The sequence below is a fragment of the Collimonas silvisoli genome (genome assembly GCF_018305005.1).
In the GTDB taxonomy this organism is placed as follows: Bacteria; Pseudomonadota; Gammaproteobacteria; order Burkholderiales; family Burkholderiaceae_D; genus Collimonas; species Collimonas silvisoli.
The window spans coordinates 1-57671 of record NZ_JAGQEG010000025.1 but is presented as its reverse complement, the minus strand read 5'-3'; the positions used below and the strand labels follow the sequence as shown (position 1 = coordinate 57671).

Sequence of the window (57671 nt, the reverse complement as noted above, 5' to 3'; positions counted from 1 at the left end):
TTTGACGTACACTCCGGGCTGCGCTTCCTGCACCACTTCCAGCGCCGTATCTTCATCAAACTCGACTACCAGGTTGACCGCTTCCAGCGCCGCCAATACGGCCATGCGGTCGGCACACGTATTGATCGGCCGGTCATCGCCCTTACCCAGACGCTTGACCGAAGCATCGGTATTCACCGCCACCACCAGCGATGCGCCTTGTTCACGCGCCTGCGCCAGATAAGTGACGTGGCCGCGATGCAGGATATCGAATACGCCGTTGGTCAACACTACCGGCTGCGGCAGAGCCGCAACACGGGCTTTCAAATCAGCGCGGGTGCAAAGCTTGGTTTCAAATTTAGGCATGGTGAACATAAAAGCCGCAAAAAAAAAGCCGCAAAACGTGCGGCTTGGATTCAATCAATTTGTCGGCAATCGCCGGCAACGCTAAATGCTTAGCGCCGCCCACATCAGATTATCAGACTGCTTGAGCCGGCGTCAAAGCCAGACGGGCGACAACTTCCTTGCGATAGCGGTTCAGTTCTTGCACCGTATCAAAGGTACGTTCAAACAGCAAAGACATATTGTGCAGGATGCGATCGACCACCTTCTTTTCCCAGACGCCGTCGAATTTGATTTGCTCGTCCAGCCAGCGCTCCAGCCACTCTGGATCCGGCAGACGGCTTTGCACCGTGTCGTTCGGGAACAGCGATTGATTCACGTGCAGATTGGTCGGATGCAATGGTTTTTCGGTGCGGCGGGCCGATGCCATCAAGACGCCGATCTTGGCGAATGCGGCAGAAGCGCTATCGCCAACCTCGGACAACGCCTTCTTCATATAGCGCAGATAAGCGCCGCCATGACGCGCTTCGTCCTGGCTGATGATCTTGTAAATTTGCTTGATCACAGGTTCGGTGTGCCAATCGGAGGCACAACGGTACCAGTGGTTGAGACGGATCTCGCCGCAGAAATGCATCATCAGGGTTTCCAGCGGCGGCGCCGGATCGAATTCGAAACGCACCTTGTCCAGCTCAGCTTCGGTAGGCACCAGTTCAGGCCGGAAACGACGCAGATATTCCATCAGCACCAGCGAATGCTTTTGCTCTTCAAAAAACCATACCGACATGAAAGCGCAAAAATCGCTGTCGCCGTGGTTATCACGCAAGAACATCTCGGTTGCAGGCAGCGCCGACCATTCCGTAATCGCATTCATACGAATAGTTTGAGCTTGTTCGTCGGACAATTGGGTGGCGTCGAACTTGTCCCATGGAATATCGGTCTCCATGTTCCAGCGGACTTGTTCAAGCGATTTAAACAGTTCTGGATACAGCATACATACCTTAAGCAAGTGAGTTAACTGCTCGATTTTACCAAGAATTTGTTACAAGGCCGTTTATAAACCGGTTGAGAGTCGAGTTTTTGCCAAAAACCCTGCCTAAATCACAACAAAGTCAAGATATCACTTAGAGTTTTCCGTCCAAGCGCCGGACTTTAATCATCGCACTTATCCGGCGCTAGTCAAGCTGACCGGAAACCCGGGCTTGACTGGCTGACACTTCCGGCTATGGATAAAACCAATGTTGTTATTCTTTTGGAACAACCTTGGCTTTGCTTGAGCGCGCGGCTGTCTTGCCACCGGCGGCAGTGCTGCCTTTCTTCCCGGCAGACTTTGACGCTGTACCAGGCTTTGACGCGGTACCATTATTTGCTTTGCTACGGGGTTTAACTGTTGGCTTAGCCTCGTCGTCCGCCACCGCTTTAGTCGGCATGACCATTTTTTCTGCCGCGACCACGCTATTAACCGCTTGCTTGAACTGATTTTGCAATAAATCCCACCAAGCACCTGAAGTTCCTGCTGAGTTATCCGTCGCGCCGCTTGCGCTTGGCGGATTTTCAGCTTCCGCCGCAGGCTGTGCAGCGGGCGCCGGAGCCGGAGCCGGAGCCGGAGCAACATCGGCCTTTTTTGCCGGATTCATAAATGAAAACGGGAAACCCGCAGGTATCGCCCATGGGCTCGTGCCGGACTCGCTGTCGCTGCCCTCTTGCCGATCCCCTGCCGCTTGCGCACCCACTTGCGTACCCATTTGCGCACCCATTTGATTAACTGCAGCCATTGCCTCCAGCGCGGAAATGGTCGCGCTTTGCACCTCAAGCGCCTGTATCGTGGTGCGCAGCATATTCAAATTAAGATTCAGCCACGACTCTACCGCTTTCAGATCTCTGATCTTCTTATTGATTTCTTCCACCGACAAGGTAGGAACAACCATGCCCGGCACACCCATGCCGCCCCACATTTTCTTGATGAATTCGAGACTATCCTGCATTACGTCGGCTCCTGGAATACTAGAACTGCTCATCACACATCTCCTTCAGAGAAAATCTATAACGGCTATCAACTTGCGCCGGGCGCCGCGGCTGCGGCCCTCAGTGACGCTGCATCTTGCAAGTGCTGGGCACCAGCGTTGCCGCCGGCGCCAGATAACGTTCGGTTTTGAAACCGTAACCGCTGCCTTCATTATCAAACCGGATACCGCCATCGGCAAGCTTTTGCATCACGGCCACGTACAAAGGCTGTATCAGTTGATGATCGCTGGCACGCATGCTGGCTTCATGGAATTTGCTCTTGTATTGCGCTCCTTCCAACGCCCGCGCAACCGCTACCGCGTCCGTGCTTTGGGCTTTCTCGATGGCTGCCGCCAACATGTCGATCATGACATCCATCCGCAAAAACAGATAGTCATCTTTCGGTTGCGGATAACGCTGACGAAAGCTGCGATAAAACGCATCGCTGGCGGCGTTGCCGTCGACGGCATTCGGATGCCACTCAGCGACTGCGCGCACCGAGCCTACGCCTGCATCGCCAATCGCCGCGGGCGCCCCCAGGCTATTTGCATAAAAGGTGTAGAACTTGAGATGCAGACTCGCCTCTTTGGCGGCTTTCACCAGCAAGGTCAGATCGTTGCCCCAGTTGCCGGTAATGACCGTATCGGCGCCGCTGGCGCGGATTTTAGCGATGTAGGGTGCGAAATCCTTGACCTTGCCGATGGGGTGCAACTCGTCCCCGACAATCCTGATATCTGGTCGCGCCACCTGCAGTTGCCGGCGCGCAGCCCTGGCAACCTGCTGCCCGAAACTGTAGTCCTGGCCGATCAGGTAAACGCTTTTTGCCTTGCTGTCACTTTTGATGACATCAACCAGTGCGCGCATCCGCATGTCGGCGTTGGCGTCAAAACGAAAGTGCCAGAAACTGCATTTTTCATTGGTCAATACCGGGTCGACCGCCGAATAGTTCAGGAACAACACGCGATTATCCGGAGTCCGGGCGTTATGCTTGTTGATCGCTTCCACCAGCGCCCCAGCCACCGCGGAGCTGTTACCTTCCAGCACAAACGGAATTTTCTGGTCGGTCAATTGCTTTAGCTGCAATAAGGCATCTTCTACGCCCTGTTTGTTATCAAACACCGTCAGGCTCAAGAGATGCCTACCATCCGGCAAGCGTACGCCGCCACGGGCATTGACCTGCTCCACTGCAAACCGGATATTGCGTTCTACCGCTTCACCCGCATTGGCGAAGGGTCCCGACATGCCTTCGATCATGCCGAGCCGAATCGGCGGCAGCGAACCAGCCGGTGCGGCCGGTGCGGCAAATACCGCTGGCGTCATGGCGCCCATGCCCAGAGTAAGAGTGAAGGCCAGCGCAAGGCTGACGGCGTGATGTATGCGATGCTGCATCGGCGACTATTCTTGTTTGATGTAAAGGCAATATTTTACGTGGTTTATCGCTTACCCCACTCTTGCCGAGCTTAATCTCGGCGGATACGTTTACACTATGCGGATGTCGTCTTCTCCTGCATCCCCCTCAACTCCGAGTTACACCTTTGCCAGCCGCAGCCGCTGGCTGTGGGCATTGCTGCTCACAGTGTTGTTACATTTGCTGCTAATCGGCTGGGGCAGCCGCCAGTTCAATACGCCGACACCAGTCAATCGGCCTGAACGCGTGGTGATGGCCAATCTCACGCCGTTGCCGCCGGTTGAAAAGCCGGTGCTGTTGCCGCAAGCGCCCAAGCCGAAACCCAGCGTCCAGGCGCGCCCCAAAGCGGCGCCGCGGCCAACACCAACACCGCAGGTCGAAGTACCGGATACGCCTATCAGAGAAACCGTCACACCCATTGCCGATGCGGCCCCGGCCGCTCCGACGCCACCTGATGCGGTAGCCAGCACAGCTGAAGCGGCCGGCAAACATTACCAGACCGATCCGCCGCCGTCGGCCGAGCTGAAATACGATGTGGAAGCTTTGCAAAAAGGCCAGAACTATCACGGCAGCGGCAAAATCACCTGGCAATCCAATGGCGGCAGTTACACCATCAACGGCGAAGCCGGCGCCCTGTTCATTACCGTTCTCGACTTCAAGAGCGAAGGCGAAATCAACGGTTTTGGCGTGGCGCCGGTGACCTATTCGCAAAAGCGTTTCCGCAAGCCGGCAACCCAGACGATTTTTCAGCGCGAGCGCAACACTATCGTCTTTTCCTCGTCGCAGAATAATTATCCGCGCAGCGGCGGCGAACAAGACCGCGCCAGCGTGGTCTGGCAACTGGCCAGCATCGGCCGCGGCGACAGCGCGCAATTTTCCCCGGGCGCGGTGATCGATATGTTTGTTGCCGGCCCGCTGGATGCGGAAACCTGGCGCATGCAAGTGGTCGGCCAGGAAAAGATTACGGTTGGCAGCGGCGATCTTGATGCCTGGCATGTGATTCGCATTCCACAAGCCGGCTCGCACGAGCAGCGGCTGGACATCTGGCTGGCGCCGCAACAGGAATGGTATCCGGTCAAACTGCGTTTCACCGAAACTGACGGCGACTACCTGGACATGTCGCTGTCCAAGATGAAGCTACTGGATACGGCATCGGCAAATTGAGCGTCCCGGATCACCGGATCAAGTGTTTTAAAGTATTTTGAACAGCAGCAGCATTTTTTTGGAAAACCATGACATTATCTTTACTCCGCCTATCCATGGCCGCCGCACTTTGCTGCAGCATGCTGACAGCTTCGGCAGCCGGCACCGATCATCCTGCCACCAAATACAAAACAGATCTGCCGCCGTCGGCCGATCTGAACTATGCGATTCAAGCCAAACAAAGCGGCATTACGCTGGGTGGCGAAGGCAGCGTCAAATGGCAGGTGGACGATAAACACTTCAGCGTCAACTCGGAAACCCGCGCCATGCTGTTTGGCAAAATTCTCGAATCCTCCAGCGAAGGTGCAATCGACAGCTACGGCCTGGCGCCGGCGCAATTCATCAACAAGCGTTTTCGCAAGGAAGCCACCACCACGACTTTTCATCGCGACAACGGTACTATCAGTTTTTCCGAGTCCAACGAGAGTTATCGCTTGAAAGGCGGCGAGCAGGATCGCACCAGTATCATCTGGCAGTTGATTTCAGTAGCACGGGCAGCGCCGCACCAATTCAAGCCGGGGTCGGACTGGACATTCTTTGTGGCCGGTATGCGCGATGCGGAAGCTTGGACGTTCAAGGTTATCAATACCGAGAAAATCAAGACACCGATGGGCGAGCTGGACGCCATCCACATTTTCAAAGCGCCGCCGCCGGACGCCAAGGACCAGCAGTTGGATATCTGGCTGGCGCCGTCGCTGGAATGGTATCCGGTGCGCTTGCGGTTTACCGATCCGAACAAGGATTTTGTCGAGCAAACCCTGCAGCAGGTGAGCAATAAAGCCGGCAAATAAGATTGCAAACAAGGCATACAATCTCTTTTCATTACTCGAACAGTAAATCATATGACTACACCAAACGGCGCCGTCGTCTTGTTCAGCGGCGGCCAGGACTCCACTACCTGCCTGGCTTGGGCTTTATCACGCTACGAACGGGTCGAAACGATTGGCTTTGATTACGGCCAGCGGCATGCGATTGAACTGACGGTGCGTCCGGTCTTGCTGCAGAAAATCCGCGCCCAGTTTCCGCAGTGGGCCGATAAGCTGGGCGAAGACCACATGATAGACCTGTCGCTGATTTCGAAAATATCGTCGACCGCGATGACCGAAGACGTTGAAATCGTGATGCAGGAAAACGGCTTGCCGAACACCTTTGTGCCAGGACGTAACCTGCTGTTCATGACGGTAGCGGCCACGGTCGCCCATCGGCGCGGCTTGAATGTGCTGGTGGGCGGGATGTGCGAAACCGATTTTTCCGGCTATCCGGATTGCCGCGACGACACGATGAAAGCCTTGCAGGTCGCGCTGAACCTGGGCATGGCAACCCAGCTCAAACTGGAAACGCCGCTGATGTGGATAGACAAGTCCGAGACCTGGAAACTGGCGCAAGATCTGGGCGGCGACGCCTTGGTCGACCTGATCCGGACCGATACCCATACCTGCTATCTGGGTCAACGCGGCGCACTGCACGACTGGGGTTATGGCTGCGGCACTTGTCCAGCCTGTGCCTTGCGCGCGCGCGGGTATCAGCAATTCAAGCAAGCTGCTGGCGCCTGATCAAAGCTTAATCGCATTCTAAAAGCGGCATGCAAATCGCACGTGTAAATAGAAACGGCCGGTAGAGATTCATCTACCGGCCGTTTTTTTGTGATCGATTAAGCTGCGATCGATCGCGACAACTCCGCTTTGAGTTCCGGCGCGGGGTGGTTGAACTGATTGAGCAACTGCGTTTCCTTGGTGCGTGCTGCAAGCAGATGCCGCTCCTTGACATGGCCATAACCGCGAATTTCTTCAGGGATGCTGGCAATTGCCACGGCAGCCGCCAGATTATCGGCAGTCAGTCGCGGTAACAAGGATGCAATGATTTCCTTGTAGTGCACGATCAAGCCACGCTCTTCCTTGCGTTCCGCGGTATAGCCGAAAATATCCAAGGCGCTGCCGCGCAGGAATTTCATTTTCGCCAACACGCCAAAAGCACGCATCATCCACGGACCGAATTCCTGCTTGATCAGATGGCCGTGCGCGTCGTGCTTGGCTAGCAGCGGCGGCGCCAGATGGAATTTGAGTTTGTAGCCGCCTTCGAACATGCCCGCGATCTTGGCCTTGAAAGCGCCGTCGGTATATAAGCGCGCGACTTCGTACTCGTCCTTGTAGGCCATCAGTTTGAACAGATAGGTGGCAACTGCCATGCTCAGGCGTTGTGCTGCTCGCCCGGTTTCTGCATGAGGCAATTTGGCTTCTGTTGCCTGTACCTGTTCGACAAAGGCGCGATATTGCTCGGCATATGCCGCATCCTGATAAGACGTCAGGGCCGCGACCCGGCGCTTGATCAACTCATCCAGATTGGGGGCGCGCTTGAATTCGATTACCTGCGCCGGCGTATCGCTGAGACGCGTGCGTTGTTCCAATCCTGCCAAATCGCAGGCTGCGGTCCGGCCCCAGACAAAAGCCTGCTTGTTGAAGGCGACCTGCAAGGCGTTCAATTCTATCGCCCGCATCAGCGACGCCTCTTGCAACGGCACCCAGCCCTTTTGCCATGCATAGCCGAGCATGAACATATTGGTCGCGATAGCGTCGCCCATCAAGGCGGTAGCGATACGGCTGGCATCGATGAATTCCACCCGGTCGCTGCCGCAAGCCGTGCGTATATCCTGTTCGGCTGCTGCATCGGGGAACTGCCAGTCCGGATTTTTCACAAACGCGGCGGTAGGCGTGCGGGTTGAGTTGATCGCGGCGTAAGTCCGCCCCTCGCCCATGCGCGACAAGGCATCGCGGTTGGCGCTGACGATCGCGTCGCAGCCGATCACCAGATCGGCGTCGCCGGTGCCGACGCGGGTCGAATAGATATCGTCGGGATGATCGGCCAGCCGCACGTGCGACATCACCGGCCCGCCCTTTTGCGCCAGGCCGCTCATGTCCAGCACCGAGCAACCTTTGCCTTCGACGTGGGCCGCCATCGCCAGGATCTGACCGATAGTCACCACGCCGGTGCCGCCGATACCGGTCACCAGGATGCCGAAAGGTTTTACCGTGTCTGGCAAGACCGGCGACGGCAGACTGGTCACCGGAGCGGCGGCGGTAGCGGGTGTCGCCGCCACTTTCGCCGGCTTCTTCAGGTTGCCGCCTTCGACCGTGACGAAACTCGGGCAAAAACCGGTCACGCAAGAAAAGTCCTTGTTGCACGAGGACTGGTTGATCTGGCGTTTGCGGCCGAATTCGGTTTCCAGCGGTTCTACCGACAGACAATTCGATTGCACGCTGCAATCGCCGCAACCTTCGCACACCGCTTCGTTAATCACGGCGCGTTTGGCTGGATCCGGATATTCATTGCGTTTCCGGCGGCGACGTTTTTCGGAAGCACAGGTCTGATCGTAAATCATCGCGGAAGTACCGCTGATCTCGCGCAGTTCGCGCTGCACGGCGTCAAGCTCGCTGCGATGACGGATCGTCACGCCAGGAGCCCAGTTGGTGCCGGCGGCATATTTGTCCGGCTCGTCAGTGACCACGATAATCGGCGTCACGCCTTCAGCCGCGATCTGGCGTGAAATCATGGCGGGATCAAGCGGGCCGTCGAAAGCCTGGCCACCGGTCATGGCGACCGCATCGTTGAACAGGATCTTGTAGGTGATGTTCACTTTGGCCGCGACTGAAGCGCGAATCGCCAGCAGGCCGGAATGGAAATAAGTACCGTCGCCCAGATTGGCAAACACGTGCTTTTCCGAAGTGAATGGCGCCTGGCCGACCCAGGTCACGCCTTCGCCGCCCATATGGGTGAACGTCGACGATTCCCGATCCATCCACAGCACCATGTAATGGCAGCCGATGCCGGCCAGACCACGGCTGCCGTCCGGCAGCTTGGTCGAGGTATTGTGCGGACAGCCGGAGCAGAAATGGGGAACGCGATCTTTGTTTGGATCGGGCTTGCTGCTGATATTCAACAGCGCTTCCTTGGCTTCCAGATAGGCGACGCGTTGCTGCACTCGCTCTGCCACCGGATGGCCGGCAAAGTATTTCGAAACGCGGGTCGCGATCGCTCTGGCGATTTGCGCCGGATTCAACTCATAGGTAGCCGGCAGCAGCCAGTCGCCATGGCCTTCGCCGCTGCGGTTGCTCCATTCACCGGTGTCGTCGAATTTGCCGACCACGCGTGGCCGCACGTCATCGCGCCAGTTGTACAGCTCTTCCTTGACCTGGTATTCCAGGATCTGGCGCTTCTCTTCGACCACCAGGATTTCTTCCAGGCCTTGGGCAAACTCGCGCACGCCTTCCGCTTCCAGCGGCCAGGTCATGCCGATCTTGTACAGGCGGATGCCGATATCGCGCGCCACATTTTCGTCGATGCCCAGATCGGCCAAGGCCTGACGGGTATCCAGATACGATTTGCCGGCGGTGATGATGCCGATCTTGGCGCGCGGGCTGTCCCAGATGATCTGATTCAGCTTGTTCACGCGCGCATACGCAAGCGCCGCGTACCATTTGTAATTGTTCATCCGCGCCTCTTGCCCCAGCACGGTATCGGGCAAGCGGATGTTCAAGCCATCCGGCGGCAGTTCGAAATCGGTCGGCAACACGATCTTGACGCGATCCGGATCGAGATCGACCGAGGCGCCGGACTCGACCAGGTCGGTGACGCATTTCATCGAAACCCAGAGACCGGTGTACCGGCTCATGGCCCAGCCGTGCATGCCGTAGTCGAGATATTCCTGCACCGAGGACGGATACAGCACCGGGATGCCGCATGCTTTCAGGATATGTTCGCTTTGATGGGCGGTAGTCGAAGATTTTGCCGCATGATCGTCGCCGGCCAGCACCAGCACTCCGCCATGCTGGGAAGTGCCGGCCATGTTGGCGTGCTTGAAGACGTCGCCGCAGCGGTCAACACCGGGGCCTTTGCCGTACCACAGGCCGAATACGCCATCGTATTGAGCGCCAGGAAACAGGTTCACTTGCTGCGTACCCCAGACGCTGGTCGCGGCCAGATCTTCGTTCATGCCGGGGTGAAACTTGACGTGATGCGCGTCCAGATATTTTTTTGCCTTGGCAGCGGTCATATCGACACTGCCAAGCGGCGAACCGCGATAGCCGGTAACAAACCCGGCGGTATTCAAGCCTGCCAGGACATCGCGTTGCCGTTGCAGCATCGGCAAGCGAATAATCGCCTGTGTGCCCGTCATGAAAGCACGGCCACGCTCCAGGGTAAATTTGTCATCTAGGGAAATGCCATCAGCTTCAGACGCTTGCGCCGATTGTGTGGGCAACAAGGCTTGCGCCGATTTGAGTGGTGCGTTCATTCAGTCTCCGTGCCAAAAATTATGTTTTTGATTGCACTGCGTGGAGGTTATCCTACGCGGTAAAACGTCTTCGCCTTTTGGGCAAATCGTCCTGTTTTTTCCTATCTGCTGCGGCGCCCAGACTATCACAAGCGGTGGTGCGACTCAATGCACGCCGCAGCAATCGGCCTCGGTGTAGCAGGCGTAACAACTGTAACAACTGGTAAATCGGATAGGAATGGGAATCAACTAGGCGTGTAATGACAACTTGTCTGATGTGGCTGAATACCTCCCCTGGACCAGCCATGTCGGGCATTCCTCCCTCTAGTGTTCCCATTATCACTAGTTTGCGGATTCTGCTCTCCACAGCAGAATCCGCTTTTTTATTTCAGCGGCAAGTTTGTTTCGCCAGGCAACAGCGTGTTCGCCGGCAACGGTTCAAGCACCTTCAGCCGCTCATACATCGGCGCGAAATCCGGCGCCGTGTCATTGAACAACTGCTGGAAATCGTCGATTACGAAATAAGTCTCCTGGTAGGAGTCGATCTTGTACAAGGTCCGCATCACGCGCTCGACATCGAACGGCAGCCGCAACGACGCTGGACTGGTCAGGCAATGTTCGATTTCACCGCCAGAGGACAAGATCCCGGCGCCATACACGCGCAAACCTTCGGGGCTCTGGATCAGGCCGAATTCGACGGTGTACCAGTACAAGCGCGCCAGCATGGCCAAGCCGTCCAGTTTCATCGCCTTCAAGGCGCCCTTGCCGTATTCTTGCAAATGATCGGCAAAAATCGGATTGAACAGCAGCGGGACATGACCGAAAAAATCATGGAACACGTCAGGCTCGACAATGTAGTCGAACTCTTCCGGATCGCGCAGCCAGACGGTGACCGGGAAGCGGCGGCTGGCCAGATGCTCGAAGAAAATCTGGTCCGGCACCAGGCCAGGCACCGCCACCAGGGTCCAGCCCGTAGCCTTGGACAGCAAGGCTGAACTATCTTCGAAGCGAGGTATGCCGTCGCCGATGTTCAGCTGCTCCAGGCTTTCGATGAACACATCGCAAGCCCGTCCCGGGATCAGCTTGGCTTGCCGTTGATACAGCCGACGCCACAGGGCGTGCTGCTCCGGCGTGTAAGCATCCCAGTCTTGCTTGACCACGTATTGCGCGTCGATCTTGCTGTAATCGCCACGCAATGCAGCGCCGTCCGATTTCTCGGCAACGGTGGCAAAAAAATCGTCAGTATTGACGCTGACATTCGCTACTTTTGCATCCATTTTCGCTTCCCTAAACTAAACGCGTTTGCTGCTTTCGTGCCTACAGTATAGATCTGAGTTGGCGGCAGTTAATTGCAAAATTCGCCCAGCACAGAAAAATTTACGCAATAATCTTATAAAAACTATTCTCTTTGGGGTCATTTATGCCAACGATTGCAATGGATGCAACAGATCGTAAAATTCTGGCGATCTTGCAGGAAGATGGCCGCCTGAGTAACCAGGAAGTGGCGGAAAGGGTCAATCTGTCGCCATCGCCATGCCTGCGCCGCATCAAGCAACTGGAGCAGGCGGGCGTGATACGGCAATACGTGGCGCTGCTGGAACCGGACAAAATCGGTCTTGGCTTGCTGGCGTACATCAACGTCCGTCTGGAGAAACACAGCGACCCGCAGTACCTGAGCGGCACCAAAGCGGCAGCACAACACCAGGCCATGTCGCCGCGCGCCTCCTTTTCGGCGGCGGTCGAACAATGGCCGGAGGTGGTCGCCTGTTATGCGATGACGGGCGAAATGGATTTTCTGCTACGAGTGCATGTGGAAGACATGGCGCACTTTTCGCGCTTCATGATGGAGACCTTGCTGCGCCATCCGGCGGTGCTGGATGTCAAATCGAGTTTTGCCCTGCAACGGATTAAGGATACGACGGCGCTGCCCTTGCTGTAAGCGCCAGCTTGGCCGCCGCTGCCGCCGCTCCTTTTAATCGCGTTTGATGCCCGGCAGGCTGCTCAGCCATTTCAGCGCGGCGCGCAGATTCGCCTTGACGGTGTAGTCGAGCGTCGCCACCTGTTCCTGGACGGCTTCTTGCAGCATGCTGGCCGGATTGGCGGGCGGCAGTTTCAGATAGGCGTCGGCTTCGCCATAATCGCGGTGGATGGCCATGCCGGCTTTCTTGGCGATGTGCATCATCACCTTGTTCGAGGACAGGCAATGCATGTACAAGGTATCGATATCGACATTGCGGCATCGTATGGCGGCGCGCTCGAACAAACGACTGCCGACGCCCATGCCGCGCGCCGAGGCGGCGACCGAGACGCCGAATTCGGCGACCCGCTCCTTGGTGGTGGAAGCGCTCACCGACGGCAGCGCTTCGCGCGGCGCAAACGCCAGATGACCGACACCGAGCAAGCGCAATTTACGATCGTAGACACCAAACACCGTATCGCGCGAAAAATCGATATTTTCGACGTAGCGGCTCAGCAGATCGTCCGACAATACCGAACCGAAGCGCAACAGGCGATCACCGCTATCCAGCGCCAGGAAATGGCGCAGCAACCGCTTGCGGGCGCGGCGCGACAACTCCTTGACGAAAATGGTCGGCCGCGACGCCTTGGTTTTGTCCGAGCCGGCGCCGCCGGTTTTCCCCGGCGCCTGGCTTGCGGAACCTGCCCTGGCATCTGTAGTCGTCATCCTAGCTCTCCGATTGGATAAGCTTACCTCGGATCAAGGCCGTTGTGCTTGCACCACTTGCTCGACCATTTCGACCCGAGCCGCATAGATGGCTTCAGGTATCCGTTGCGGTTGTTGCTGGAACATGCCGGCGATCACGCCGGCGTTGACCGAGCGCGCCGCTTTCAACGCGGCTTGCAGATAAGCGAGTTGCGGAAAGGGGCGTCCGGCGTACCCGGTCCTGCCGCGATAATCGCATTCGGTGGCGCGCAGCATATCGATAAAACGATGCGGTTTGCGAAACGCATCGCAACGTCCCAGCAAGTTCACGATGGTGTTTGCGCGCAGCTCGAATGCGCGCCCGACATTGCCGTGTTCACGCGCTGTCATGAGGGCCAGGTCACGTGCCTCGCCCGGCACTTTGAGGCGCTGGCAAACCCGCTCCACCAGCTCCACGCCCAACCCTTCGTGACCGTGATGACTGGGCCAGCCGGCGGCCGGTGTCGCGCCTTTGCCGAGATCGTGCACGAGTGCGGCGAAGCGCACCGGCAGTGCATAATCTTCGTGTGCGGCGGTATCCACCACCATCATCACGTGCACGCCGGTATCGATTTCCGGATGATATTTTTCCGGCTGCGGGATGCCCCACAAGACATCCAGTTCCGGCAGGATGCGCGCCAGCGCACCGCAGGCGCGCAAGACCTCGAACATGCGCGACGGCTGCTTTTCCATCAAGCCGCGCGCCAGCTCTTGCCATACCCGCTCCGCCACCAGCGCATCGACTTCGCCGGCGGCGACCATGCGCTGCATCAGCGCATTGGTCTGCGGCGCTACCGTGAAGTCGGTAAAGCGCGCGGCAAACCTGGCAACGCGCAAGATACGCACCGGGTCTTCGGCGAAAGCATCGGATACATGGCGGAATACCCGGTCCTGCAAATCCTGCTGGCCGTTGAACGGATCGGCCAGAGTGCCGTCGGCGGCGCGCGCGATGGCGTTGATGGTCAAATCGCGGCGCACCAGATCTTGCTCCAGCGTGACATCGGGATCGGTATGGAACACAAAACCCTTATAGCCGGGCGCAGTCTTGCGCTCGGTGCGCGCCAGCGCATATTCTTCATGCGTGCGCGGATGCAGAAACACCGGGAAATCCTTGCCGACCGGCCGAAACCCCTTAGCCAGCATATCTTCCGGCGTAGCGCCGACCACCACGTAATCACGATCTTTTACCGGCAAACCAAGCAACTCGTCGCGTACTGCGCCGCCCACCGCAAAAACTTTCATGGTTATGATGGCACCTGGTTAATCTGAAAATATAAATCTGGCAATGCTAATCTGGCAATATCTCGGTTTCCGCCAGCGCCTCGCGCATCCAGCGGGCCACGGCGGGATGCGCCTGCACCCGCTCGGCGTAGGCTTGCAAGGCCGGCGCCAGCGATACGCCGTAACTGTGGAAACGCATTACCACCGGGGCAAAATAAGCGTCGGCAATCGAGAATGCGCCAAACAGGAATTGATGATGGCCGAAATCGGATAAGCAGGTTTCCCAGATTTCAATCACGCGGGCGATGTCGGCCTGGGAACCTGGAGTGCGGCCCTGCCCGGGCTTATGCGCGCGGATGTCCATCGGCATGTCTGAGCGCAGAGCGGCGAAACCGGAATGCATTTCGGCGCAGATTGAACGGGCGGTGGCGCGCGCCAGAGAATCTTGCGGCCACATGCCCAGGTCGGGAAACTGTTCCGCCAGGTATTCGCAAATTGCCAGGGAATCCCAGATCGGGGTGTCGCCCACCATCAGAATCGGCACCCGGCCGCTGGCGCAATAGCGCCCTATCTGGTTCGCTGTGTCGGCTTGCCGCAGCAGGATCTTGTGCTCTTTGAACGGAATTCCGAACGCGGTCATCGCCACCCACGGCCGCATCGACCATGAAGAATAATTCTTGTTGGCGATAACCAGTATCAAGCCATCTGCTCCGGCTTTTTGCAAAGCGGCGGAAAGGCTGGGATCAAGCTCTGTGGTTTGCATGTGTTTTACCTATTCGATTCCGGATTTCGACATTCTGTGCAATACGCATGAGCGAGGGGAAAACAATATCAAGGCAGGGCCGATTCGACAAATCCCTTGGGCGCGACAGTACCCAGCCGTGCTTTCAAGGATTGCGGTTTGCCTTCGAATAAGGCCGCGTAATAAGTCGCATTGGACAGCACATTCTTTACGTAGCCACGGGTTTCATTGAACGGGATCGTTTCCGCAAAAACCGCGCCTTCGACCGTACCGGGCAAAGTTGACCGCCATGCCCGCGGCCGCCCCGGGCCGGCATTGTAGGCGGCAGACGCCAGCGCTTGCGAGCCGTCCAGATCGGCCAGCACCATGCTCAGATAATTCGTCCCTAGCAGGATATTGGTATTCACGTCGGAAATCTGGTCATTGGTAAAATCGCTCAAGCCGATTTTCTTTGCCACATAACGCGCCGTCGCCGGCATCACCTGCATCAGGCCGCTGGCGCCGACATTCGAGCGCGCGCTTCTGACAAAGCGCGATTCTTGCCGGATCAAGCCATACACCCATGCCATGTCGAGCCCCAGGTTTTGTGTATTTGTCGCCATGATATCGCGATGGGGCGATGGGAAGCGCTGGTTGAAATCGACTTCGACCTTGGTGCGGTCAGAAGTGTTCACCATGCGATCCAGGACATTGTTTTGACGGGCGAACTCGGCCGCCGTCAGCAATTGACGGTCAGTCATCTTGCGCAATTCCCAGTTCCATTCACGCACGCCTTCAAAGCGCAGATTCATGTCAAAAAAACGCAGCGCACGACGGAAGCCTTGGTTATTTGTCATCGGCGCCATTTCGGCCGGACTGAATTCCTGGGTGGAGGAAACGGCAATAATTTTCTGGCCCAGTTCTTCCAGCGCCAGCTGGCCGTAGAAATTGGTTTGGTCGGCAATCGACTGGAATTGCTGCTGTGCCTGATCAAGCTTGCCGTCGGCTTGATCGGCCCGGGCCAGCCAGTAAATCCAGGCCGGATCGCTACCGTTACGTAAAGCTGCCGGCATCGCCTCGATACCGCTACGGACCAGCTTCCAGTCGCCGCCGCGCAAGGCGGACCGGACGCGCCATTGATAAGCGTCCATCGACAACGGGACATTGCCCTTTACCTGCCGCCAATAATCGATGGCCTGCGGCTCCAGTTTGAGCGCGGACTGCAGCGCTATCTGCGCCCACGCCTGCGAGCGTTCGGATGAAGTCAGCTGATCGGAAGCGGCGTTCAGCGCTGCGGCTGCCCGGCCGCTGTCGTTCTTGGCAACCCGTCCTAAGGCGATAATGAATAATTCGTGGCCGCTGCGCGTGGCTCCAGGGCCGCGCGCAACCACCAGCGCCGACTTGTCGATAGCCTGCGCCACTTGCGCGTCGTCAGCGTCGATATACGGCGTCATGCGACGTGCAACGACGCCATACCCGGCCTCTACCGCCTGCCGGATCTGGAACCAGACATCGGCCGCGGAAAACTGGTCGCTTTGCGCCAGCGTGCCGATCAAGCCGGTACAGCCCTGACCGTATTCCTTCGGCGTAGTCAGCAAGGTGCGCGCCTCTGCGGCGACATTCGTGCCTTTCAACGCCGCCGAGGTCAGCGCGTAGCATTTCAACTGAGTATCGTCGTCGAGTACGAATTTCGGATATTGTTCATCGAAAGTGGTCCAGTCGCCGGCCTTACCCAACTCCAGCAGCCAGTCGTTGCGCAAGCGGTCGGCAATCGCGCTGCCGTCGTAGCGCGCCAGGTAGTCACGAATCTGTGATTGCGGAGCAAGCAGATCTTTGATCAACGGTTTTAAGCGGTAATAATCGACATAGGAAGGAATGTCATAATCACTTAACGTCGAAGCCAGCAGCTCCGCCTTATCGGCATTGTTCGCACGGGCGGCGTCGCGCAGGGCCAGGAAGGCGTCGTCCTGACTGGCATAACTGGCAGCAGAGGCGTTATTTGCGGAGCGTTTTTGGGCATAAGCTGCGCTTGCCATCACGGCGGAGGAAGCCATGGCGACAGCGATGACAGCAAGCCATTTTTTTTTGAACATATTACTAGCCAACCTTAATTTTTACGGATGCGAATGATGACGTCTAGCATAGCATGTGATGCCAGCGATGCAACGCCCGGCGCGGACAAAACGCTGCTGCGGCGTGCCTTGCTGGCAACCCGGCGGTCGATCAGCCCGGCCTGCCGCCAGGATTGGGATGCGGAGCTTGGGCGGCGGGTCATCGCCTGGGCCGCGCTTTGGGCAGAAACGCATCCGGATGGCGTGCTGGGCGTATATTGGCCGATCCGCGGTGAACCGGATCTGCGCCCAGCCTATGCTGAACTGGCGGCGCGCGGCATGCAACTGGCGTTGCCGGTAGTGGTGGACAACCACAGCCCACTGCGGTTTGTCAGCTGGCGTCCGGGCGAAGCCATGGCCAAGGACGGATTCGGCGTAGCCATACCCGCCAGCGACGTGGCAACCGCACCGCAGGCCCTATTGATTCCCTGCGTAGGCTTCAACCGGCACAAGATACGGCTGGGCTACGGTGGCGGATTTTATGACCGGACGCTGGCGCCGCTGCCGCGCCCGCAGGCAATCGGCATTGCCTATTCTTGCGCACTGGTGGAATTTGACGGCGCAGCGCACGATATCGCGCTGGACGCCGTCATCACTGAAGCCGCAAATTTATAGTTTGCTTATTGATGGCTTGATTTAAAGCTTGAGGCGCTGCCAGATAGCGATAGTCGCCGCCGATTGATTCAGCGTGTAAAAATGCAAACCGGGCGCACCGCCTGCCAGCAAGCGTTCGCAAAGCTGGGTCACCACGTCCAGGCCGAAAGCCCGGATCGAATCCGTGTCGTCGCCGTAGCTGGCGAGCTTGAGGCGGATCCAGCGCGGAATCTCGGTGCCGCACATGTCCGAAAAACGCATCAGCTGCGAGTAATTGGTGATCGGCATGATGCCGGCAATCACCGGGATCGTCGCACCCAGTTTTTGCGCTTCATCGACAAAGCGGAAATAAGCGTCGGCATTGTAGAAATACTGCGTAATGGCGCCGCTGGCGCCCGCCTTTACCTTGTTGACGTAACGCTGCACGTCGTCTTGCGGCGACTTCGCTTGCGGATGCATTTCGGGATAGGCCGCGACTTCGATATGAAACCAGTCGCCAGTTTCAGCGCGGATGAATTCCACCAGCTCGTTGGCGTAACGGAATTCGCCGGAAGAAATATCCATCGCCCCGTAACCGCTAGGCAAATCGCCGCGCAGCGCCACCAGGCGCTTGATGCCGTGATCCTTGTATTGCGTCAGGATGGCCCGCAGCGCTTCGCGCGAACTGCCCAGGCAAGACAGATGCGGCGCCGCCTCGTGGCCTTCGCTACGGATGTCGAGTACGGTGTCCAGCGTGCCCTTCTGGGTCGATCCGCCGGCGCCGAAGGTGACCGAAAAATAGCGTGGATGCAGCTCAGCCAGCTTGGCGCGCGTCACCCGTAATTTTTCCGCCCCTTCAGGTGTCTTCGGCGGGAAGAACTCAATGCTGAAATTCTTTTGTGCGTTTTTCTGTACCATCTAATTCTTCTTCAATAGCAAAGTGGAAAGCGCCCACGAAACGATGCTGTACAAGATAGCGCCGCCAACCGCCGACCAGAAGCTGGCCACGTAAAATCCACTCACCAGGTGCGACACCAGCCAGAACATCAAGCCGTTGATGATGAAGATGAACAGGCCCAGCGTCAGCAACGTCGCCGGCAAGGTCAGCAATAGCAGGATCGGGCGGATCAGGGTGTTGACGAAACCCAGCACCAGTGCCGCGATCAACGCCGCACCGAAGCTGGCGAACTGCACCGAGTGCATCAAATACGGCACCGCCAGCAAGGCCAGAGTATTAATCAGCCAGGTAATCAGTAAGCGCATCGTGTGTTCCTCTTGGTATGACAAGGTTTGCGCATCGGCAGATTTGCCTGCCGATGCGCAGCCTGGCGTTAGTAGCGGTAGTGTTCCGGTTTGTAAGGGCCGGTTTGCTTGACGCCGATATAGGCGGCTTGCTCTTCGGTCAATACAGACAGCTGCGCATTCAGTTTTTTCAACTGCAGGCGCGCGACTTTTTCGTCCAGGTGTTTTGGCAAGGTGTACACGCCGACCGGATAGGCCTTGGTGTTCACGAACAATTCGATCTGAGCGATGGTCTGGTTGGCGAACGAGGAGCTCATCACATACGACGGATGGCCGGTACCGCAACCAAGGTTCACCAGGCGGCCTTCTGCCAGCAGGATGATGCGCTTGCCATCCGGGAAAATGATGTGGTCGACTTGCGGCTTGATGTTTTCCCAAGTGTATTGCTTCAACGCGGCGACTTCGATTTCGTTGTCGAAGTGACCGATGTTGCAAACGATCGCCTGGTCTTTCATCTTTTGCATGTGAGCGTGGGTGATCACATGATAGTTGCCGGTGCAGGTAACGAAGATGTCGCCATGCTCGGCGGCGTATTCCATGGTCACTACGCGATAACCCTCCATCGCTGCCTGCAAGGCGCAAATCGGATCGACTTCCGTCACCCAGACTTGCGCCGACAAGGCGCGCATGGCTTGCGCCGAGCCCTTGCCGACATCGCCATAACCAGCGATCACGGCAACCTTGCCGGCGATCATGACGTCGGTGGCGCGCTTGATGCCGTCGACCAGCGATTCGCGGCAACCGTACAGATTGTCGAACTTGGATTTGGTGACCGAGTCATTGACGTTAATCGCCGGGAACGCCAGCTTGCCCTCTTTGTGCATCTGGTACAGGCGATGCACGCCGGTGGTGGTTTCTTCCGTCACGCCTTTGATCTGAGCCAGGCGTGTGGAATACCAGTTCGATTGCACGGCCAGCTTTTTCTTGATCGCATTGAACAGGCAGATCTCTTCTTCCGAGCCTGGATTGTTCAAGACCGAAGCGTCTTTCTCGGCACGGGTGCCGAGATGCAGCAACAGCGTTGCATCGCCGCCGTCGTCGAGGATCATGTTGGCCTGCTGTTCGCCTGGCCATTCGAAAATGCGGTGCGTGAATTCCCAGTAGTCGTCCAGCGATTCGCCCTTGAAGGCGAATACCGGCGTGCCGGCAGCGGCAATCGCTGCGGCGGCATGATCCTGGGTCGAATAGATATTGCAGGATGCCCAGCGTACCTTGGCGCCCAATGCTTCCAAGGTCTGGATCAGTACCGCGGTCTGGATCGTCATGTGGATCGAACCGGTGATGCGCGCGCCCTTGAGCGGCTGTGCGGCGGCGAATTCTTCGCGAATTGCCATCAGGCCCGGCATCTCGGTTTCGGCGATCTTGATTTCCTTGTCGCCCCAGGCTGACAAGCTGATATCGGCAACCACGTAGTCCTGGGTTGAAGATGTGGAATGTGTCGAGGAATGTATAGATGCGTTCATGACTGCGGCGTTCATCACGCCCTCCTTTCGTTAGAAAAAAAGTAACGTGAGCGCAGTTGCAAAATGACTGTACCAAGCCTGGCAGACCATGTCTGTCGCAACGCTCCTTGGATACGAGCCGCTATTCTAAAGCAAAGTACATATTCCGGCTATCCGGGTTGGCGAATAGCCGGCCGGCCCTCAGACCCAGCCCATTTCATGCAACTCGCTCTTGATATAAGCATAGTAAATCGGCGCGGCTACCAGCCCCGGCAAACCGAATGCAGCCTCGGCCAGCACCATCACCAGCAGCAACTCCCAGCTGCGTGCATTGATTTGCGATCCGACAATCCGCGCGTTGAGGAAATATTCGAGCTTGTGTATCACCACCAGAAACACCAGTGCCGCCAAGGCCACATAGACCGATACCGACAAGGCGACCAATACGATCAGGGTGTTGGAAATCAGGTTGCCGATCACCGGCAGCAAACCCGCCAGGAAAGTGACGATGATCATGGTTTTGGTCAGCGGCAAATGGACGCCGCCCATCCGCAGCACCACCAACAGAAAGATCGCGGTCAATGTCGTATTCAGCAAGGAAATCTTGATCTGGGCGAACACCACGCGGTGAAAAGCGTCCGCCAGCAAATTCGCCCGTCCCAGCAATTCGCCGGCCAGCGGTTGCAGCAAAGGCATCGGATGCGCCGCATTCAACGCTATCATGGCGCCCAGCACCATGCCAATCAGTACATGCACGAATACCTGCACCGCTTCCTTGCCGGCCAGTTGCACTTCGCTGCTGTGGGATTGCAACCAGTCGCTGATGGTTTGCCGGATATCGTCGATATCGTCCGGCAGGTACTGTTGCAACCAGGCCGGCAATTGGGTGCGCGCCTGGTCCAGCACCAATATCAATTTCGATTGCAGCACTTCCATGCGGTCAGGACCGCCGTGAAAAAACGCCACCAATCCAAAAATAGCCAGCGTCAACAGCCCGATAATGACGGCAGATAAAAACACCACGGAAATCAGGTGGGCGCGCTCGCTGGTCAGCCGGCGCTGCACAAATGGCGTCAGTGTGCGGACCAGTTCATACACCAGCAAGCCGGCCATCAAGGCTGTCAACATATGCAAGGTCATTACCAAAAACAACGCCGCTAGCGCCACCAGCCAGGCCGCCAGGCGAAAGCGCGGCAAGGCGGTGACCACTGGCCGCAGTTGAGGCGGGTCGGACGGCGATTCTTCTGAAGCAGATTTGAGGACGGAGACCATATGGAGACTTGGTTAGACCAGGTGCGATACGCTAAATACTGCAGCCGGATCTTTCTTTTAGAGTAGTCGCTGAAGTGATCAGTGTAACAAGTCGTTACCATCGTGCAAAGCACGATTCTGGCGTCGCCGATGTGTGGTTCGGCATGGCGAGGAAAAACATCCCCGCCATGCCTGCACAGCAATTACAGCGCGGCGGCTTTCAGTGCGGCAGCCTTGTCGGTACGCTCCCAGGTGAATTCCGGCTCTTCCCGGCCGAAATGACCATAGGCTGCGGTCTTTTGATAAATCGGGCGCAGCAAGTCGAGCATTTGCACAATGCCTTTAGGACGCAGGTCGAAATGTTCCAGCACCAGCTGCGCCAGCTTTTCGTCGCTGATCTTGCCGGTGCCAAAGGTCGTCACCATCACCGAAGTCGGCTTGGCAATGCCGATTGCGTACGACACCTGGATCTGGCAACGGGTTGCGAGACCCGCCGCAACGATATTCTTTGCCACATAACGGCCAGCGTAAGCAGCCGAGCGGTCGACCTTGGATGGATCCTTGCCGGAGAATGCGCCGCCGCCGTGAGGTGCGGCACCGCCGTAAGTGTCGACAATGATCTTGCGCCCGGTCAGGCCGCAATCGCCTTGCGGACCGCCGATGACGAAACGGCCGGTCGGATTGATCAGGTAACGGGTATTTTGCAGCCATTCCTTCGGCACCACCGGCTTGATGATTTCTTCGATCGCCGCTTCTTCAATCGCCTTGTGCTGCATTTCCGGCGCATGCTGAGTCGACAACACCACGGTGTCTATCGCCACTGGCACGCCATCGACGTATTTCAACGTAACTTGCGATTTGGCGTCCGGACGCAGCCAAGGCAGGCGGCCGTCCTTGCGCAATTGCGACTGGCGCTCGACGATTCGGTGGGCGTAATAAATCGCGGCCGGCATCAGTTCCGGCGTTTCGTCGCAGGCATAACCGAACATCAGGCCCTGGTCGCCGGCGCCTTGATCGAGATCAAGCCCCTTGCCTTCGTCCACGCCTTGAGCGATATCCGGCGATTGCTTGTCGTAACCGACCAGCACCGAGCAGCTCTTGTAGTCGATGCCGTAGTCGGCATTGTCGTAGCCGATACGCTTGATGGTTTCGCGTGCAACCGCGATGTAATCGACATTGGCAAAGGTGGTGACTTCGCCAGCCAATACTACCAGACCGGTGTTGCACAGAGTTTCGGCAGCAACCCGGGCTTGCGGGTCCTGGGTAAGAATTGCATCGAGAATCGCGTCAGAGATTTGATCTGAGACTTTGTCAGGATGACCTTCGGAAACGGATTCGGAAGTAAAGAGGTATTCATGCGCCATAGCAGGCTCCTAAAAAAAACAGTGGTGACCATGTCGCAGTCAAACCTGTTGAGCCTGCGACGCTTTAGCGAAATTTGTATGCCGCCTCGCAAGTTGTCTATTAACTCGGCGGATGATGCTAATTACTATATATTAAGATAATTCTCAAAAGCAATCTGTCTGTTTCCCCAAAACGCTTTGCAACGCCATTCGGTTTGCAAACTAATGTGCTATTTTACGCCTCTTGAAAAATTTCGGCAAAATCCAACCTCTTTTGGCTCTCATTGAGCTCTGCTAATGCTTGTAACGCTCTTTCGCCTGCTCTCGACACTACCTCTATTTTTCCTGCACGCAATAGGAACGCTGGGCGGCTGGCTGGTGTACCTGGCCTCTGCTTCGTATCGCAGCAAGTTAAAAGACAATCTGTTCCGGGCCGGCTATCCAGCGGCTTTGCCGCAAGCCATCAGTGAATCCGGCAAGAGCATGTTCGAACTGCCGTTTATCTGGTGCGCCGCGCCGCAACGTGTGCTGCGTACCGCCACCATCGAAAACTGGGAACTGGCGCAAGCGGCGCTGGACGCCAAAACCGGCGTGATCTTCCTGACTCCGCACCTGGGCTGCTTTGAAATCATTGCCCAGGCCATCGCGACCAAGACCGCGCTTACCGCGCTCTATCGGCCACCCCGCAAAGCCGCCCTCAAACCATTGATCGAGGGCGCGCGCAGCCGCCACAATCTGTTGCTGGCGCCGGCCAATCTGGCGGGTGTGCGCACCCTGTTCAAGGCGCTCAAAAAGGGGCAGGCGATCGGTTTGCTGCCGGATCAGGTGCCGCAGAACGGCGAAGGAATATGGGCCGACTTTTTCGGGCGTCCGGCCTACACCATGATCTTGCCGGCCAAGCTGCAGCAAATGAGCGGCGCACCGATCATCCTGTCTTACGCCGAACGTTTGCCGTTCGGCCGCGGTTATGTGATCCGCTTTGTGCCTTTCGAAGAAACCATGGGCGACAGCCCCGAACAACGTACGCTGGCCATCAACCTGGCCATGGAAAGACTGATCGCACGTTGCCCGGCGCAATATATCTGGAGCTATAACCGCTACAAGACCCCCCCGGGAGTGGAGGCGCCGCCGACCCCGGCAGCACAGGGGCCGCAGGCATGAGGGCCTTGCTCGGCCTGTTGTGGCTAGCGCATTTTTTACCGCTGTGGATCCTGGGCCCGGTTGGCGAAGCCTTGGGCTCATTGCTGTTTATCATCATGAAACCGCGCCGGCATATTACGCTGACCAATCTACGGCTGTGCTTTCCGGACATGCCCGAAGCTGAGCGCGTGGTGCTGGCGCGCCGCCACTTCCAGGCTTACTCGCGCAGCGTGCTTGAGCGTAGCGTGCTGTGGTGGGCATCGGAAAACCGCTTGCGCCGCCTGATCAAGATTGAATCGGATCTGCCGCTCAGCACCTTGCAAGCCGGTCCGACCATTCTGCTCTGCCCGCATTTCGTCTGCCTGGAAATTCCTGGCATCGCGCTGGTGCTGAATTCCTCGCTATCGATCTGCACCATCTATACACGCCAGCAAGACGCGGTGATCGACGCAGCGCTGCTACAGGGGCGTTCGCGCTTCCGTCCGGTCAAGCTGTTTAACCGTGAGCAAGGCGTCAAGCCGATCATCCGGGCAATGCGCGAAGGTTTTCCCTTCATCATGCTGCCGGATATGGATTTCGGCATGAAGGACGCTGAGTTTGTGCCGTTTTTTGGCATCCCGACGGCAACCCTTACCGCCACCGCGCGGATTGCCGCCGCCACCAAAGCCAATGTGGTGCCGATGATCGCTACGTTCTTGCCGGGCTACAAAGGTTGGAAAGTGACTTTTTACCCCGCCTGGGAAAATTATCCGGGCGACGATATGACGGAAGCTACCCGTCGCATGAACGCCTTTATCGAGGCCCGCATCCTGGAAGCGCCGGCCGAATATTTCTGGGCTCACAAACGCTTCAAGACGCGGCCGCCGGGACAGGCCGATGTCTATTCCTCCTCAACGCCGGAGCAGACTGACAGTGCTGCGTACTAGCGTCGTTTCCATCATAATGCGCGTATGAAACTCAAATTCACAAAAATGCACGGTGCGGGTAATGATTTCGTCGTGATTGACGCGATTCACCAGCATGTCGATTTCACCGCAGCGCAATGGCAGCAACTGGGCGATCGCCGCTTTGGGGTGGGCGCGGATCAGATGCTGGTGGTGGAAAAATCACAGGCGGACGGTGTAGATTTTCGCTATCGGATTTACAACGCCGACGGCGGCGAGGTCGAGCAATGCGGCAACGGCGCCCGTGCGTTCGTCAAGTTTGTCACCGACAAGGGCCTGACCAGCAAGCGCGCAATCCGGGTGGAAACCATGTCCGGCATCATTGAGCCGAAACTGGAAGACGACGGCCGTATAACCGTCGATATGGGCGCGCCGATCCTGACGCCCGCCGCGGTGCCGTTTGACGCCAGCAATCTGAGCAGCCGGGCGATGGCCGAGGATGTGCTTTGGCCGCTGGAGATTCAGGGCAAACAAACCTGGATCTCGGTGGTGTCGATGGGCAATCCGCACGCGGTGCAAGTGGTTGAAGACAGCGAGGCAGCGCCGGTCTTGATCGACGGCCCGCTGATAGAGCATCACCCACGCTTTCCGCGGCGAGTCAACGCCGGCTTCATGCAAGTTGTCGATCGCCATCACATCAAGCTGCGCGTCTTTGAGCGCGGCGCCGGCGAAACCCTGGCCTGCGGCACAGGGGCTTGCGCAGCGGTGGTAGCCGGCATCCGGCGCGGCTTGCTGGATTCGCCGGTCACCGTGCAAACCCGTGGCGGCGAACTGTCAATTGCATGGGCTGGCGATCAGCATGCGGTCATGATGACCGGTCCCGCGGTATCGGTATTCGAGGGTGAAATCGAAATGACTACGGCAGATTAGCTGTCAATGGCCGTTTCGTCGGCTTCGAACTCAGACGCAGGCATGGCAGTCTTGAAGCGATACAGGCGCTGCCGATAGTTGCCTTCCGGTCCATTCGGCCCGCAATCCACATCTTCAAACAGGCGTGCAATCCGGCTCAGGGTCTGGCGCTCATCGCCGGTCTGGATCAATATCAAACGACGTTTGCTGCGCGCATAGTGGGCCCGGATGTCGATCACCAGGCAATGGCCGCAATCGGCCTGATTCAAATCCAGCAACAAAGCCTCTGGCCGGCTCAAGCCAAATAAGATCGCCAGTTCAATCCGCGCGGCAAGAAACGGGTGCGCCTTGACTTGCTCGCGCGTCAGCTGTTGTTTGGCCGCTTCCGCCCAGGCTGCCGGCTGCGCGCTGTCGGCAATCTTTGCCAGCAGATTCGCCGCCTCGCTGCTGCCCTGTGCCGCCGCTTTTTGCAGCCAGTAGACGGCGCGTACATCGTTGGCGAGCTTTTCACGCCGATTGCGCCAGGCGCTGAGCCCGCATTCCAGTTGCGCCGCACAATGCCCCATTTCGGCAGCGTGTTCCAGATGGCGCTGCATATCCACCAGATTGCGCTGGGAAAATTCCGACTTCAGATATATCCGCGACAGGGCGTACCAGGCATCCGCCAAACCAGCCTCGCCCGCCAGCGTCAGCCAGCGGATTGCCTTTTTATAATTGGCCGAGCCGGTTCCTACCAGTACCCGCTCGCCATCGCTATTCATGCGGGCATACCATAGGCCCAGCGCCAATTGCGCAGCCTTATCGTCGCCATATGCGGCCAGTTCGAGAAACTGTTGCACCTCACCGGCATCGAAGCTGGCGCTGGCCTGCAACACCTGGGCGCAGCGCAGCAGCAAGGACAGGTTTTCTTCGCCCAGCTGGCGCGCCAAGGTTTCCGACGGCACATTCAATTGCGCCAGGATCTCGACATATTGCTCTGACAACGCCCTGGCCAGCGGCAACGCCCGCTCCAGAAAGACCGGCCAATCGGCTTGTTCCCAGGCCAGTTGCGCCAGCGATTGCTGCGCCTGCATCACGCCGGCATCTGCGGCGCGCGCGGTCCACTTCAAGGTGGCGTCCTGCCCCGTCTTGCTTTCAGCCAGGGTATCGTTAGCAGGTACGGCCGGCAATTTCCGGCCGGCCGCAATTGCCGGCACGCTGTCGGCATGTTGCGCCAACAGCCATTGAGCTTCGGCGACACCAGCGTTGGCAGCGGTTTCCAATACCTTAATCACCTTGCTGCGTAGTCCCGGCAATACCTGCTCACCGCCAAGCTGGCCGTTGCCGGTCAATACCAGTTGCGCCAGCACCAGGCCCGCTTGCATCAAGCCGGCATCAAAAGCCCGTTCGTACCAGACGCAAAGAGCCAAAGGATCAGCAGCGGCACGCGCTACCTCCAGTGGGATATGGCTGCCGATCAACATCCAGGCTTCGGATTCCTGTTGTTGCGCGGCACGATCCAGCCAGTGCAGCGCGGTCGACAAGCTTTGTGGCAAGCCGTTGCCGCCAAACAGATAACGGCTGCCTAAAGCCAGTTGTGCCGCCCCCTGCCCTGCACGAGCGGCGCGAATAATCGCTAGGTCCTCACGTTTAGCCATAAAGCCTTCGTTGCAAAAGCCTAAATTATGCTTGATAAATCGATTCAGTTTTATTTTAGGCAGATTTTTACAATCTACGCGTCTTTTACGCTACACAAATATTCAAATCAATCACTCGGCTGCGAGCTATCGCGAATCTCCCATCAATAGTTTTTTTAAAAAAACCAGAAAGCGCACAAAATCGGTGGCCAAAATACAACACATTTCACAAATAACATCATTTTTTACAAAAAAACAATTGATCAACAAGCAAAATAATATGCTTTTATGCCAAGCCCATTTAATGTTCGCGCCTCCGGCAAAAAGCTCAGATCCTAAAGCCGATTTTCAAATCAAGGACGTTAAATGAAAAAATCACTCATCGCATTGGCCGCACTCGGCACAATCGCCAGCGCAGCACAAGCTCAAAGCTCCGTCACCATCTACGGTACCGTTGATACCGGCATTACTTTCTCGAATCACAACGTCAGAACCGGCACTGCCAGCAACGGCAGCAAGTTCGGCATCGACTCCGGCAATATCGATACATCCCGTCTCGGCTTCAAGGGCACGGAAGATCTGGGCGGCGGCCTGAAAGCTTTGTTCCAACTGGAAGCAGGCTTCAAAAACGATACTGGCGCCTCAGAAGGCGGCGGCTTTGCTCGCAAATCGGTGGTTGGCCTGGCTGGCAACTTCGGTACTGTTACGCTAGGTCGTCAATCCGACATCCTGGACGACGCTGGCCATGCATTCACGTCCGTTAAAGATTTCGGTAATTTCGTAGGCAGCCCGCACGCTTTTGATCGCCTCGAAGGCATTCGCACTCAAAATTCGATTCGCTATGACAGCATGAATCTGAGCGGCTTCACTGGTAGCGTGATTTACGGCTTCGGCGAACAAGCAGGCAAAACGACTGCCGGTCAATCCTTCGGTGCTGGCGGCACTTACGCTAACGGCCCATTGGGACTGTATGCTGGCTACTATCAATCGAAGTTTGGCTCCAGCCCTAGCGACACTCTGATTTCCGGCATCACCGCCTTGACTGGCCTGACTCCAGCCCAGCTGGCGGCCGCCAACCTTGATGGAAAAACAGTTAACAAGACATTCAGCCTGGGCGCCAGCTATCAAGCCGGCCCTGCACGCCTGTACGGCAACTGGTCGCGCGTCAACGTGCCTGACGTGCTCAAGCAAAATATTTTCGAACTCGGCGCAGACTATGCTGTAACAGCACCGATCCACTTGCTGACGGCGGTTCAACATACAAAGACATCGATAGACGGCCTCCAAGGCTCCAAGCCATCGGTGACCCAGTTCAACCTGGGCCTGGACTATTACCTGTCCAAGCGTACCGATCTGTATACTCTGGCTTCCTTCGCAAAGGGTCGCAATGGCGCGCTGGTTGGCGACATTACAGCCCCAGCAGTACAGGGTAGCAACGGTAACAGCAGCCAGACCAAGCTTGCAGTCGGTATCCGTCACAAGTTCTAATCAAATTTTATTGTCATCTGACACTAAATTCGATTGCGTTACGGGGGCTACATGCCCTCTCTTCTCAGTCCGGCACCTCAACCGCCGCGACTGAGAAGAGGAATTAACAGCACGTAACCCGAGATTACTTAGAAATAAAAGATTTTGACGCAGTTTGTCGCCAAGGCTTACTTTAAACAGACTGGGAACATCGTTCTCTACCCGCTCTGATGCGCCATGCATCTTTAACAGGCCGGACAGTAAATAGCACCGCCGCCCCCGCTTCTCAGCACATCCCGCCAAGTCATTTGAAACGGACAGCCAGGCCCGCCCCGTCTCATGTCACAAAAATACAACACAATTAACAATCTTCTCCAATTTCGACCAATTTATAGCGTCACAGGAAACCAAACCGCCAGCATAGCCAGCGAGACACCTTAATGTTCATCCATCCGGCAAGATGTACGGATCCTTAAGACAGTTTTCTAAATAAAGGACGTCAAATGAAGAAATCACTAATCGCACTGGCCGTACTCGGCGCAATCGCAGGTGCAGCACAAGCTCAAAGTTCCGTCACCATCTACGGTATCGTTGATACTGGCATCGTTTACACAAGCAAGGTTTCGACTGCAACTGGCGCAAATGGCCTGTCCTCGAACAACGGCAGCAAATTCAGCGTCAACTCCGGCGTTATCCAAGGTTCGCGTCTGGGTTTCAAAGGCGTTGAAGATCTGGGCGGCGGTCTGAAGGCTCTGTTCCAATTGGAAGCTGGCTTCAACAACGACACTGGCGCGTTGAACGGCCAAGACAAAGCTCCTTCCGGCACTGTTAACCTGTTCCGTCGTAAATCGGTAGTCGGTCTGGGCGGCAACTTCGGTTCCGTTTTGCTGGGTCGTCAAACTGACATCCTGGACGACGTCAGCCAATGGACTTCGGTTCAAGATTTCGGTGGCGTAACTGGTACCGTCGGTCACAATCTGGACCGTTTGGAAGGTACACGTACCAACAATTCGATCCGTTATAACACACCAGATCTGTCCGGCTTCACTGGTAGCCTGATCTATGGCTTCGGCGAAACTGCTGGTAAGACTTCTGCTGGCCAATCGTTCGGTCTGGGCGGTCAATACGCTAACGGCCCACTGGGTCTGTTCGCTGCTTACTACCAATCGAAACTGGGTACTACTGCCAGCGACACTTCGATCCTCGGCAGCACTGCGTTCGCTGGTCACGGCAGCGCTGGTGACACAGCTCTGAAGACATTCAGCCTCGGTGCTAGCTACCAAGTCGGTCCTGCACGTCTGTACGGCAACTGGTCGCGTACTAAGCAACCTCTGGCATTCAGCTCGACAGCGGCTACTACAGGCGTTATCCAACCAGGCAGCTTCACTGTTGGCAGCTTCAACAACACCAAGGCTGACATCTTCGAACTGGGCGTAAACTACGCTGTTACAGCACCTCTGCACCTGTTGGCTAGCGTTCAATACAACAAGTTGACATTTGCTGATGCAGGCTCCGCTAAGGGCAAGCTGACCCAAATCAACCTGGGTACTGACTACTTCCTGTCGAAGCGTACTGACCTGTATGCATTCGTTTCGAACCTGCGCGCTAAAGATGCTGTCAATCCAGGCGTGTTCGGCGACAGCACCGGTTCCGACAACAACCAAACAGCAGTTGCTGTTGGTATCCGTCACAAGTTCTAATTTAAGCTGACCGAACCCGCAGCAGCAAGCGGGCCAGGTTGCTTGATCAGAGATGTAAGAGGCCCACATGGCTTGCCATGTGGGCCTTTTTTATTGTGCAGTACGCATCGCTACTGAACTCCGCACAAAGCCCCTCGGCCTGCCGGGTTGTCATGCACCCGGATAGCGGTGTACTCTTGATCATTCTTTTTCTTCTCTTCATCGCCGACCTTGTCCACACACCTCATGACCTCCCAACTTGATCCCGATACTGTCGCCCAATATCTGATCGACTCTCCCCATTTTTTCGAAGAACACGCCGAACTGCTGGCAAAGATCCGTCTCACCAGCCCTCTGTTAGGCCGCGCTGTATCGCTGCAGGAGCGGCAAATGGAAGTGCTGCGCGAGAAAATCAAATTGCAGGATTTGCGACTCGCCGACATGATGCGCAACGCCCAGGAAAATGACGCCAGCTCGCATAAACTGCATGCCTGGAGCCGCAGCTTGCTGTTGGCGCGTAATGACGTTGACTTGCCGCACACACTGGTTGATGGTCTGCGCACCAGCTTTGCAGTGCCTCAGGCCACCTTGCGCTTGTGGGGTGTCGCCGAGGATTATTCGCACACCTGGTTTGCGGCGGCGGCTTCCGAGGATGTCAGACTTTTCGCCAATGGCTTGAGCCTGCCGTTTTGCGGCAGTAATAATGATTTCGAAGCTGCCGCCTGGCTTGAGCAGGACGTTCAGTCGGTTGCCATGCTGCCGCTACGCAGCACTGCCACTGCCTCGGCAACCTTCGGCCTGCTGGTGCTGGGTTCCCCCGATCCGCAACGCTTTAGCGCCGACATGGCGACCGATTTCCTGGTGCAGATTGGCGAAACGACCAGCGCGGCACTGGCCTGCTTGCTCGCATAGCCAGACTCTGAAGCATCCTCATCTCCTGACATCGTGAGCGGCGATACCAACCAGACCTACCTGAGCGGCTATCTGGATAGTCTGGCGGGCCAACGCCAGTTGTCAGCGCATACCATCAGCAACTACGCCCGTGATCTGAAAGAACTGGCGAGCCTGACACAAGCGCTGGGCGAGCATTGGAAATTCGCCGCCGTCACCCACTTCCATATCCGTAAATTTGCCGCGCAATTGCACTCCCGCGGCCTGAATCCAAGTTCAATTGCGCGCAAGTTATCGGCCTGGCGCGGGTTTTTCGAATGGCTGGCGGAACAGACCACACTTGCCAGCAATCCTGTCGAGGGCGTCAAAGCGCCAAAACGCGCCAAACCGCTGCCGAAAGCAATGGCTGCAGATGATGCGATACACCTGGTTGCCAGCCCCAACCCGCTGGCCGATGCAGGATCCAGCATGGCGCTATGCAATCAAGCGATGTTTGAATTGCTGTATTCCAGCGGGCTGCGGGTCTCGGAACTGGCGGGGCTGGACCTGCGTTACAGCCGGCAAGCTGACTATGAATCGGCCGGCTGGATCGATCTGGATGCGGCGGAAGTGACGGTCACCGGCAAAGGCGGCAAGAAACGCAGCGTGCCGGTAGGCAAGCCGGCAATACAAGCCGTCGCGGCGTGGCTGCCGCAACGCGAAGCGCTGCTCAAAAGCGATCAGGCGCAGCATGCTGCGGCTTTATTCCTGACCGAACGCGGCAGCCGCGTGTCGCCGCGCGTGATCCAACTGCGCTTGAAACATCATGCGCAGTCACTCGGCATCGCCAGCAATGTCCACCCCCATGTGCTACGCCATTCATTCGCCTCGCACATGCTGCAGGGTTCCGGCGATTTGCGCGCAGTACAAGAGCTGCTGGGACATGCATCGATTGCCGCCACCCAGGTCTACACCTCGCTTGATTTCCAGCGCCTGGCGCAGGTCTATGACGCGGCCCACCCGCGTGCGAAAAAAATCTCCGATAAATGATCAGCAGACAGCAACCGTTTTAACTGCCTGGTTTGCGCTACACCACATCAAATATGCAACTGAATTGCATTTCAGGCATAATTGAAGTCTCACCTACCCACATTGCATTATGAATCCAGGCCCAAAATCCAAATCTGTCGCAACCACCGCAGGCGCCAAGGACAACTCCCATCCGCATGCGGCAGCATTGGCCGAGACCCAGTTGCGCGAAGTCGCGTTGCGCATCACCCCTGCTCGCATCAAAGTCTTGGCCGCCTTGCTGGAAGCACGTTGCGCTTTTTCGCATCAAGACATGCAGGACCAGTTTGTCGAGATGGACCGGGTGACCTTGTATCGCGCCCTCGATTGCCTGACCGACGCCGGCCTGGCGCACAAGATTGCCGGCGACGACCGCGTATTCCGCTATAGCGCCGGCACCGAACACAGCGACTCAAGCCATCACGGCGGCGCAGCGCACCAGACCCAGCATCAGCACGGACATTTCAAATGCACTCGCTGCGGCAAGGTATTTTGCCTGGACGGCAGCGGCGACGCCGGTTTCCTGGATAGCATACTGGCGCTCGGCGACAATCATGCCGGCAGCACCCCGGCCAAGCTGCGCAAGCAGTTGCAACAAGCTTTGCAAGACACGCTGGGCAAGGGTTTTCAAGGTCATGAAATCGAACTCACCATCAAGGGCTGGTGCGCCGATTGCGCCCATTGATTTGTTTTAACAGCGTTGTGTAACGGCATTGTTGCAACAGCGCTGCAGCAGCGCGTGACTCATCTGAATCCTCTTCAGCCTTTTATCGTTTTTTACTTTTCCGAATCTGACCATGGCACTTATTCCGACCACCATCCTGACCGGCTTTCTCGGCGCCGGCAAAACCACTTTGCTGAACCGCATCCTGCAACAGCCGCACGGCCATAAAATCGCCGTGATTGAAAATGAATTCGGCCAGGAAAATATCGACAATGAAATCCTGGTGCAGGACAGCACCGAACAAATCGTCGAGATGAACAACGGTTGCATCTGCTGCACCGTGCGCGGCGACCTGATCGTTGCCCTGACCACGCTGGCGCGCCGCCGTGCTGCCGGCGAATTGAACTTTGACCGGGTGATTATCGAAACCACCGGCATGGCCAATCCGGGGCCGGTAGCGCAGACCTTCTTTGTCGACGACGAAGTGGCGATGCACTTCATGCTGGACGCCATCGTCACCGTGGTCGATGCAAAACATGCGATGGCGCAACTCGACCAACAAGAAGAAGCGCAACGCCAGGTAGGTTTTGCCGATAAATTACTGCTTTCCAAAACCGATCTGGTCAGTACAGAAGAAGTGGCCGCATTAACGAGTCGCCTGAAACGCATCAATCCGCGTGCACCCGTCATTACTCTCGACCCGCAGCACACGCCGATCGACGAAATCCTGGATATCCGAGGTTTCAACCTGAACGCCAAACTGGAAATCGACCCTGACTTTTTGGCAACGGAAGAACACGCCCATGAGCATAGCGGCGACGATTGCGACCACCCGTCCCATCAACATGAGGGACACGCTCATCACGACCATCATCACGCGCATCACAACGACGAAATTTCCGCTTTTGTGTTCAAAAGTGAAAGACCGTTCGATACCGCACGCCTGGACGAGTTTCTCGGCGGCCTGGTACAAGTCTACGGACCGCGCATGTTGCGCTACAAAGGCGTATTGTTGATGGATGGCGCCGACCGCAAGGTAGTGTTTCAAGGAGTGCATCAGATCATGGGCAGCGATGTCGGTGGCAAATGGGATGCAAATGAGACACGCGGCAGCAAAATGGTCTTCATTGGCAAGAATCTGCCGAAAGACATTTTTATTCGCGGTTTGGAGCAATGTTTGGTATAAACTATGGCAGTTTTGCACTGGGAAATCACTGGATAGCGGGCCAATCGCATCGTCGCTTGGCTGCTGATTTAAGGGAGAGGACCATGAACCTGACCGTTAAAAAGACCGTTGCCAAGAAGGCGGCGGCCTCGCTAGGCAAATCGACGCCCAAAGCCCGCCAGGCTACCGCTCCCGCCAGTGAAAAAATTAAGAGCCCGGCTAAAAGCGCAATCAGCAGCACGAGCCGTACAAGCCGCAGCGCAAAAGTAACTGAAAAAACACCGAAACTCTCCGCCAAGGTGCCGCGGAAGAGCGAGCCCCCTACTGCAACCGCAAACAAGGCTGTGTCCAAAGTTGCCAAACCCAGTCCCAAACCTGTTGTAAAATCCTTAGCCAAGAAAACGGCGACGGCCAACTCGGTTACCAGATCCGCTCCGGCGGCAGAGAAGGCAACGCGCAACAAGGTAACGCGTAATACAGTGGTGAAAACCAGTAGTTCTGCTACAAAGAAACTGAATTCCCCAACGGCCAGATCCGGCGCTAGCAGCACCAGCAACAAGCCCGTAAGTGCCGGATCAACGGATAAAATTGAAAAAAACGTCGTATCGAAAGCAAGCGAAGTGGCTACTAAAACAACCAAACCAACATCTGAATCCATTCTGTTGACCGAAGAGCAAATCCTCAAGATGAGCGAAAAGGACTACATGAATGAGGCACAACTGGCTTTCTTCAAAGCGCGTTTGCAGCAGTTAGAAATCGACCTGCTCAAGAATGCCGGAGAAACCACTGAACATTTGCGTGAAACCGTCCTGGTACCGGATCCCGCAGACCGCGCCACCATCGAAGAAGAACATGCCCTGGAGTTGCGTACCCGCGATCGTGAACGCAAATTGCTGAAGAAAGTACAGCAATCGATCGCATCGATTGACGCCGGCGAATACGGCTGGTGCGAAGAAACCGGCGAGCCTATCGGCATTCCACGTTTGCTGGCACGCCCGACTGCAACCCTCTCGCTGGAAGCACAACAACGTCGCGAACTGAAACAAAAGCTTTACGGCGATTGATTCTCGATAGCGGTCGGATCTTGGGGAAAACACAAGCCGGAGCAGCTTAGCGGCGCGTAGCTTCCCCACGGCCTGATCGCTAGCGCTTTCTCTGCCGTCGCTTTCACGTTATCCAGACTCCTTGATGTCAGCCCAGGCATTCCGTCCAAGACGCCTCCAGCACGCCGCCTCGGCGCCGGTGCTGGCGCTTGTGTTGATATGTACGATCCTGTTCGCCCAATGGCTGGGATTGACGCATAGCATCGTCCATGCGGCCTGGGAAAACAAACAGCCGACCCGCCTGACGCACATGACGTCGGTGATTGAACGCGTCATCGAAGGCGGCCGCAAAGCGCACCACTCTTGCGCAGCGTTCGATGACGCCACCCTGGCGGCGGCGATTTACTCGGCGCCTGTGACGCTACCGCCAGTGCCCGGCAAGCACCTGCTGGCCTTGTGGCAGGCATTTGCCTCCTGGGATGCGCCGTTTACCTGCCATTTTTCACCACGCGCACCGCCCCGTTCCTGACAGGACGCTTCACGCGCTTCGCTCATCCCGAAGCATCAAACTATTTATTGCCGTCGCCGTATCGCCTCCGTGTCGATATGAGCCGCAACGGCCATCACCTGTCTAGGAATCATCATGTCTGCCCAACGCACACTGTTATCCAGTGCGGTTCTATCCGCGCTATCCGTTCTGTCGTCTACTGCATCGGCTCAAACCGACACTATCGAACCAACTAAAACCTTGCCGCCCATCGTGGTCAGCGCCAGCCCGCTGAACGCCGATGTCGATACCCAGATCCTGACGCCGGCCAAAGTATTGTCCGGCGCGGAATTGCGCAACAAGACCGGCGCCTCGCTGGGCGACACCCTGTCGCAAGAACTGGGCGTATCGGCATCCGGTTTCGGCGCCGGCGCTTCACGCCCCATCATCCGCGGCATGGAAGGTCCGCGCGTCAAGATCCTGCAAAACGGCATGTCGGTGGCCGATGTCTCTAGTCTGTCCAACGATCACGCGGTAGCCACCGAAGCTGCAACCGCGCGTCAAATCGAAATCCTGCGCGGCCCTGCCGCTCTGTTGTACGGTTCCGGTGCAATCGGCGGCTTGGTCAACGTCGTCAACGACCGCATCCCGACCCAGCTGCAAAAGGAGATCAGCGGCGAAGCCGAGGCCCGCTATAGCAGCGCCGACAACGGCAGAAGCACTTCCCTGACTCTGGACGGTTCCGCCGGACCGATAGGCATGCACCTGGACGGCAACTGGCGCGATACCGGCAATTACAAAATCCCCGGCCATGCCATCCAGAACGATCCCAGTTCAGCGTCAGGCCGCCTGCCTAACTCCTTTACCCACGAAACCGGGGTCGGCGCTGGCGCCTCCTATCTGGCTTCCTGGGGCTATGTCGGCGCATCGGTGGCAACCCTGGATGACCACTACGGCATCCCCACTGCGGAAAAATCCTTCATCGATCTGCATCAAACCCGTTACGATATCGCCGGCCAGATCGACGACCCGCTGGCCGGTTTCGAAAAACTGACGTGCAAGCTGGGCCGCACCGACTACACCCATACCGAGAAACAGGAAAACGGCACACCGAACACGATTTTCTCCAACCAGTCGACCGAGAGCCGATGGGAACTCGCGCACAAACCATTGGCCGGCTGGCACGGCACTTTCGGCATGCAAACCGAAGACACGCGCTTCTCGGCCCTGGCTGCCGAAAGCGGCCTGCCGGATACCATACCGCGTACCAAATCAACTTCGATCGCCGCATTCCTGGTGGAAGAACGCAATTTTAGCCCGGTGCTGACCAGTGCCGGTTTGCGCATTGAATCTGTCAAACGGCGACCCGATGCGGAGTCCGGTTTCGCTGACCGCAAATTCAGCCTGGCATCCTATTCGGTTGGCGCCTTGTGGAGCTTCGTGCCAGGATATGGCTTCGGCCCCACCGTCTCGATTGCCCAGCGCGCGCCGGCGGCGGAAGAACTGTATTCCAATGGCCCGCACGAATCCACCGCCACTTTCGATATCGGCGATCCGAGCTTGAAAAAAGAAACCTCCCGCAATATCGAGCTGACCTTGCAAAAAACCAGCGGGCTGATCCGCTGGAAAGCCAATCTGTTCCAGAATCATGTCAGCAATTATGTATTTGGCCGCAACGCCGGCCGCGTTGACGGAAGCGGGACGCCAGAGCCGGACGGCGAGTTCACCGAGCGCTTCTGGTCGCAGGCCGACGCCACCATCCGCGGCGCCGAAGCGGAAATAAGTTACAACCTGCGCGGCGAAGGTTTTTCGATACGCGGCTTTGCCGATACCTCACGCGGCAGGCTGGATCAGATGGGCAATCTGCCATTGCAACCGGCCAGCCGCTACGGCGTCGATCTCGGCTACGTACGCGGCGCATGGCGTAGCGGCGTCACCATCCTGCGCGCCCAGCAACAAGATCGGCTGGCGACCTTTGAAAGCAGCGTGACGCCGGCATACACCAAGATCGACGCCAATATCTCTTATACCCAGACGCTGGGCGCGCTGCAGCTCACCTGGTTTGCCCTGGCCAAGAACCTGTTGAATCAGGATATCCGTCTGGCGACTTCCGTGTTGAAAGATGTCGCGCCACAACCGGGGCGCAGCTTGATTCTTGGCGTACGCACCAAGTTTTAAACCAGAAAAAAGGGATTGCAAAGCAGGCAAATAATCCATGCCGGAAGCTGCTGCGCAATCCCCCGTTTGAATCTATATCTGTATTCAAGATGACCATTTTCGGCATCTGATATGCAAAATTCACAACATATTTATGTCATCACTTATGGCGTTCTAGACATACTTCCTGAGTTGCTTTGTGTTACCTTTAGCGGTATCGATTGATCGTGCTTTTTTACCCAGGAATGAGCGAAAGCAAGAGCAGTCGCAAAACAAAAATGACGCCATGAACATAGCAAAAATATTGGCAAAAGCGATGATAAAAACGTAATTCGCAGGGTCTGAATGGATCACGGAAAACGCATTCGACAACGCGATTTTCAATAAATGTCGCAGCTATTCATACAGCTTTAACAGCAACTTACTTTCGGGATTAACAAGTGGGGATTTTCTCGCTCTTCGGCAAAAATAATCGTCCAAGCGGCACACCGCCGGCGGATGACAAGGTACCAGCCGCAGCAGACAATCAAGCGCCGGTTCTGTTTGGTGAAAGTCCTGAGCGACACGCCAACTCGACCACGCAGCGCGATGGTGCTGCACGCAGCACAACGACCATGAAGATCGATGCGATCGAATCGGAGATGTCGTCCGAATTCGTCCATCTGCCGCCCTCCCCCAAAGCGTCGGCCGACGCCGACAGCGCGCCGATCACGACTACCCTGGGCCCACTCACCACCCAGCTGACGTTGCCGGTGATGAGCCGGGCCACAGAATATCTGGACGATCAATCGCGCAGCGGCAGCATCGAAGTGGCGGTGTCCGACACGCCGGAAGTGATTGAAGAAGCGGCGGTATTATTTGCCAGCAATCAGAGCGACATCGCCGAGCAACTGCTGTTGCATGCGATTACCGAAAACAATCTCGGTTCATCCACCCACGTCGTCTGGTCAATGCTGCTGGATCTGTATCAAATCACCGGCAAGCAACAGGAGTTCGACAATCTGTCGGTCGACTTTGCCAACAAATTTGAAACTTCGCCGCCGACCTGGATCGATATCATGACGCTCGATCCGCAGGCAAAAAGCCAGGAAAAAATAGGCGCTACGCCAGCGGTGGCATTCTCCGGCAAACTCGACGCCAACATCGGCAAACAGCTGGAACGCGCGCAAAAACTGAGCGCCATCCATCCGGCGATGCGCCTGGAGTTTACCCGGGTCAGCTCGGTAGATCCGATCGGCTGCGGCCTGTTGCTGCGCATGTTGAAAAAACTGCAAAAATCAGGGCTGGACTTGACACTGGTCGACGCCGACGAACTGGCCGACAAGATCCGCCAGATCCTGCAGGTCGGGCGGCGCGACGAAACCGCTGCGCCATGGCTGCTGCTGCTGGAAATCCTGCATCTGCTCAATCTCGAACAAGCCTACGAAGACGCCAGCATAGATTATTCGATCACTTTTGAAGTTTCGCCACCGCCGTTTGTAGCGCCGCACGCAAAGATCATCACGGCTGCCGAGGACGACAGCCAGAGCGCCAATATCGGCAGCACCAGTTTGCTGATGCCGACACTGATCGAAGGGCGAACCGAAGAGTTGCTGACCAAAATCCAAACCCATGCGCTTGTCCACAGCCCCGCGATCATCGATTGCTCGCGTTTGGTCAGGGTCGATTTCAGCGCCGCCGGCGAACTGCTGAACGGTCTGTCGCTGCTTGCCGCCAGCGGCAATGCGATTGAATTTCACAACGTCAACCATCTGGTGACAGCCTTGTTCAAGGTGATAGGCATACAGGAAATCGTGCGCGTAGTGCCGCGCAAGAATTGAAGAATAAGAATTAAGAAATTAAAGCTTCAACAAAATCAAATCTCTGCAGTAGTAAAATAACAACGCCAAATCCACATAAATCAGCGCTTGTAATCAAGCCGGCCGTCCCCATTTTTTCGGAACAGTATCGATTTATCATTCGATAGCGAATCACATCATGCAACATGGGCGCCTGTGCCCTGCATGAGCGGCCCCGCTATGCAATCCGGGCCGCATTTTCTGAGGCTAGCAAAATGGAACAATTTCACGGCACCACCATTCTTTCAGTGCGGCGCGGCAACAGCGTCGCGCTCGGCGGCGATGGCCAGGTAACACTCGGCAATGTCGTCATGAAGGGCACTGCCCGCAAAGTCCGCAAGTTATACCAAGGCAAAGTGCTGGTCGGTTTTGCTGGCGGCACTGCCGACGCTTTCACCTTGCTCGATCTGTTCGAAGCAAAACTGGAAAAGCATCAGGGCAATCTGATGCGGGCCTCGGTCGACCTCGCCAAGGAATGGCGCACCGATCGCATGCTGCGCCGGCTGGAAGCCATGCTGTTGACCGCCGACCGCGAAACCACCCTGGTAATCACCGGCAACGGCGATGTGCTGGAGCCTACCGACGGCATTGGCGCGATCGGCTCGGGCGGCACCTTCGCCCAGTCGGCCGCCAAGGCGCTGCAGGAAAATACAGAATTGTCGCCAGCCGATATCGTCAAGAAGTCGCTGGTGATTGCAGGTGATCTCTGCATCTACACCAATCAGTCGCACATTATCGAAACTCTCGACCAAGACCCAACATCATGAACATGACTCCCCAAGAAATTGTTTCAGAACTGGATAAACATGTCGTCGGCCAGGACCGCGCCAAGCGCGCGGTGGCGATTGCCTTGCGCAACCGCTGGCGCCGGCAGCAGGTGGCCGAACCGCTGCGCCATGAAATCACGCCCAAGAATATTCTGATGATCGGACCTACCGGCGTCGGCAAGACTGAAATTGCACGGCGCCTGGCCAAGCTGGCCGACGCCCCCTTCATCAAGATCGAAGCTACCAAGTTCACCGAAGTCGGTTACGTCGGGCGCGACGTCGATACCATCATCCGCGACCTGATCGATATCGGCATCAAGCAAACCCGTGAAGCGGAAATGCGCAAAGTGCGGACCCGCGCCGAGGATGCCGCCGAAGACCGGGTGATTGATATCCTGGTGCCGCCGGCGCGCGATTTCGGCTTTCATCCTGAGCCAAACCCCGGTGAGGGCGAAAGTGGCGGCGACAAAGGCAGCAACACCCGCCAGACGTTCCGCAAGCGGCTGCGTGAAGGCGCACTCGACGATAAGGAAATCGAGATCGAATTGTCGGAAGCGTCATCGCAAATGGAGATCATGGCTCCGCCCGGCATGGAAGAAATGACCGAGCAGATCAAATCCATGTTTTCCGGGATCGGCAGCAATCGCAAGAAAAATCGCAAGATCAAGATCAAGGATGCGATGAAGATCCTGATCGAAGAAGAAGCCGCCAAACTGGTCAACGAAGATGAGCTGAAGCAAAAAGCCATCACCAACGTTGAGCAAAACGGTATTGTGTTTCTCGATGAAATCGACAAGATCGCCACCCGTTCGCAAAACGGCGGCGCCGACGTTTCGCGCGCCGGGGTGCAACGCGATTTACTGCCGCTGGTGGAAGGCACCACCGTCAACACCAAATACGGCATGATCAAGACCGATCACATCCTGTTTATCGCCTCCGGCGCTTTCCATCTGGCCAAACCGTCGGATCTGATCCCGGAGCTGCAAGGCCGTTTTCCCATCCGGGTCGAGCTCGACTCGCTGTCGATCAGCGATTTCGAAAGAATCATGACCGGCACCGACGCCTGCCTAACCAAGCAATACGAAGCGCTGCTGGCAACCGAAGGGGTAACGCTGGAGTTTGCCAAGGAAGGCGTGCAGCGGCTCGCGGAAATCGCTTTTTCAGTCAATGAGAAAACCGAAAACATCGGCGCCCGCCGGCTGTACACGGTGATGGAAAAGCTGCTGGAAGAAATTTCGTTTTCGGCGACTAACGCTACCGAGAAAACCATGGTGATCGATGCTGCTTATGTCGATCAGCGGCTGGGAGCCTTGGTCGTCAACGAGGATTTATCGCGTTACGTACTGTAAGAAAAACCGGCCAGGAGTCTATTGCAAATATAGGCTCTTGAGCCGGCGCTTCAGATTTTCCGCTTATTTATCCTGTACTTGGACCGGTGGCTGTTCGGGCGGCAAATCCTGATTAGGAGAAGCTGGCGCCATCTGCGCTGGAGCGAGTATCGGCGAGGTTCCGCCCAATCCCGATTTGGAGCGCGCATCCTCCGGCAGCATCACACGCTTCAAAACGCCGCCTTCAGACAACAAGACATAAGTGGCATGCACTTCCTTGACGCTGGTCCCGGGCAGCAATTCCTTACCCTGCCGCACCGCCTGCGCCGGCTTGCCGTCTGCGCTCAGGATCGCCACGCTCTCACCCTCTTTCTTTGCCGCTACCACGCCCAATAACTGGTAGTTGCTGGCAACCGTCACCGTGCCGCGGCCACCGAACAAACCTGCGGCCAGAGAGACATCGATCTGCGCCTGCTCCTCTTGCGGCGGCGCGGTCACCGCACGCAACGGCGGTTTGATCAGCTGCATGACCCAGTATGCGGTGCAAGCACAGAGCAGCATGAATAGCAGCAGGCTGAGAAACTCCGGCAGCCGTTTGCTTTTCCGCCCCAGTTTTTTGCTTATTTGTAGATTCACGTTTTGTCCTAGCGTACCAACTGGTTGATTTCAATAATCGGCATCAGCACTGCCAGCACGATCAGCAATACCACCACCCCCATCGCCAGAATCAAGGCCGGTTCCAGCAAGCCGGCGATGGTCATGGCGCGCCGCTCCAGATCCTGCTCCTGGGCGCTGGCGGCGCGCTCCAGCATGGCAGGCAATTCCCCGGTCACTTCACCGGCCCGTATCATGTGAATCAGCATCGGCGGAAAATGCTTGTGCGCCGCCAGCGCGCGCGCCAGGCCGACCCCCTCGCGCACGCTGGTGGCGGCAGTATCGACCTGCTGCCGCATGGCGACGTTGGACAGCGTATCGCGGCTGGTTTGCAGCGCTTTCAAAATCGGTACGCCGGAGCCGGTGGTAATCGCCAGCGTGCTGGCGAAACGGGCGGTATTCAAGCTGCGCTCGAATTTCCCATACAGCGGCGCGCTCAGCAGCCAGGTATGCCAGCGCATCTTGGTGGCAGGATTTTTCAGCGCCGTGCGCCAGCTATAGAACAGTGCGATCACCACGATCAAAACCATCCAGCCGTAGTTGCGGACAAAGTCGGAAGTCGCCAGCATCATTACCGTCAGCATCGGCAATTTCTGCTTGGTGTTGGCGAACACCGAAACGATCTGCGGCACCACGTAGGTCAGCAGGAAAATCACGATCACAAAAGCCACCACCGTCACGATCGCCGGATAAGTGAACGCCAGCTTGACTTTCTGCACCAGTGCATTGCGCCGTTCGATGTAATCGGCCAGCCGCGACAACACGCGTGATAACTGACCGATCTGCTCGCCAGAAGCTACCAGCGCCCGGTAGATTTCGGCGAAATCGCGTGGGTGCCCGGCTAGTGCGGTAGATAAGGCGGCGCCGCCCATGACGTCGGAGCGGATCGATGCGATCAGATCGCGCTGATAGCTGCGCTCGGATTGTTCCAGCAATGCCGTCAAGGCCTGCTCCAACGGCAGGCTGGCTTCCAGCAGACTGGCCAGCTGGCGCGTAAACAACGCGATCTCCACGGTCGACAGATGCTCGCCAAAACCGCGCCGTTTCAGATTGCCGGCAGCATCCACCTGCTGCGCAATCGCCTCCACCGTCAACGGCAGCAAACCTTGAGCGCGCAGATCGGCGCGCGCCATCTTGGCGCTATCCGCATTCACCACGCCCTTGGTGGTGCTGCCGGCGGTATCTACCGCTTCGTAACGAAATGCTGGCACTCTGCTCCTCGCTTATTCCTCAGTTACTCTTTAGTGACACGCAACAGCTCGGCCTGAGTCGTGACGCCCTCGGTCAGCCAGCGTTCGCCATCCTGGCGCATGGTCTGCATGCCATTGCGTAACGCCACTTGCTGTATCTCCGCTTCCGACGCCCGGTTGTGGATCTGCGCCGTAATCTCGTCGGTGGTCAGCAACAATTCATAGACGCCGACCCGGCCGTGATAGCCGGTGTGGCCGCATTGCTCGCAACCTACCGCATGCCATAGCTGACCGTCGTGACGGCGGCAATGAGTGCATAGTTTCCGGACCAGGCGCTGCGCCACCACCCCCAGCAATGAAGACGACAACAGGAACGGTTCGATCCCCATATCCAGCAAACGCGTCACCGCTGCGGCGGAGTCGTTGGTGTGCAAGGTTGCCAGCACCAGATGGCCGGTCAGCGAAGCCTGCACCGCAATCTGTGCGGTTTCCAGATCGCGGATTTCACCGATCATGATGACGTCCGGATCCTGCCGCAAAATCGCCCGCAAGGCTTTGGCGAAGGTCATCTCGATGCGCGCATTGACCTGGGTCTGGCCGACGCCGGCCAGTTCGTACTCGATCGGATCTTCCACCGTCAGGATATTGGTGCTGCTGGTATTCAGGCGCGACAGCGCGGCGTACAGCGTGGTGGTCTTGCCGGAACCGGTCGGCCCGGTGACCAGCACGATGCCGTGCGGTTGTGCGATCAGGCGATCGAATTGCGGCAGCACCGCCGGGCTCATGCCGAGATGTTGCAGGTCGAGCCGGCCGGCTTCCTTGTCCAGCAAACGCAGCACCGCACGTTCGCCGTGCCCGGTAGGCAAGGTCGACACCCGCACGTCCACCGGCTTGCCGCCGACACGCAAAGTGATGCGGCCATCCTGCGGCAGGCGTTTTTCGGCGATATCCAGTTGCGCCATGATCTTGATACGGGAAATCAGCGAAGCATGGACCGCTTTCTTGGGCCGCACCACATCGCGCAAACTGCCGTCGATGCGGAAACGCACTACCGAAATCTGCTCGAACGGTTCGATATGGATATCCGATGCACCTTCCCGCAAAGCCTGGGTCAGCAAAACATTGATCATGCGGATCACCGGCGCATCGTCGGACGATTCCAGCAAATCCTCGATCGCCGGCATGTCTTGCATCAGCTTGGCGAGATCGAGATCGGATTCAAACTCATCCACCACTTGCGCGGCATCGCCGCCGGCGCCGGCATAGGCCTTGGCGATCGCTTCGTCCAGTTCATCCCGCGACAGCTTGCGGAATTTGACGCGGCCAAAGCGGCGGCTGGCTTCGGCGATGGCGCTGGGCTGGGTGGCGTCGGAAATCCACAGCTCCACCGCATTGTCAGCGCCGTTAGCGTCCTCCGTACGCTGCGCCAGCAAGGAGAAATTGCGGGCAAAAGCGTAGGGCAGCAGACGCGTGTCGGTCATTCTGGGATCGTTCATGGCGTTCTGTCATTCAAGAGGCCCGGTGCGGGTGCAGTCGCCGGTTTCGGCATCTGCAGTTGAGGCTGCTCGGGCGTAGGCTGATGTTGTCCGTCGGGCATATCCTGCTGCTTGCGCAGATCGATGAACGGGCCGCCGTCTTCCAGCCTGGAGGTCACCGACGAGCCGAAATCGGTCAGGAGGCTCTTGCCCGGCTGTACCTTGATCTGTTGTTTGCGCATGTAGTCGTAGCGATCTACGGCTAACAGATTGCTGGTGTCTTTGTCGCGCACAATAACCGGGCGCAAAAATATCATCAGATTGGTTTTCTCGCGTGAACCGGACTGGTACTTGAAGAAATTACCAATAAACGGCAAATCGCCCAGCAGCGGTACTTTTTGCACGCCGTTCTGGTTGTTATCGCCAATCAAGCCGCCCAACGCAATGATCTCGCCATCATCGATCACGACATTCGTATCCAAAGATCGCTTGGTGGTGGTCGGCCCGTTGGCAGCATTTGCCGTGTTCGCAATCACCGCCGAGACTTCTTGCGAAATTTCCAGGCGCACCGTGCCGCCTTCTGAAATATGCGGCTTTATCTTCAGTGCAGTACCAACGTCCTTGCGATCGATGGTGGTGAATGGACTGCTGGTGCCGGCGCCGGTGGTCAAGGTTGAGCCCGTGACAAAAGGCACGTTCTGACCAACGATAATCTTGGCCTCTTCATTATCCAGCGTCAGCAAATTCGGCATCGACAGCACGTTACTGCCGGTAGTGGAATTCAAGGCGCTGGCTAAAGCGCCTAAACCGATTTTTCCGGCAATCTGGCGGAATACGCCAAGCTGCAAGCCGCTTCCGACCGTAGGTACGGTGGTGCTATTCTCAGCCTGGCCAATTGCCGCGTTGAACAGATTGGTGGTCCCGAGACCGGAGTTGGTGCCGGTGAATCCGGTACCGCCGCCTACGCGGTAAGCACTATTCTTGTCGCCGCTCAACGCCAGCCATTGCACGCCGATCTCGCTCGCCGCAGTATCCGTGACCTCGACAATCAAGGCCTCCACATAAACCTGGGCGCGGCGGGTATCGAGCTGGTCAATCACGCCGCGGATATTGCGATAGATCGGCTCACTGGCGGTAATGATCAGGGTATTGGTGGATTCATCCGCCTGGATAAAGCCGGCAGCGCTGCTGCCGCTGCCGCCGGAAGATTGGGACGATGCATCGGAGGAGGACGATGGCGACGACGGCGATGTGGAATTGCCGGAATTCAGCGCGCTGCCGGTACTCGAACCTTGCAACATGCTGCCGGAACCGCCGCTGGAACTCTTGCTGGATTGACTGCTGACCGACGCCGAAGGATCCTGCGAAACAATCGCGCGCAAGGTTCTAGCCAGTTTGCCGGCATCGGCGTTTTTCAGATAAACCACATGCACGTTGCCGGCGTTGGCAGTCGGCTGGTCGAGTTTGGCGATCAGCGATTTGGCCAGGTTTGCGCGGCCCGCGGACGGCGCCCGGATCACCACCGAATTTGTTCTGGAATCGGCCATGATCATGGTGCGGGAACTGTCGCCGGCGCCAGGCGCGGCAGAACCGGAATCCAGTAGCTTGCTCGCCATCACGGCAATATCGCTGGCCACCGCATAACGTACCGGGATCACATCCAGATCGTTGACTGCCGGCACATCGAGGGCGGCGATCATTTTCCCCAGACGCTGCAGGTTTTCCGCGTAATCGGTCACCACCAGCGTGTTGTTGCCTGGGTTGGCGTTGATGGTGTTGTTGGGTGAGATCAGCGGCCGCAATACCGGCAGGATATTGGTTGCCGATTCATAGTTCAGCGAAAAAATCTGGGTGGCAATCTGATCGCCCCTGACGCTGGCCGGCCGCGTTGGCGCCACCTGCAACTTGGCGTCCGCTTCCGGCACTACTTTGACAAAACCGTCGCCGCGCACCACTGCATAACCTTGCAAGCGCAGGGTCGAGGCCAGCAAATCGAAAGCCTGGGTCTTGCTCAACGGCTTTTCCGACACCAGGTTGATGCTGCCCTTGACGCGCGGATCGACGATGAAAGTGGTATTGGTGTACTGGCCGACTGCCTTGATCACCGATTCGATGTCGGCGCCGACAAAATTCATCACGGCCTGGCCGCTCACGCCGTCAGTGGCATTGCTTGCCGAGTTTCCCAGCACCGGCTGCGCCGCAGCGGCAGTGACGCAGGTCAGCAGGACGATGGCAGCGGCGCTGCGCCAGTTGCTTGTGTTTGAAAGTGGTGCGAAATACATTTTATCTTTCATGATTTGAACTCTAGTCCGATAACATTTCTGCCATTCATCTGGCGCCGCTGACCTAGCAGACTCAGCAAAGTCGCCAACTTTTCCTCTTGTCCTGCCGCCGCTTCCGCGGTCCCCGAAAACTGTAAATGACCGTCTTGCAATTTGCCGCTGCCGTTCAACAGCATCGCTCCGCCTAATGTCATCAGCGTCAGGCCGGCCTGCCGCCCCCGCCAATCAAACCGCAAACGATAACTGCCCAGCGGCTTGACCGGCGACAAGCGCGACGCCATTGCCAGCATATCCAGTGTCATGACACCGTTGATATCGAGGCCGCCGGCGCTGCTGCGCGCCAGCGTCAGCGGTTGCCAGCCCAGCTGCATCTTGCCCGACGGCTGCAAAGTGTTCAAGGGCGCACCCAGCGCCGCCAAACGCTCGGCCGGCAAAACCATGCTGGCCGGGCTGATGGACCATGCGCTCCAGCTGCCGCGAATGCTGACCGCGCTCGACAGCACTTGCGCATTCTCCAACGTCGCCTCGACCCGCCCCAGCACAACCAGCGGCGACAGGCGCCACACAAAACGCCCCGGCAATAGCGCCGTGACCGCATCCTTGCCGCTCGGCGCGGCGCCGATAAAGGCCGAACCATGCCACAAGGAACCTTGCGCATCGCCCAGCGTGAGTCGGCCGCCGGTGCGGCTTTCCAGCAGCGGCGCCAGCCAGGCCGCCGGCAAAAAAGCCGACACCGTGATCAGCGCACTCAGGAGCGCCGCTGCCGACCACATCAATACTCTGCCCGGGCCGCGCATCAAACTTCCTGCAACTGAGCCGAGAGTACCCGGCACACACGATCATTACTCATGCTTTTGCTGCCACAAGGTGACCGTGGCGTTGACGATGCCCGGCTGCGCATTCGCCCCGCCCGGCGCACTGACATTGGCGTCCACCACTTGCCAATGCGCGTTTTTCTGTGCGTCGTCGAGCCAGTCGAGCAAGCCGGCAAACGCCACCGCCGATAACTGCACCTTGGCCATGTCGCCGCTGAGCACCACGCTTTGCGGATTCAAGCCCTTGCTTTTCAATGCGGTCTCAACTGCCTCTTTGCTCAGCGGCGCGGCGGGCCGCTCAGCTGACTGGTTCGACAGAGACGCGGCCTTGGCTGTCAACGATTGCAATTCGGCGGCTTGCTGGCGTAGCGCCGGCAAGTTTTTTTGCAGGCGGGCGCGCCCGCTCAGCGCCGGATTCAGCAACAGCAGATAAATCACCGCGATCAGCATCAGTGCCGCAGCGGCAGCCAGCAAGCGTCGTTCGCGCTGGTTTCTCTGCGCCCAGTATTGGCTGGCGGGAGTAGCGATTTTTTCCCAGGTTTGCTGGAGCGGATTGCGTGTAGACATTACTTGCGGCTCCCGATCTGCCATACGCCGGTAGCCGGCTTGCTCAAGGTTAATCGACTGCTCTCCAGAGCGCCCTTGATTTGCGCTTCTGCGGCATCCGCATCTGCCGCATTTTTCAAACGCACCAGCAAATGGTGGTCGCGATATTCCAGGCTGCTGATGGCCGTGCTGTCCGCGCTCTGCGGCGAGCCGGCCCAGACCGCGCCGAACACGGCTGCCAGCGTCAGAAAATCGTCTGCCGCAAGCTGGCCGCCATCGCGTTGCGCGGTAGCGATTTTCTGTTTGGCTTGGGCGACCGGATCGACGATCACGGTTTCTTTCGGAAAAGCCGCGCGATAGTTCTGCATCATGCCGGTACGCAGGCTGGCGGCTTCACGCCGCATGCGCAGCCAGTCGTAATTCAGGCTGACGATATTCACCAGCAGCAAGGCTGCCGCCAAGCCTAGCGGCCAACGCCAGCGGCGCCAGCTGAATTCGGTGCCGGCCGCGCTTGCCGTCAAGCCGCTCATCAAATCCACGCCGCTGCGCGCCAGTTCCTGTGCACCGCTTATCCAGTGCGACCATTCGTCGGCCAGCACCGTGACTTGCCCTTGCTCCAGTTCCTGATACAGCGCCAGGCTGGATTGCGGTACATACAAGGTAATCGGCCGCTGCGGCAAAATGGCCGTCATGCCGTCCAGCACTTCCTGTGCGACCGACTGCCCCGAGGCCGGCGACAAGGACCAGCCTATGCCCTGCTCTGCGGACATGCGTAATGCGACATCGATATCGCCGCCGTGATCGGTGATGGCGGCGACTGCCGTGTCAGGATCTTGCAGAGGCAGGCAAAGCTGGGCCGGCCAGGCTTGCAGATTGTGGGCGCCGAGCGCCAGCAAGGTTTTGACCAGCAACTCCAGCCAGTCTCTTTGCACCACGGCGATCAGGCGTAGCTTGTCTGCCGCACTATTGCGCTTGCGGCCGGTAACGATCACGCAGTCGAAAGGATCGACCAGCAATTGCTCTTCCACCAGATTCGGCAACGCCATTTTCAATTTGGCGTCGGATAGCGGCGGCACCTGCAATTGCAGCAAGTTGACGTCGGCGGCGGCCAATATCAGCACTACGCGCGCGGCGGCGGCGATAGTTTCGCCCAGGCCGGACAGCTGTTCAGCGCCCTGGCGTTCGATGCGGCCGCTATCGGCCACCAGCGCATAGAAGCAATCGGGCATGGCCACCGCTGCCGCGCTGTCGAGCGTGGCCCTGGCGGGCAAGCGGATATATAAGGTACTCACAACGAATCTTCCATTTATTGTTCTCTGATCCACACGATATCGCTCTTGGTCCGATTACCGGCAGGGCGCTGTATCAAGGATACGGTATTGAGGGCGGCGCGCCCCATGCGAATCTTGCCGTACACCAAAAAAAAATTACTGTCGGTCGCTACATTCTTGGCGGCTGAAAATGTTTTTCCGAATAAATTTGTCATTTGTGCAAACAATTCGGTCGTACTCCGGAATGGCGCTGTGCGACGCGCGGCTACCAATGTATTAGCTTCCGACAACGATAAATCTGCGAAGCGGGCGGCCAGCACCTCCGCCGGCGCGGTATTCGCATTGATCGGGGTAGCGGCGCCGGCCAAAGGCAACACCACTACAAAATCTTGCAATTGCCGCACCATGGCCGGCGTATAACCGGGCACCGACAACAGATCGTTGACCTGCAGCATAGGCAACGTGCCGCTGTCTGACTTGGCAGCGCTCTGCTGGCCCGCAGGCGTAGTGACGGGCTGGCTGTTGGCGATAGCTTGCGCGGTCGGATTAGCCAGGCTGGCAGGCAGGCGCAAAAAACCCAGCAGGCGTTTAAACGCTGCCACCTCGGCCGGAACCGGGAGGCCATTCTGGCTCAGGTTATTCAGGTTGTAGCGCGACTGCGCGTCGACAATGCTGCCGGACAGTATGGCGTCGCCAGCGTCGTCGGCCGGCTGCCCGTCTTCCACATATTGATCCAGGCGGGTGTCGGCCAGGGGCGCGGCCCACGGCTGCCCCAGATGATCGTAGTCGAATTGCCGGCCGCTTGCCCGCAAAATCATGCTGGCCCAATCCAATGCGCCGCGCATGATCCAGTCTTTCTGCAGTTGCAGGCGCTGGTTCTCGATCGAACGGACCTGCACTTGCTGCTGCCAGAACAAGCTGGCGACGATGGTCACCGCCAGGGTGGTCAACAGCAAGGCGGTCACCACCGCGACGCCGCGTTGTGCAGCGTGAGCCCGTAACGGTTTGCTCATGACGCCCCCAGCAGGAAAGTCTTGGCCATGGTGCTGTCGTGGCCGCGCAGTTGCAAGGCGATTTGCAAGCCGGTCCAGTGATTGGCATTGAGGTTGACATTCGCATCCTGGCTGCCGGTATTGGCCGCGGCCGGCGGCCGCCAGCCCTGGCCATCGCTGCCCCACAACTGCATCTGCATGCTGGCGATATCGGATTGCAACAGCACGGCCTGGCTGCGGTCGCCAGCGTCGTTGAGAGCGCTCTGCCACATGGTGTCGAGAAGATTCAGGTCGCGGGTCGGCGCCGACTCCAGGCGCGTCAGCTGGCCGTCGCGCAAGCGGTAATCGACGATCTGGACGCGGGTCGGCTGCTGGTCGGCAAACACCAGCCGCACCATCAGCAGACGGCCCGGCGCCGCCAGCAAGGTGGGCCGCGCCGACATCAGGCTGACCGGAGCGATTTGCGCGCAATCGCTTTGCAGTTGCGCAAACGTCAGTTGCATGCCGCGCGTTTGTTCCATTTCGGTGGTCAGCGCAACCCGCGAGCGCACAATTCCGTCCAGCCCGCGCCAGCCGAGTATCGCCACCATCGCCAGTATGGTGATCGCAATAATCATTTCCACCAGCGTAAAACCGGATGAAGCGCTGTTCGAGATGCGGCTAACGTGCATTCGGCACCACCTGCGACAAATTGACGATGCGCCGTTCCGAATTAGCGCTGGCGAACACGGCTACCTCAACCCGTCTGAAATACGGGTTCGGCGTGCCGGCTACCTTTTCTTCGCAATGCAAGGGCAAGTCGCCTTGCGGGCATGCGAAGGAACGGCTGCCGATGGCCGGCCATTCATGGCCGAGACGGATTTGCGTCAGCCGGTTTTCCGCTGACCAGGTGGCCATCATGGCGGCGCGCAAGCCGCTGCTGTTTTGCGTCAGGCTGCCGACCGCGCGCAAGCTGGCGCCCAGCGCAGTGCCGACGATGACCAAGGCCACCAGCACTTCCAGCAGGGTAAAACCAGCGTAATGACGACGATGAAGACGACGATGAAGACGACAATGAGGACGGCAATCAGGGCGATGAAGAAGCGCACGCAGGATAGACATTTATTCGACCGAAAAATGGCCGACGCCGTCGGCCCGGATCACGACGCTGCTGTCGCCGCTGGCCATGGTCAGCGCAAACGGCTTGTCGACCGGCTCGCGGCCGAATGTAATCCGCAGCGTATTCGGCGCCGCGGCTTCGGTCGGCGGCGGATTCATGGACAGCTGCACGGGTGTCCGCTTGAAATCGCGCTGGCGCAGCATGTCATCCTGGGTCAATGCCTGCCAGCCGTTTTCTTCACGCACCAGAAAACGGTAGCTATTGGCGTCGGCTTCGAAAGCGGTGGGGCGATTACGCAAGATGGCTTCTTCGCGCGTCAATTGCAGCAACAAGGCGATCCGTTGTGCGTCGTTCTGCAATACCTGTTGGTCGCTGCGGAAAGCGTTAAGCGAGACAACGCCCAGCGTGATGCCGGCAATTACCACCACTACCAGCAGCTCCAGCAAGGTGAAGCCATTGCGCGCAACGGGATTGGTCTGGCGCAGACTGCGATGCGCCATCATGGACATTACAGATCCCACGAGCCGATATCGGCGTCATTACCTTCGCCGCCCGGCTGACCGTCGGCGCCGTACGAAAATACGTCCACCTCGCCCTTGATGCCGGGCGACAGGAATTGATAGGGATTGCCCCAGGGATCTTTTGGCAGCTTGTCGATATAGCCGCCGCTTTTCCAGCCATTGGCCGCTGGACCGCTGGTAGGTTTGGTGACCAGCGCTTGCAAACCTTGTTCCGTGGTCGGATAACGTTGGTTATCCAGCTTGTACAGCTTGAGCGCTTGCATCAGGGTACCGATGTCCTGGCGCGCCGCCTGAATCCGCGCATCATCGGTGCGCCCCATCAGCTTGGGCACCACCAATGCCGCCAGAATCCCCATGATCACCACCACCACCATGATTTCAATCAGCGTGAATCCACGCTGGATGGCCAGCGTAGAGCGACGTCGAACGGCGGGGAACATTGTGTTATGCATTTCTTTCCTTATCAAAAAGGCCACTGACATGTTTGGAATGGGCGATTATATGCCGCAATCGTTGCCGAGAAGCATCAGAGATGCACATAATTCTATGCAGTGCATCTATCCTGGTCTTGTCACTGCTTTGACACAAAGAAATGATACTACTTGAAACGCACACGATGACATTGCATCGCGTTGCTCAATACGCAGAAATAAGCGCGGCTCGACTTGGACCAGGCTCGGACTACGCCGGCTCAAGCAGCCTCTTCACGCGGATTGCGCGACAGCAGCAGTTCCATCACAGCCTGCAGCGAATCGCCATCGAATAAAACGCCCGCCACCGCATTGCTGATCGGCATATCGACTCCGCATTCCTGCGCCAAGGCGCGCACTGCGGCGGCGCAGCGCACACCCTCGGCGACATGGCCAAGTTCGGTCACGATGGACGCCAGCGGCTTGCCTTGCGCCAGGCCCAGCCCTACCCGGCGGTTGCGCGACAGATCGCCGGTACAGGTCAGGATCAGATCGCCGACCCCGGATAAGCCCATGAAGGTTTCGCTGCGGCCGCCGAGGGCGACGCCGAGCCGGGTAATTTCTGCCAGGCCGCGGGTGATCAAGGCCGCTCGCGCATTCAGGCCGAGGCCAAGACCATCGGCAACCCCGGTGGCGATCGCCAGGATATTCTTTACCGCACCGCCGACTTCGACGCCGACCAGGTCGTCGGTCGAATAGACGCGGATATTGCCGCCATGAACGGCGGCCACCACTTGTTCGCACAAGCCGGCATGAGCGCTGGCGACCGACAAGGCGCAAGGCAGGCCGCGTGCGACTTCCTGCGCAAAAGACGGGCCGGACAGCGCTGCAGCCGGGATCGTATCGCCCAGCACCTGGCGCACAATCTGATGCGGCAGCAAGCGCGTGCTTTCTTCGAAGCCCTTGCACAGCCAGACGATATTGGGGATGGGGAAAAGCAGCAGTTGCTGCGCCAGCTCACGCAAGCCGGCGACTGAAGAAGCGACGATCAGCAATGCTTCGTTCTGGTTCGCCAACGCAGCACTGGTCACATGCGCTATCGCCTGAGAAAAATCGGCGCTGACAGTCAGCGTGTCGGGCAAGGCGAAGCCAGGCAGATAGGCGGTGTTTTCGCGCTGCGCCGCGGTCGCCGCCATGGTGTCCGGATTACGCCCCCACAGCAGCACATTGTGGCGCTGCGCCAATGCGATCGCCAGGGCGGTGCCCCATGCGCCGGCGCCCAGTACGGTGATATTCATGGATGGGATGGTGGGTTCAGAGGACACGAGCGGGCATCAAAGATGTCAAACAAGAAATCGGCGAAAGCAATGCTCAATCGCCCCAAACCTCAGTTGCCTTCACATAGCCGGTCTGGCCGTCGCGATGGCGCACCTTGACCCAGCCGGACGCCACCGGATCAAGCAACTCCAGCAACACGCCCTTGTCGGCAGAAAACACGACAGCTGCAGCATCGTCCGGATTAGCCCGGATCTTGGCATTGGCGACACTGACCTGCAGATTGCGCTTGGCGACCAGCCCCTTGGACTGCAGCCATGACAAATCGCCGCTGGCGTCGCGCACCTTGGTCCATTCGCCGTAAGTCAGCACCACTTCTACCGGCATGCCGCGCGGAGCAACCGCTACCCGCCGGCCTTTTTCGGATGGCGCGTCGTACAGCACTACCGGCGCCGCACCGACCGCCTTGAAGTCCAGCGCATGGGCAGAACCGGCAACGCCAAGCAAGCTTGCCAGCAACAACGCGGTGACACCGGCTACGCGTGCAAAATTCATCTATTGCTCTCCAGTTGCGGTAAAACTCCCAGGGTGGACCGCCATGTTCATGCCTGCCGCCGCCGGTCTGGCGCCGGACAGGACAAAACTACGCTGATCCGCCCCTGCTTGCTGCGCGAAATTAATTGATCGCAGAGCTGCCATCAACTGCGATGCTGTCGCCGCTGCCCTTTTGCGCTTGCTCGGCCAGTGCTTGCAGACGTTGCTGATAGAACACTTCAAAATTGATTTCGGCCAGGTGGATAGGCGGGAAACCGGCGCGGGTGATGGCGTCTGCCAGATTGGCGCGCAAATAGGGGTAGACGATGTTGGGGCAGCCGATGCCGAGCAAAGGGTCCAGCTGTTCGGTCGGGATGTTGCGCAACTCGAAAATACCGGCTTGCTTGCCTTCAACCAGGAACGCTACCTTGTCTTTCACCTTGGCGGTGACGGTAACCGTGACAGTCGACTCGAAAATGCCTTCGGCCAGCGCTTCGGCGCCGACATCTACCGCAACTTCGATTTGCGGAGCGTCTTGTTCAAGGAAAATGGCCGGCGAATTCGGTTGTTCAAGCGACAAATCTTTCAGGTAGACGCGTTGAATCTGGAACACCGGTTGTGGTTGCTCAGCTTGTTGGTTCTCTTCAGCCATGACACTCTTTCAGTTAATTTAAATTAGCCGGATGACAGCGATGCCATCTGGCCGGGTCTCAGTACAGTCTGCAACGATACCTGAATCGCCGGCAAATTGACGAAAATCAGTTGCCAAAAATTCGTGGCAGAAAATCAGGCGCTTTGCAGCAGGGGCTCCAGCTTGCCATCGCGATCAAGCGCATGCAAGTCGTCAAAACCGCCGACATGGGTCGCGCCGATATAAATTTGCGGCACCGTGCGGCGTCCGGTCTTCTGCATCATCGTGTCGCGCTGTGCCGGATCGAGATCAATCCGGATCTTTTCGATAGTGGCCACGCCTTTTGCCTTCAGCAATTGCTCGGCGCGGATGCAATACGGGCATACAGCGGTGCTATACATTACTACATGGGCGGTCATTATTGTTCCTTGGACTAGCTAGCTGAGCCGGATACCGTTATCGGTTCCGGTTGCGTTATTTGACGGTAGGCAAACCCTGAGTCTGCCAGGCGGCGATACCGCCCTCCAGGTTATAGGCCTGGGCAAAGCCGGCCTGGCTCAGTTGCGCAACGGCTTTGGCCGACAGGTTGCCAGCCTGGCAAACCACCAACACGTTCTTTGCTTTAAACTTGTCCAGTTCGGCCATGCGCTGCGGCAAATCCTTCAAGGGAATATTTTTGGCGTCGATCAGGTGGGCGGCGGCAAATGCATTGCTGTCGCGCACATCCAGCACCAGTGTTTTACCCTGGTTGATCAGCTGGGTAGCCTGTAAAGTCGAGACCCGGTTACCGCGCTTTTGCAACAAAGGCAGCAACAGCGCGCCGCCCGACAAAATTGCTGCTGCGGCTGCTACGAACAGAAAAATGTTATCAATCAAGAATTTCACGGTGATCCAATGGTATTAGTTAATCCCGTCATTATAAAATAGAAGCTGAGGCGCCATTCAATTCGTGTCAGGTCCCGTGAAAAAGTTTGGCGCATTGTCGCTCTTGCATCACGGCCAACAAGCATGGATTTTGCAGTTTCGCAGTTTGTATCTCATGTTTTCTTTGTAATTTAACCTTTTATCTGATCAGTTGAGGACAGAGTAATTCGCCACGCTGCGGTGGCTCTTAAACTCTGTCCCGCAATTTACTATGTATAAAATCGTATTGATGCGCCACGGCGAATCCACCTGGAATCTGGCTAACCGCTTCACCGGCTGGGTCGATGTCGATCTCACCGAAAAAGGCGTGGCCGAAGCCAAACAGGCTGGGCAGCTGCTGAAACAAGCCGGTTTCACTTTCGACCTGGCCTACACCTCGGTGCTCAAGCGCGCCATCCGCACCCTGTGGGGCACGCTCGACGAGATGGACCTGATGTGGCTGCCGGTCAGGCATGCCTGGCGCCTGAACGAACGTCACTATGGCGCCCTGCAAGGCTTGAACAAGGCGGAAACCGCAGCCAAATACGGCGACGAGCAGGTCATGGTCTGGCGCCGCAGCTACGATACGCCGCCGATGCCGCTGGATGCAGACGATCCGCGCACCTCTTACAACGATCCGCGCTACGCCGGCCTGAAACGCGAAGAAATCCCGCTGACCGAATGCCTGAAAGACACGGTAGCGCGCGTATTGCCATTCTGGAACGATGACATCGCACCGGCCATCCGCAGCGGCAAGCGCATCATCATCTCGGCCCACGGCAACAGCTTGCGCGCCCTGATCAAGATGCTGGACGGCATCAGCGACCAGGATATCGTCGGCCTCAACATCCCCAACGGCCAGCCGCTGGTCTATGAACTGGACGCCGACCTGAAGCCGATCAAGAGCTATTATCTGGGCGACCAGGAGGCGATCGCAGCGGCGATGAACGCCGTCGCCAGCCAGGGGAAAGCGAAATAAATATCTCGCTGGACAAGCTCCTCGACAGCAACAAACCCCGTCATGCCATTGGCCGCCGCGCAGCGGCGCCCATGGCATGGCTATTGGCGCTCATGCTGGCCGCAGCGCTGCCCTCAAGCGCCGGCGCTGCAGCCAAAATCACCGAGCG

The 57671-nt window shown here is 57.6% G+C and carries 54 protein-coding genes and 1 riboswitch (1 of these 55 running past the window's edge); of the genes, 21 read left to right on the top strand and 33 right to left on the bottom strand.

Going from position 1 to position 57671, the window contains the following annotated elements:
• The 4 genes from rfaE2 to KHU33_RS09075 all read right to left on the bottom strand — a co-directional run.
• On the bottom strand, positions 1 to 345 hold the 5' portion of the coding sequence (gene rfaE2 / locus KHU33_RS09090) for a D-glycero-beta-D-manno-heptose 1-phosphate adenylyltransferase (protein ID WP_211462523.1). Its footprint begins 135 nt before the window's first position; only the first 345 of its 480 coding nucleotides appear in the window; its start codon is at positions 343 to 345; its stop codon lies off the left edge, out of view.
• A 112-nt stretch (positions 346 to 457) separates the two neighbouring features.
• The gene (locus KHU33_RS09085) at positions 458 to 1312 is read right to left on the bottom strand and encodes a ferritin family protein (protein ID WP_211462522.1); all 855 of its coding nucleotides are present in this window, start codon (positions 1310 to 1312) and stop codon (positions 458 to 460) included.
• Positions 1313 to 1562: 250 nt separating this feature from the next.
• Positions 1563 to 2336: a PhaM family polyhydroxyalkanoate granule multifunctional regulatory protein gene (locus KHU33_RS09080; protein WP_211462521.1), complete on the bottom strand. Its 774-nt coding sequence runs from the start codon at positions 2334 to 2336 to the stop codon at positions 1563 to 1565.
• 67 nt (positions 2337 to 2403) lie between these two features.
• Positions 2404 to 3651 (bottom strand): branched-chain amino acid ABC transporter substrate-binding protein, encoded by a 1248-nt coding sequence (locus KHU33_RS09075; protein ID WP_230414148.1) that lies wholly within the window; start codon positions 3649 to 3651, stop codon positions 2404 to 2406.
• 163 nt (positions 3652 to 3814) lie between these two features.
• Between KHU33_RS09075 and KHU33_RS09070 the strand changes: the two genes are divergently transcribed.
• From KHU33_RS09070 to queC, 3 genes are all read left to right on the top strand, one after another.
• Positions 3815 to 4894, top strand: coding sequence for a DUF3108 domain-containing protein (locus KHU33_RS09070; RefSeq protein WP_211462519.1), 1080 nt, complete (start codon positions 3815 to 3817; stop codon positions 4892 to 4894).
• A 68-nt stretch (positions 4895 to 4962) separates the two neighbouring features.
• A complete protein-coding gene (locus KHU33_RS09065) occupies positions 4963 to 5724 on the top strand; it encodes a DUF3108 domain-containing protein (protein WP_211462518.1) in 762 nt (253 codons plus the stop codon).
• Positions 5725 to 5775: 51 nt separating this feature from the next.
• Positions 5776 to 6486, top strand: coding sequence for a 7-cyano-7-deazaguanine synthase QueC (gene queC / locus KHU33_RS09060; RefSeq protein ID WP_211462517.1), 711 nt, complete (start codon positions 5776 to 5778; stop codon positions 6484 to 6486).
• Positions 6487 to 6584: 98 nt separating this feature from the next.
• Here the strand turns inward: queC and KHU33_RS09055 are convergent, their stop codons facing one another.
• Entirely contained in the window at positions 6585 to 10220 is a 3636-nt protein-coding gene (locus tag KHU33_RS09055; protein WP_211462516.1) for an indolepyruvate ferredoxin oxidoreductase family protein, read from the bottom strand.
• 362 nt (positions 10221 to 10582) lie between these two features.
• Positions 10583 to 11476, bottom strand: coding sequence for a phenylalanine 4-monooxygenase (gene phhA, locus KHU33_RS09050; RefSeq protein ID WP_211462515.1), 894 nt, complete (start codon positions 11474 to 11476; stop codon positions 10583 to 10585).
• A 143-nt stretch (positions 11477 to 11619) separates the two neighbouring features.
• On the opposite strand from phhA, the gene KHU33_RS09045 reads away from it, so the two are divergent.
• Entirely contained in the window at positions 11620 to 12138 is a 519-nt protein-coding gene (locus KHU33_RS09045; protein ID WP_211462514.1) for an Lrp/AsnC family transcriptional regulator, read from the top strand.
• 33 nt (positions 12139 to 12171) lie between these two features.
• Here KHU33_RS09045 and KHU33_RS09040 read toward each other — a convergent pair whose 3' ends face one another.
• The 4 genes from KHU33_RS09040 to KHU33_RS09025 form a co-directional block, all read right to left on the bottom strand.
• Positions 12172 to 12882: a GNAT family N-acetyltransferase gene (locus tag KHU33_RS09040; RefSeq protein ID WP_211462513.1), complete on the bottom strand. Its 711-nt coding sequence runs from the start codon at positions 12880 to 12882 to the stop codon at positions 12172 to 12174.
• A 33-nt stretch (positions 12883 to 12915) separates the two neighbouring features.
• The gene (locus tag KHU33_RS09035; RefSeq protein WP_211462512.1) at positions 12916 to 14142 is read right to left on the bottom strand and encodes a multifunctional CCA addition/repair protein; all 1227 of its coding nucleotides are present in this window, start codon (positions 14140 to 14142) and stop codon (positions 12916 to 12918) included.
• Positions 14143 to 14188: 46 nt separating this feature from the next.
• Positions 14189 to 14884, bottom strand: a complete 696-nt coding sequence (locus KHU33_RS09030) for a glutathione S-transferase family protein (protein ID WP_211462511.1) — start codon at positions 14882 to 14884, stop codon at positions 14189 to 14191.
• Positions 14885 to 14952: 68 nt separating this feature from the next.
• Positions 14953 to 16935 (bottom strand): lytic transglycosylase domain-containing protein, encoded by a 1983-nt coding sequence (locus KHU33_RS09025; protein WP_211462510.1) that lies wholly within the window; start codon positions 16933 to 16935, stop codon positions 14953 to 14955.
• 33 nt (positions 16936 to 16968) lie between these two features.
• Between KHU33_RS09025 and KHU33_RS09020 the strand changes: the two genes are divergently transcribed.
• Entirely contained in the window at positions 16969 to 17568 is a 600-nt protein-coding gene (locus tag KHU33_RS09020; protein ID WP_230414143.1) for a 5-formyltetrahydrofolate cyclo-ligase, read from the top strand.
• Between the two features lie 21 nt (positions 17569 to 17589).
• Here KHU33_RS09020 and metF read toward each other — a convergent pair whose 3' ends face one another.
• From metF to metK, 5 genes are all read right to left on the bottom strand, one after another.
• Positions 17590 to 18444: a methylenetetrahydrofolate reductase [NAD(P)H] gene (gene metF, locus KHU33_RS09015; protein WP_211462509.1), complete on the bottom strand. Its 855-nt coding sequence runs from the start codon at positions 18442 to 18444 to the stop codon at positions 17590 to 17592.
• On the bottom strand, positions 18445 to 18789 hold the full coding sequence (locus tag KHU33_RS09010; RefSeq protein ID WP_041742591.1) for a phage holin family protein: 345 nt from the start codon (positions 18787 to 18789) through the stop codon (positions 18445 to 18447). It lies immediately after the preceding gene.
• A gap of 68 nt (positions 18790 to 18857) precedes the next feature.
• Positions 18858 to 20306 carry an adenosylhomocysteinase gene (gene ahcY, locus KHU33_RS09005; protein ID WP_211462508.1) on the bottom strand — a complete coding sequence of 483 codons (1449 nt, stop codon included), beginning with the start codon at positions 20304 to 20306 and terminating at the stop codon, positions 18858 to 18860.
• 26 nt (positions 20307 to 20332) lie between these two features.
• A riboswitch (S-adenosyl-L-homocysteine riboswitch) is annotated at positions 20333 to 20407 on the bottom strand.
• A gap of 64 nt (positions 20408 to 20471) precedes the next feature.
• The gene (locus tag KHU33_RS09000) at positions 20472 to 21542 is read right to left on the bottom strand and encodes an AI-2E family transporter (RefSeq protein WP_211462507.1); all 1071 of its coding nucleotides are present in this window, start codon (positions 21540 to 21542) and stop codon (positions 20472 to 20474) included.
• A 182-nt stretch (positions 21543 to 21724) separates the two neighbouring features.
• Positions 21725 to 22885, bottom strand: coding sequence for a methionine adenosyltransferase (gene metK / locus KHU33_RS08995; protein WP_211462506.1), 1161 nt, complete (start codon positions 22883 to 22885; stop codon positions 21725 to 21727).
• A 276-nt stretch (positions 22886 to 23161) separates the two neighbouring features.
• Between metK and KHU33_RS08990 the strand changes: the two genes are divergently transcribed.
• Genes KHU33_RS08990 through dapF form a run of 3 tightly spaced genes read left to right on the top strand, consistent with a single transcriptional unit; the run spans position 23162 to position 25818 of the window.
• Positions 23162 to 24025 carry a lysophospholipid acyltransferase family protein gene (locus KHU33_RS08990; protein ID WP_211462505.1) on the top strand — a complete coding sequence of 288 codons (864 nt, stop codon included), beginning with the start codon at positions 23162 to 23164 and terminating at the stop codon, positions 24023 to 24025.
• Positions 24022 to 24930 (top strand): LpxL/LpxP family acyltransferase, encoded by a 909-nt coding sequence (locus tag KHU33_RS08985; RefSeq protein ID WP_211462504.1) that lies wholly within the window; start codon positions 24022 to 24024, stop codon positions 24928 to 24930. The genes KHU33_RS08990 and KHU33_RS08985 overlap by 4 nt, the downstream gene beginning before the upstream one ends.
• 24 nt (positions 24931 to 24954) lie before the next feature.
• On the top strand, positions 24955 to 25818 hold the full coding sequence (dapF, locus tag KHU33_RS08980) for a diaminopimelate epimerase (RefSeq protein WP_211462503.1): 864 nt from the start codon (positions 24955 to 24957) through the stop codon (positions 25816 to 25818).
• On the opposite strand, the gene KHU33_RS08975 is transcribed toward dapF, so the two are convergent.
• On the bottom strand, positions 25815 to 27434 hold the full coding sequence (locus tag KHU33_RS08975; protein ID WP_211462502.1) for a tetratricopeptide repeat protein: 1620 nt from the start codon (positions 27432 to 27434) through the stop codon (positions 25815 to 25817). The two genes, dapF and KHU33_RS08975, sit on opposite strands and share 4 nt — an antisense overlap.
• A gap of 345 nt (positions 27435 to 27779) precedes the next feature.
• On the opposite strand from KHU33_RS08975, the gene KHU33_RS08970 reads away from it, so the two are divergent.
• The 12 genes from KHU33_RS08970 (at position 27780) to hslU (ending at position 41967) form a co-directional block, all read left to right on the top strand.
• Complete coding sequence (locus KHU33_RS08970) at positions 27780 to 28901, top strand: porin (RefSeq protein WP_211462501.1); 1122 nt, start codon at positions 27780 to 27782, stop codon at positions 28899 to 28901.
• Positions 28902 to 29383: 482 nt separating this feature from the next.
• Entirely contained in the window at positions 29384 to 30580 is a 1197-nt protein-coding gene (locus KHU33_RS08965; RefSeq protein WP_211462500.1) for a porin, read from the top strand.
• A gap of 225 nt (positions 30581 to 30805) precedes the next feature.
• Positions 30806 to 31471, top strand: coding sequence for a DUF484 family protein (locus KHU33_RS08960; protein WP_211462499.1), 666 nt, complete (start codon positions 30806 to 30808; stop codon positions 31469 to 31471).
• A 33-nt stretch (positions 31472 to 31504) separates the two neighbouring features.
• Positions 31505 to 32479 carry a tyrosine recombinase XerC gene (gene xerC / locus KHU33_RS08955; RefSeq protein WP_211462498.1) on the top strand — a complete coding sequence of 325 codons (975 nt, stop codon included), beginning with the start codon at positions 31505 to 31507 and terminating at the stop codon, positions 32477 to 32479.
• Positions 32480 to 32588: 109 nt separating this feature from the next.
• Positions 32589 to 33182, top strand: coding sequence for a Fur family transcriptional regulator (locus tag KHU33_RS08950; RefSeq protein ID WP_211462497.1), 594 nt, complete (start codon positions 32589 to 32591; stop codon positions 33180 to 33182).
• Between the two features lie 112 nt (positions 33183 to 33294).
• Positions 33295 to 34347 (top strand): CobW family GTP-binding protein, encoded by a 1053-nt coding sequence (locus tag KHU33_RS08945; RefSeq protein ID WP_211462496.1) that lies wholly within the window; start codon positions 33295 to 33297, stop codon positions 34345 to 34347.
• A gap of 638 nt (positions 34348 to 34985) precedes the next feature.
• On the top strand, positions 34986 to 35390 hold the full coding sequence (dksA, locus tag KHU33_RS26775) for an RNA polymerase-binding protein DksA (RefSeq protein WP_038497220.1): 405 nt from the start codon (positions 34986 to 34988) through the stop codon (positions 35388 to 35390).
• 124 nt (positions 35391 to 35514) lie between these two features.
• Entirely contained in the window at positions 35515 to 35898 is a 384-nt protein-coding gene (locus tag KHU33_RS08935; RefSeq protein WP_211462495.1) for a hypothetical protein, read from the top strand.
• A gap of 114 nt (positions 35899 to 36012) precedes the next feature.
• The gene (locus KHU33_RS08930) at positions 36013 to 38034 is read left to right on the top strand and encodes a TonB-dependent receptor (protein ID WP_211462494.1); all 2022 of its coding nucleotides are present in this window, start codon (positions 36013 to 36015) and stop codon (positions 38032 to 38034) included.
• Positions 38035 to 38453: 419 nt separating this feature from the next.
• The gene (locus KHU33_RS08925; protein ID WP_211462493.1) at positions 38454 to 39833 is read left to right on the top strand and encodes an STAS domain-containing protein; all 1380 of its coding nucleotides are present in this window, start codon (positions 38454 to 38456) and stop codon (positions 39831 to 39833) included.
• 233 nt (positions 39834 to 40066) lie between these two features.
• A complete protein-coding gene (hslV, locus tag KHU33_RS08920; RefSeq protein WP_211462492.1) occupies positions 40067 to 40618 on the top strand; it encodes an ATP-dependent protease subunit HslV in 552 nt (183 codons plus the stop codon).
• Positions 40615 to 41967, top strand: a complete 1353-nt coding sequence (hslU, locus tag KHU33_RS08915; RefSeq protein ID WP_211462491.1) for an ATP-dependent protease ATPase subunit HslU — start codon at positions 40615 to 40617, stop codon at positions 41965 to 41967. Before hslV ends, hslU begins: the two co-directional genes overlap by 4 nt.
• Before the next feature lie 63 nt (positions 41968 to 42030).
• On the opposite strand, the gene KHU33_RS08910 is transcribed toward hslU, so the two are convergent.
• The 17 genes from KHU33_RS08910 to KHU33_RS08830 all read right to left on the bottom strand — a co-directional run bounded on the left by KHU33_RS08910 (position 42031) and on the right by KHU33_RS08830 (position 56526).
• Positions 42031 to 42582, bottom strand: coding sequence for a type II secretion system protein N (locus KHU33_RS08910; protein ID WP_211462490.1), 552 nt, complete (start codon positions 42580 to 42582; stop codon positions 42031 to 42033).
• Between the two features lie 8 nt (positions 42583 to 42590).
• Complete coding sequence (gene gspF / locus KHU33_RS08905; protein ID WP_211462489.1) at positions 42591 to 43811, bottom strand: type II secretion system inner membrane protein GspF; 1221 nt, start codon at positions 43809 to 43811, stop codon at positions 42591 to 42593.
• Positions 43812 to 43834: 23 nt separating this feature from the next.
• The gene (gspE, locus tag KHU33_RS08900) at positions 43835 to 45286 is read right to left on the bottom strand and encodes a type II secretion system ATPase GspE (protein ID WP_211462488.1); all 1452 of its coding nucleotides are present in this window, start codon (positions 45284 to 45286) and stop codon (positions 43835 to 43837) included.
• Positions 45283 to 47559, bottom strand: a complete 2277-nt coding sequence (gene gspD, locus KHU33_RS08895) for a type II secretion system secretin GspD (RefSeq protein ID WP_211462487.1) — start codon at positions 47557 to 47559, stop codon at positions 45283 to 45285. The genes gspE and gspD overlap by 4 nt, the downstream gene beginning before the upstream one ends.
• The gene (locus KHU33_RS08890; protein ID WP_211462486.1) at positions 47556 to 48344 is read right to left on the bottom strand and encodes a type II secretion system protein N; all 789 of its coding nucleotides are present in this window, start codon (positions 48342 to 48344) and stop codon (positions 47556 to 47558) included. The genes gspD and KHU33_RS08890 overlap by 4 nt, the downstream gene beginning before the upstream one ends.
• A 45-nt stretch (positions 48345 to 48389) precedes the next feature.
• Complete coding sequence (gene gspM / locus KHU33_RS08885; RefSeq protein WP_211462485.1) at positions 48390 to 48929, bottom strand: type II secretion system protein GspM; 540 nt, start codon at positions 48927 to 48929, stop codon at positions 48390 to 48392.
• Entirely contained in the window at positions 48929 to 50200 is a 1272-nt protein-coding gene (gene gspL, locus KHU33_RS08880) for a type II secretion system protein GspL (protein ID WP_329956036.1), read from the bottom strand. Before gspL ends, gspM begins: the two co-directional genes overlap by 1 nt.
• A gap of 14 nt (positions 50201 to 50214) precedes the next feature.
• Entirely contained in the window at positions 50215 to 51192 is a 978-nt protein-coding gene (gene gspK, locus KHU33_RS08875) for a type II secretion system minor pseudopilin GspK (protein ID WP_211462484.1), read from the bottom strand.
• On the bottom strand, positions 51189 to 51842 hold the full coding sequence (locus tag KHU33_RS08870) for a PulJ/GspJ family protein (protein ID WP_211462483.1): 654 nt from the start codon (positions 51840 to 51842) through the stop codon (positions 51189 to 51191). Before KHU33_RS08870 ends, gspK begins: the two co-directional genes overlap by 4 nt.
• Positions 51832 to 52272, bottom strand: a complete 441-nt coding sequence (gspI, locus tag KHU33_RS08865; protein WP_211462482.1) for a type II secretion system minor pseudopilin GspI — start codon at positions 52270 to 52272, stop codon at positions 51832 to 51834. Before gspI ends, KHU33_RS08870 begins: the two co-directional genes overlap by 11 nt.
• The gene (locus tag KHU33_RS08860) at positions 52273 to 52779 is read right to left on the bottom strand and encodes a GspH/FimT family pseudopilin (protein WP_230414141.1); all 507 of its coding nucleotides are present in this window, start codon (positions 52777 to 52779) and stop codon (positions 52273 to 52275) included.
• Positions 52779 to 53243: a type II secretion system major pseudopilin GspG gene (gene gspG, locus KHU33_RS08855; RefSeq protein WP_329956035.1), complete on the bottom strand. Its 465-nt coding sequence runs from the start codon at positions 53241 to 53243 to the stop codon at positions 52779 to 52781. The genes KHU33_RS08860 and gspG overlap by 1 nt, the downstream gene beginning before the upstream one ends.
• 239 nt (positions 53244 to 53482) lie before the next feature.
• Positions 53483 to 54499: an NAD(P)H-dependent glycerol-3-phosphate dehydrogenase gene (locus KHU33_RS08850; RefSeq protein ID WP_211462481.1), complete on the bottom strand. Its 1017-nt coding sequence runs from the start codon at positions 54497 to 54499 to the stop codon at positions 53483 to 53485.
• A gap of 73 nt (positions 54500 to 54572) precedes the next feature.
• The gene (locus tag KHU33_RS08845) at positions 54573 to 54953 is read right to left on the bottom strand and encodes an SH3 domain-containing protein (RefSeq protein WP_407928262.1); all 381 of its coding nucleotides are present in this window, start codon (positions 54951 to 54953) and stop codon (positions 54573 to 54575) included.
• A gap of 199 nt (positions 54954 to 55152) precedes the next feature.
• Positions 55153 to 55662, bottom strand: a complete 510-nt coding sequence (gene secB, locus KHU33_RS08840; protein WP_211462479.1) for a protein-export chaperone SecB — start codon at positions 55660 to 55662, stop codon at positions 55153 to 55155.
• A gap of 134 nt (positions 55663 to 55796) precedes the next feature.
• The gene (grxC, locus tag KHU33_RS08835; RefSeq protein ID WP_211462478.1) at positions 55797 to 56060 is read right to left on the bottom strand and encodes a glutaredoxin 3; all 264 of its coding nucleotides are present in this window, start codon (positions 56058 to 56060) and stop codon (positions 55797 to 55799) included.
• A gap of 55 nt (positions 56061 to 56115) precedes the next feature.
• The gene (locus KHU33_RS08830) at positions 56116 to 56526 is read right to left on the bottom strand and encodes a rhodanese-like domain-containing protein (protein ID WP_211462477.1); all 411 of its coding nucleotides are present in this window, start codon (positions 56524 to 56526) and stop codon (positions 56116 to 56118) included.
• A 250-nt stretch (positions 56527 to 56776) separates the two neighbouring features.
• Between KHU33_RS08830 and gpmA the strand changes: the two genes are divergently transcribed.
• Positions 56777 to 57523 (top strand): 2,3-diphosphoglycerate-dependent phosphoglycerate mutase, encoded by a 747-nt coding sequence (gene gpmA / locus KHU33_RS08825; protein WP_211462476.1) that lies wholly within the window; start codon positions 56777 to 56779, stop codon positions 57521 to 57523.
• Positions 57524 to 57671 lie beyond the last annotated feature (148 nt).

Excerpts from the sequence above, each read along its gene's own strand:
- KHU33_RS09085 (WP_211462522.1), bottom strand. The coding sequence starts at position 1,312 with ATGCTGTATCCAGAACTGTTTAAATCGCTTGAACAAGTCCGCTGGAAC.
- KHU33_RS09080 (WP_211462521.1), bottom strand. The coding sequence starts at position 2,336 with ATGAGCAGTTCTAGTATTCCAGGAGCCGACGTAATGCAGGATAGTCTC.
- KHU33_RS09075 (WP_230414148.1), bottom strand. The coding sequence starts at position 3,651 with ATGGGCGCCATGACGCCAGCGGTATTTGCCGCACCGGCCGCACCGGCT.
- KHU33_RS09070 (WP_211462519.1), top strand. The coding sequence starts at position 3,815 with ATGTCGTCTTCTCCTGCATCCCCCTCAACTCCGAGTTACACCTTTGCC.
- KHU33_RS09065 (WP_211462518.1), top strand. The coding sequence starts at position 4,963 with ATGACATTATCTTTACTCCGCCTATCCATGGCCGCCGCACTTTGCTGC.
- queC (WP_211462517.1), top strand. The coding sequence starts at position 5,776 with ATGACTACACCAAACGGCGCCGTCGTCTTGTTCAGCGGCGGCCAGGAC.
- KHU33_RS09055 (WP_211462516.1), bottom strand. The coding sequence starts at position 10,220 with ATGAACGCACCACTCAAATCGGCGCAAGCCTTGTTGCCCACACAATCG.
- phhA (WP_211462515.1), bottom strand. The coding sequence starts at position 11,476 with ATGGATGCAAAAGTAGCGAATGTCAGCGTCAATACTGACGATTTTTTT.
- KHU33_RS09045 (WP_211462514.1), top strand. The coding sequence starts at position 11,620 with ATGCCAACGATTGCAATGGATGCAACAGATCGTAAAATTCTGGCGATC.
- KHU33_RS09040 (WP_211462513.1), bottom strand. The coding sequence starts at position 12,882 with ATGACGACTACAGATGCCAGGGCAGGTTCCGCAAGCCAGGCGCCGGGG.
- KHU33_RS09035 (WP_211462512.1), bottom strand. The coding sequence starts at position 14,142 with ATGAAAGTTTTTGCGGTGGGCGGCGCAGTACGCGACGAGTTGCTTGGT.
- KHU33_RS09030 (WP_211462511.1), bottom strand. The coding sequence starts at position 14,884 with ATGCAAACCACAGAGCTTGATCCCAGCCTTTCCGCCGCTTTGCAAAAA.
- KHU33_RS09025 (WP_211462510.1), bottom strand. The coding sequence starts at position 16,935 with ATGTTCAAAAAAAAATGGCTTGCTGTCATCGCTGTCGCCATGGCTTCC.
- KHU33_RS09020 (WP_230414143.1), top strand. The coding sequence starts at position 16,969 with ATGATGACGTCTAGCATAGCATGTGATGCCAGCGATGCAACGCCCGGC.
- metF (WP_211462509.1), bottom strand. The coding sequence starts at position 18,444 with ATGGTACAGAAAAACGCACAAAAGAATTTCAGCATTGAGTTCTTCCCG.
- KHU33_RS09010 (WP_041742591.1), bottom strand. The coding sequence starts at position 18,789 with ATGCGCTTACTGATTACCTGGCTGATTAATACTCTGGCCTTGCTGGCG.
- ahcY (WP_211462508.1), bottom strand. The coding sequence starts at position 20,306 with ATGAACGCCGCAGTCATGAACGCATCTATACATTCCTCGACACATTCC.
- KHU33_RS09000 (WP_211462507.1), bottom strand. The coding sequence starts at position 21,542 with ATGGTCTCCGTCCTCAAATCTGCTTCAGAAGAATCGCCGTCCGACCCG.
- metK (WP_211462506.1), bottom strand. The coding sequence starts at position 22,885 with ATGGCGCATGAATACCTCTTTACTTCCGAATCCGTTTCCGAAGGTCAT.
- KHU33_RS08990 (WP_211462505.1), top strand. The coding sequence starts at position 23,162 with ATGCTTGTAACGCTCTTTCGCCTGCTCTCGACACTACCTCTATTTTTC.
- KHU33_RS08985 (WP_211462504.1), top strand. The coding sequence starts at position 24,022 with ATGAGGGCCTTGCTCGGCCTGTTGTGGCTAGCGCATTTTTTACCGCTG.
- dapF (WP_211462503.1), top strand. The coding sequence starts at position 24,955 with ATGAAACTCAAATTCACAAAAATGCACGGTGCGGGTAATGATTTCGTC.
- KHU33_RS08975 (WP_211462502.1), bottom strand. The coding sequence starts at position 27,434 with ATGGCTAAACGTGAGGACCTAGCGATTATTCGCGCCGCTCGTGCAGGG.
- KHU33_RS08970 (WP_211462501.1), top strand. The coding sequence starts at position 27,780 with ATGAAAAAATCACTCATCGCATTGGCCGCACTCGGCACAATCGCCAGC.
- KHU33_RS08965 (WP_211462500.1), top strand. The coding sequence starts at position 29,384 with ATGAAGAAATCACTAATCGCACTGGCCGTACTCGGCGCAATCGCAGGT.
- KHU33_RS08960 (WP_211462499.1), top strand. The coding sequence starts at position 30,806 with ATGACCTCCCAACTTGATCCCGATACTGTCGCCCAATATCTGATCGAC.
- KHU33_RS08950 (WP_211462497.1), top strand. The coding sequence starts at position 32,589 with ATGAATCCAGGCCCAAAATCCAAATCTGTCGCAACCACCGCAGGCGCC.
- KHU33_RS08945 (WP_211462496.1), top strand. The coding sequence starts at position 33,295 with ATGGCACTTATTCCGACCACCATCCTGACCGGCTTTCTCGGCGCCGGC.
- KHU33_RS08935 (WP_211462495.1), top strand. The coding sequence starts at position 35,515 with ATGTCAGCCCAGGCATTCCGTCCAAGACGCCTCCAGCACGCCGCCTCG.
- KHU33_RS08930 (WP_211462494.1), top strand. The coding sequence starts at position 36,013 with ATGTCTGCCCAACGCACACTGTTATCCAGTGCGGTTCTATCCGCGCTA.
- hslV (WP_211462492.1), top strand. The coding sequence starts at position 40,067 with ATGGAACAATTTCACGGCACCACCATTCTTTCAGTGCGGCGCGGCAAC.
- hslU (WP_211462491.1), top strand. The coding sequence starts at position 40,615 with ATGAACATGACTCCCCAAGAAATTGTTTCAGAACTGGATAAACATGTC.
- gspE (WP_211462488.1), bottom strand. The coding sequence starts at position 45,286 with ATGAACGATCCCAGAATGACCGACACGCGTCTGCTGCCCTACGCTTTT.
- gspD (WP_211462487.1), bottom strand. The coding sequence starts at position 47,559 with ATGAAAGATAAAATGTATTTCGCACCACTTTCAAACACAAGCAACTGG.
- KHU33_RS08890 (WP_211462486.1), bottom strand. The coding sequence starts at position 48,344 with ATGCGCGGCCCGGGCAGAGTATTGATGTGGTCGGCAGCGGCGCTCCTG.
- gspM (WP_211462485.1), bottom strand. The coding sequence starts at position 48,929 with ATGTCTACACGCAATCCGCTCCAGCAAACCTGGGAAAAAATCGCTACT.
- gspK (WP_211462484.1), bottom strand. The coding sequence starts at position 51,192 with ATGAGCAAACCGTTACGGGCTCACGCTGCACAACGCGGCGTCGCGGTG.
- KHU33_RS08870 (WP_211462483.1), bottom strand. The coding sequence starts at position 51,842 with ATGCACGTTAGCCGCATCTCGAACAGCGCTTCATCCGGTTTTACGCTG.
- gspI (WP_211462482.1), bottom strand. The coding sequence starts at position 52,272 with ATGTCTATCCTGCGTGCGCTTCTTCATCGCCCTGATTGCCGTCCTCAT.
- KHU33_RS08860 (WP_230414141.1), bottom strand. The coding sequence starts at position 52,779 with ATGTCCATGATGGCGCATCGCAGTCTGCGCCAGACCAATCCCGTTGCG.
- gspG (WP_329956035.1), bottom strand. The coding sequence starts at position 53,243 with ATGCATAACACAATGTTCCCCGCCGTTCGACGTCGCTCTACGCTGGCC.
- KHU33_RS08850 (WP_211462481.1), bottom strand. The coding sequence starts at position 54,499 with ATGAATATCACCGTACTGGGCGCCGGCGCATGGGGCACCGCCCTGGCG.
- secB (WP_211462479.1), bottom strand. The coding sequence starts at position 55,662 with ATGGCTGAAGAGAACCAACAAGCTGAGCAACCACAACCGGTGTTCCAG.
- grxC (WP_211462478.1), bottom strand. The coding sequence starts at position 56,060 with ATGACCGCCCATGTAGTAATGTATAGCACCGCTGTATGCCCGTATTGC.
- gpmA (WP_211462476.1), top strand. The coding sequence starts at position 56,777 with ATGTATAAAATCGTATTGATGCGCCACGGCGAATCCACCTGGAATCTG.